Genomic DNA, 55907 nt, shown 5'->3' with positions numbered 1-55907 from the left:
GACAGGCAACATCACTGTCCTTTCTCCGGAGGTAATGCAGAACCGATAACAAGCGGATACCCGACCAGGGTCGGCCGAATCACGCGGTGTCGCCCCCTGTACACAATCACCCGGGCCGCGCGGTCGATCACGACGTGCCCGCCCGCGCACCGTCGTGGCCGTCAGTGATGCCCAGATCGTCCAGCAGGCCGAGAAACGCGCGTGCGTAGGGTGCGGCCGCGGTTCCGGTCCTGACGAGCTCCCAGTCGACCTGTGCACGCAATTCCCGTGCGATGTGCAGCAGCCGGGTGAAATCCAGCCGCTGCGGATCGGCCACGGTCAGTTCGTCCACCAGGAAGTCGGCCACCGTCACCACGGGCGCCGCGATCGGCCCGATGGGCAGCCGCTCGGCGCGTGCCAGCAGCGCGTCGGTGACGGGGCGGCGATCGGTGCCGAACACCAGATCCAGCCGCACCCCGCCGTCGTAGAGCGTGGCCCGCTCGGACTCGGTCCCCCGTGGCGGCCGCAGGCCCGCGGCGGACAGCAGCAGCACCCCGCGCGGCAGGTCCGACGGGCGCAGCAGCACGTCGACCTCCGGAGGCGTCTCGGTCACCGGACCGCCGCGGGCGTACACCGCGCACTCCCCGGTGAGGGCGCAGGGAATGTCGTTGTCCTGCAGGGTCTGTACGGCGAGGGTCAGGGTGCCGAGCAGCCGGTCGATGGCGCGGACCATGTCGATGGCGTACCCGTGCCCCGGCCCGCTGAATCCGTGAGTCGATCACCCGCCCGGCGGGAGACTCGATCACCCACCCAGCGGGCCCCGGATTGAAACGGGTTTCACGCCTGTGTTAGCTCTGGGAACAGTGGATTGATCGATTCGAGTGGACGGGAGCCGGTGCCGTGGTGGATGTGCCCGCGTATTTCGACGAGGTGGACGGCGGGTTCTTCCCGACGTCGTTCGCGGCCAGCCAGTGGTCCTCGGCGCAGGTGGTCGGGCCGGCCCTGACCGGCTTGCTGGCGCGCGAGCTCGAACGGACCCAGGCCACCGAGGGTTTCGTGCCGGTGCGGCTGACCGTGGACCTGTTCAGCGCCGCCCGCTTCGAGCACACCACCACCCCGGTGGTGCGGGTGCGCGACGGCAAACGGATCCGGGTCGCCGACGTGAGCGTGGTGCAGGGCGGCACCGTCGCCGCGCGCGCCACCGCCGTGCTGCTGCAGCCGTCCGAACAGCCGCCGGGGGAGCTGTGGCGGCGGGAGCGGGAACCGCAGCCGCCCTCGCTCGAGATCGCCCCGCCCTCGGCGCTGCCGCAGACGCCGCTGTTCAACAGCGGCGAGGGCTCGCCGGTGTGGAACTCGGTGCCCACCGACCACGAGAACGCCGACCGCAAGCGCACCTGGCAGAACCCGATCCGGGTGGTGACCGGTGAGGAGCTGAGCCCGTTCGTACGGGTCGCGGTGGTGGCCGAGGCGACCAGCATGATGACCAACTGGGGCGACAAGGGCATCGGGTTCATCAATACCGATATGACGCTGGGCCTTTCGCGGCAGCCCGAGGGCACCGAGATCGGCGTGGAGGCCGACAGCCACTTCAGCGAGCACGGCCTGGCGGTGGGTGTGGCCACGCTGTTCGACCGGATCGGGTCCTTCGGCAGCTGCATGGTGACCTCGGTGTCCAACGCGGGCCGCCAGATCAGCAACGCCCAGCTCGACATGGTGATGCGCAAGCGGCTGTGATCCGCCGGCGCTCTCGGCAATCGGTCCGCGAGATCGCGAATCGATGACGGGATGGGCGTGACACGCGGTCCGGTCAGGGCACGGACCGGTCTCGAACTGGCGTCGAACCGACCACTCCCGAGTGTCGCAGTCGTGTGTCCCCGTAGGCTTCGCGGACCACCGACCGACCGATTCGTGGGGGAGTTGTGCTGAGTCGCTTGCGAAGACTGGCCGGTGCCTTGACGATCGGCTGCTGCGTGATCCTCACGTACTGCGCCGCACCGGGTTTCGCGCAGCCACCCGAGCCCGGAGCCGCGCCGAACCCGCCCGGCATCTCCCTGCCCGATATCCAGCACTGGATCGACCAGCTGCTCCCGGCGCCCGCCCTCGCCCCGGCCCCCGCCGAGTCCCCGTTGGTCGACACGCCGGAGCTGGCACCGGATCTGGCGGCGCTGCGGGCCGCCACCATGCCCGCGCCGATCGGCGATCCGTTCATCGACGACTGGCCCGCCGGGCTCGACACCCTGGATCCGGGGGGCATGGTCGCGGTGCGCGACGTAACCGCCACGGCCGCACCGACTCTGATCGTGCCGGTGCGGCAGGTGCTCCAGTTCAAGTACCGCACCAACGACTCTCACGACGAGCCGTCCTACGGGATCGCCAGTCTGGTGCTGCCGATCGGGCAGTGGACCGGGCCGGGACAGCGGCCGGTGGTGGTCAACAATCTGCCCATCGACGCGCTGGGCCGCGACTGCAACCCGGGATACACGCTCGCGCACGGGTTCACCCGGGCCGCCAATCTGACCGGCTACGTGCTGCCCACCACCCAGCTGGCGCTGCTGCGCGGCTACGCCGTGCTCATCACCGACCACGAGGGCCCGCGCATGGCCTACGCCGAGCCCACCGTGGCCGGGCACGCCATCCTCGACGCCATCCGCGCGACCCGCGGCTACCTGCCGGATGAGCTGGGCGAGAGCAAGTTCGGGATGATCGGGTACTCCGGCGGGGCCATCGCCACCAACGGCGCGGTGAAGGTGATGGCCGAGTACGCCCCCGAACTGTCGGAGGTGGTGGTCGGCGCGGCGCTGGGCGGGGTGCCCGCGGACTTCAGCATCCTGGCGCGCTCGATGAACGCCAACCTCGCCTCGGGGGTGTTCCTGGGCGCGGTGTTCGGCATCGGCCGGGAGCGGCCCGAGATCCTGGCCCGGATGAACCACCTGGCGCAGTGGGTGGCGACTTCGCCGCTGATCAACAGTCAGTGCAGCGAGGTGTTCGCGCTCCCGGGCGTGCTGCAGCTGCCCATCGACGTCGCCGCCAATATCCCCGATCCGCTCGACAGCGATCTGGCGCACGAGATCTACGCCGTCACCCGCATGGACGGCAAGAAGTCGCCCGTGCCGCTGTTCATCTTCAACGGCGAACAGGAATTCTGGGTCCCCGCCGAAGGCGCGAAGAACCTCTACCGCGAGCAATGCGACCTGGGCGTGCCCGCCGTCTACCGCAGCGTCCTCGGCGAACACTTCATCGCCGCCGCCACCGGCTACCCCGAATCCCTCACCTGGCTCGACCAGCGATTGCAAGGCATACCCGCGCCCAACGAGTGTTGAACGCGGGCAGCGCTTTCTACATCGGGAAGAGGTTGTGCTTGCGCGGGTTGGGCTTGCGGACCGCGTTCTTGTCACGCAGCAGACGCAGGGCCTTGCGGATCTCGAGGCGGGTAGCGGAGGGCTCGATGACCGCGTCGATGTAGCCGCGCTCGGCCGCCACCCACGGGTTGTCGATCAGCGCGTTGTAGAAGTCGACCATCTGCCGGCGGACCGTCTCGCGCTGCTCGGGCGGGGTTGCCGCGAGGGTCTTCTTGCCGGTGACGGTCACCATGCCGTCGGCGCCGATGACCGCGATGCGGGCGGTCGGCCACGCCAGGTTGACGTCCACGCCGAGCTGCTTGCAGCCCATGACCGCGTAACCGCCGCCGTACGCCTTGCGGGTCACGATGGTGACGATCGGGACCGTCGCCTCGATCAGCGCGCGGAACATGCGGCCACCGCGCTTGATGACGCCGTTGCGCTCCTCCTCGACACCGGGCAGCACGCCCGGGGTGTCGACGACGTAGACGAGCGGAATGTTGAACGCGTCGCACAGGCGGATGAAGTACGCGCCCTTGTCCGAGCAGGCCGCGTCGAGCGCGCCGCCCAGCACCATGGGCTGGTTGGCGATGACGCCGACCGGGCGGCCGTCCACGCGGGCGAATCCGGTGATCAGGTTCTGCGCGGCCGCCTCGCCGACCTCGAGGAAGGCGCCGTCGTCGAAGATGCGCAGCAGCACCTCGTGCATGTCGTAGCCCTGGCGATCGGAGTCCGGGATGATCCGGTCCAGTTCGCGATCGGAGTCGGTGATCTCCGGCTCCAGGCCCGGGTTGATGACCGGCGGCTCCTCGATGCAGCTGCTGGGCAGGTAGCTGAGGTACTCGCGGGCCCAGTTGAGCGCGTCGACCTCGGTGCGGGCCACGTGGTGCAGCAGGCCGTTGCGCGCCTGCACGGCCGCGCCGCCCAGCTCCTCGGCGCTGATGTCCTCGCCGGTGATGCCCTTGATGACCTCGGGGCCGGTGACGAACATGTACGAGTCGTCGGTGGCGACCAGCACGTCCATATTGACCGGGCCGTACACCGAGCCGGCCGCGCACTTGCCGAACATGACCGCGACCATCGGCACGAAGCCCGACAGGTCCTCCTGCAGGCGGCACATGGTGGCGTACCAGGCCAGGGCGGTCACGCCCTCCTGGATGCGGGCGCCGCCGGAGTCGTTGATCACCACGACCGGGCAGGCGTTCTTGTACGCGAACTCCATGACCAGGCGGACGCGGCGGCCGAAGGTCTCGCCGACCGAACCGCCCTGCACCATCGAGTCGTGGGAGATGACCACGACCGGGCGGCCGTCGATCAGGCCGCGACCGGTGACCACGCCGTCGCCGTAGAGCGCGTGCGGCTGGCCGGGCGAGCGCATGAGCGAGCCCATTTCGACGAAGCTGCCCGGGTCCAGCAGTATGTTCACCCGTTCTCGGGCGCTGGCGACGCCTTTGGCAAGTCGCTTCTGGATACCCTTCTCACCGGTCGGTTCCTCGGCGATCTCCAGAAGCTTGCGCAGTTCCGCCAGCTTTTCCGCTGTACCCGTCATTACGTAGGTCTTGCCTTTCACCGTCAATGGCCGGGCTCGATCGGGGCCCGCGTCGAGCCGGATCGCGACTCGACCGCCCACGGTACCGTGCGCGTCCCCTTCCTAACCAGTGAACGCCGGGCTATGTGCCCGGTCTCGCGCCGGTCGAGCTTCGGTCTCATCCCGCGCCGGGCCCCGCCCGTGGCGCGAAGTCCCCCGCCGTCAGCGATACACTGCCGCCCGTGAGCTCACCTATGACTGTGCGATCGGGAACGCCCGAGGTGATCCGGCCCGACCTGGACACCTTCGGATTCTCGGAGTGGCGGCGGACCGCGGTCGTCGGCGCGGTGCTGGGCGGCTCGGTGGTGTCGAGCGTGCTGCGCGGGGGCCTGCGCCCGGCCAAGCGCAAGCGCGCCGCGGCCGAGGGCGTGGTGAACGGTTTCGAGACGCTCGGCCCGATGTTCGTGAAGCTGGGCCAGCTCATCGCGTCCTCGCCCGGCGCCTTCCCGCGCGAGCTGGCCGACGCCTGCCTGCGCTGCCTCGACGACGTCCCGCCCTTCGCGGCCGCGGACGCGCGCGCCATCATCGAGGCCGATCTGGGCAAGCCGATCTCGGAGCTGTTCCTCGAGTTCGACGACGAACCGCTCTCGGCCGCCTCCATCGCCCAGGTGCACGCGTGCGTGCTGCCCGACGGCCGTCCCGCGGTGGTGAAGGTGCAGCGGCCCGAGATCGCCCGGCGCATGATCGTGGACCTGCGCGCGGCCATGCGGCTGGCGCGCACCCTGGAGAAGCGGTCGGAGAACGCCCGCGTCGCCAATACCCAAGCGGTGGTGCGGGATCTGTACGAGGCCACGGTCGCGGAACTGAACTTCCTGATCGAGGCCGAGAACCAGGCTCGCGCCCGCGAGCAGCTGTCGGCCTTCGGCGACAACACCAAGGTGGCCGTGCCCGAGGTGTATTGGGACTTCTGCGCGCCCCGGGTGCTGTGCATGGAGCGCATGCGCGGCATGCCGTTGGACCGCTTCGACGACATCCGCGAGGCTCACCCTGAGCCCGAACTGCTGATCCGCCGCCTGGTGAAGGCATGGATGGAATCGGTTGCGGTGCACGGGGTCTTCCACGGCGACGTGCACGCGGGCAACCTGTGGCTGCTCGACGACGGCCGGGTGGCCATGCTCGACTTCGGCATCGTGGGCCGGATGGAGGTCGAATGGCGCGAGTTCGTGCGCGCGCTGTTCTACGCCAGCTCCATCGACAACGACTTCCGGCCGGTGGCTCGCGCGCTGCGCGCCCTGGACCTGGTCGCTGACGACAGCGGCGACGACGCCACCATCGGCCGGCAGCTCGCGACAGCGCTGGGCCCGGTGCTCTCGGGCAGCCTGGACAAGCTGGATCTGGGCCTGGTCTCGGCGCGTCTGCTGGAGTTCGGCAAGCGCCGCGGCGCGTCCGGCCCGCAGCAGCTGGTGCTGATGGGCAAGCAGCTCGGCTACTTCGAGCGGTACGCGGTGGCGCTCGCGCCCGGCTGGAAGCTCGGCCGCGACCTGTACCTGTTCCGCAATATCTTCCCCGCCGAGGTGGCAGCCAAGGCCGCCGCGGAGAACATCACCCTGCCGACCGACTGACAGCGGACCCGCTCGGGCTGTCCGCGGCCCCGTCAGCGGCGGCTCGCGCAAGCCTGAGAGAAGCGTCAGGAAACCCTCAGGCTACGACCAGATTCGCCCGGCACTGTGGATGGCAGACAGTGTCGGGCGAGCGTGCGAGGTGCGGAATGGTCGAATTCGAGGTCACCGGAACCACTGTGACGGCGCGGGTCACCGGCGCGCACAAACTGCTCGCGCTGCGCGACCACGTGAGCTTCGACCTGGCCCAGGTCACCGCCGTCGCGCCCGCCCCCGTGGATCTGCGCCCGCCGTGGCTGCGGACGCCGGGCACGTTCTTCCCGGGCGTGATCGCCGCGGGTATCTTCCGCGGGAAGGGCCGCAAGGAGTTCTGGGATACCCGTTTCGACGGTCAGGGCGTGCTGATCGAACTTGCGGGCGCGGATTTCACGCGCCTGGTGGTGGATGTCGCCGAGCCGGTTGCGGAGTTGCGGCGGCTGTCGTCGGCGCTGGCGGCCTGAATTCCCCGTCAAAGCCGAATTGCTCGTGCCGCGGACCCGATTTCCGGCGGGCGCGGCACGAGCTGGTCGGGGTGGACTTTTCGGGGGTAGTGGTGGATGGGAATATCAGGGGGTCGGGCAGAGGAAGGCGCCGGCGGGCGGCGGGGCGGGGACGATCCGCTCCGGCGCGACCGCGGCGGGTCCATTGCCGGCCGGGACGTTGGGCGCCACCGCTCCGGGCGCCGACCCGGGCGTCCCGACATCGCCGGATCCCCATGCCGCGGACGGGTTCATGGTGAATACGGCCGCACAAACGAACGCACTGACGAGCAGGCCGATCGCTTTCTTTTGCGTCATGTCGTACGACGCTACAACCAGCTCAACAAAATTCGTGGTATTGCCGGATCGCCGGAATGTCGCGACCTGCTGATCGTGTACACGGTTGGGTGAATTCCACTGTGGCACAGACAAACTAATCGGTCGAAACGGCGTGTTTTCGGACTATTGTGTTATGGACTGTGCCAAACCACGTTTCGGTTACGAACCGGCGTGTCCGGGGGTGTTTCGTCCGCTTCTATTGTGGACTGCCGGAAAGACCCGACCGGGAGGGACGCGCAATGGCTGCTGGACCTGGTTCGAGGATCGCCGTCGCGGCGGCGCTCACGCTGGCGGTTTCCGCCGCGATGACCGCGAACGCGCCGATCAGCGCGGCCGCGGGCACGTGCGGATCGAGCCTGGGGGATTACCGCGGGGAATTCGCCGTCGAGGGTGAACCCGGGACCGTGCTGAGCTTCGACGGAGCGGGCGGCCTCACTTTTCGCAGCGCCCGGCTCGGGAACGGTGAGGGCCTGTACGCCGTCATTTCGTCGGGCGGATTCACCGCCACCCTGCGCATGGCCGACAGCGGTGAAGACGCGGCGCGGCCGGAGAATGCGACCTCGATGGTCAAGAGCACGACCCTCCTCTGCCCGACCCAGGGAACGCAGGTCGGGAATTTCCGCTCACTGGATCAGAGCAGCCGCCGGTTCGATTATGTGAGGTCGGCCTGAAAAGCCGGTAGCGGCAATGGTTTACCGAGTGAATCGGAGCGTGACGAGCTGGAAAGGCCGCAGGCGCAGTCGAATTCCCTCATCGGCGGATTCCGTGACGTTTTCTTCGGGTAATGGACGCTCCAGCAGGTCGCAGCGGCGATAACCGGTGTACTCGAAATCCGGTGTGAGCAAAGCGGTGGCGCGGCCGCCGCCCGCTTCGTAGAGCCGGACCACGACATCACCGGAACCGTCCTCGGCCAATTTGACGGCACTGGTCACCACGTCGTCATTGTCGACGGTGAACAGCGGTGCCACGGGTTCGGCGACGCCCGGGGTGACCGGCGGCAGATTGATCCGGTATCCGGAGCGCACGGCATCGGTGATCGAGGCGCCCGGCAGCAGCGCGTGCCGGAAATGGTGTGCGCCGTGGTCGGTCTGCGGATCGGGGAACCGCGGCGCGCGCAGCAGGGACGCGCGGACGGTGATGGTGGTGCCGCCGTCGGGCCGCACCGCGCGGGTCAGATCGTGGCCGTAGGTGGAGTCGTTGACCAGGGCCACGCCCCAGCCGGGTTCGGCCAGGTGGATGAAGCGGTGATTGCAGGCCTCGAACTTCGCGTACTCCCAGCTGGTGTTGGTGTGCGTGGGCCGGTACAGGTGCCCGAACTGGGTTTCGGAGGCGTAGCGGTCCGCGTGGATATCCAGGGGGAAGGCGAGTTTGAGGAACTTCTCCGTCTCGTGCCAGTCGACCGTGGTGGCGATCTCCAGCGCACCGGTGTCCGGGCGCAGGGTGAGGACCTGCTCGACCGTCGAGGAGCCGAAGGAGCGGCCGACGCGGACGACGGCGTCGGTGGTGGCCCCGGACTCGGCCACGAGGAAGTCCACTTCGGTGAGATCGGTGACGGTATTGCGATAGAACTGGTCGACATCCCAGGCATCCCAGGAGTTCGGGTAATCCTGGTGCAGCTGGAGCAGATTGGCGGCCGCGCCCGGCGGCAGGGTCTCGCGCCGCTGCCCGAGGTCGTAGAGCGACACGACCAGGCCGCGCGCGTCGACCTCGACCCGCGTCCGGTCGTTGGCGAGCGCGAACCCGCCGTCCGGCCGCTCGGTCACCGTGGTGCCGCGGCCGGGCACCACCGGTCCCGCGCCGCCGGCCGGGACACCCCGCCAGGCGTGCGGGGCGGGGTTGAAGACGTGGGAGCCGGACCGTTCCCCGCCGAGTGCCCATTGCGCCCGTTCGATGATGGCCGCGAGCTCGGCGGCCACCCGCGCGTACGTTGCCTCGGCTTCCCGATGCACCCACGTGATGGACGAGCCGGGCAGGATGTCGTGGAACTGGTGCAGCAGCACCGTCTTCCAGAGCCGGTCCAGGTCGGCGGCGGGGTATTCGAAATCGGTGCGGACCGTCGCGGTGGCGGCCCACAGTTCGGCTTCCCGCAGCAGGTGTTCACTGCGCCGGTTGCCCTGTTTGGTTTTGGCCTGGCTGGTCAGGGTGGCGCGGTGCAGTTCCAGGTACAGCTCGCCCACCCAGACGGCGGGGTTCGCGTATTCGGCCTCGGCGGCGGCGAAGAAGTCGGCGGGCCGCTCCCAGGTCACCTTCGGTGAGCCCTCGAGGTCGCGCAGGCGGGCGGCGCGCGCGATCATCTCGCGGGTGGTCCCGCCACCGCCGTCGCCCCAGCCGGTCGGCGCGAGGGACCGGTTGGCGCGGCCCTTCTCCTTGAAGTTCTTGGCGGCGTGCGCGATCTCGCGGCCCTGCATGGAGCAGTTGTAGGTGTCGACGGGCGGGAAGTGGGTGAAGATGCGGGTGCCGTCGATGCCCTCCCACAGGAAGGTGTGGTGCGGGAAGGTGTTGGTCTGGCTCCACGAGATCTTCTGGGTGAGCAGCCATTTGGACCCGGCTGCCTTGATGATCTGCGGCAGTCCGGCGGCGAAGCCGAAGGTGTCGGGCAGCCACGCCTCCTCGTTCTCGATGCCGAATTCCTCGAGGAAGAACCGTTTGCCGTGCACGAACTGGCGGGCCATGGCCTCGGAGCCGGGCATATTGGTGTCCGATTCGACCCACATGCCGCCCGCGGGCACGAATCGTCCCTCCGCGACCGCTTGCTTGACCCGGGCGTACACCTCGGGCCGGTGCTGTTTGAGGAAATCGTATTGCGCCGCTTGGGACATGGTGTAGATGAAGTCGGGTTCGGCGTCGAGCAGCGCGGCCATATTGGCGGTGGTCCGCGCGACCTTGCGCACGGTCTCGCGCAGCGGCCACAGCCAGGCGGTGTCGATGTGAGCGTGCCCGACCGCGGAGATCAGGTGCGCGGACGGCACGGCCGGGCGCGCGAGCACCCCGGTCAGGCAGGCGCGGGCGGCGCCGGCCCCGGCGTTGACGTCCTGCAGGTCGATGGCGTCGATAGCGCGTTCGATGGCCCGGACGATGTCGTAGCGGCGGGCGGGGTCCTCGGGCATCTCGTGCATGAGCTCGCCGAGCACCTCGAGATCCTGGACCAGCTGCCACACGTCGTCATCGAAGACGACGAGATCCATTCGGCCCAAACGGTATTGGGGATCGGCGCCCGCGGTGGCGAGGTCGCCGAGTCCGGTCGGCCCGAAGAACGGGATGATCGGGTTCGACGCCGCCTCCACATGGAACAGCACCTGCTCGCCGCCGCGCGCCGGGGCGGCGATGCGCACCCACTGATTGCGCGGATGCAGCCCCTTCACCGGTGTCCCGTCGGGGCGATACACCAGACCCTCGCACTGGAACCCGGTCTGGTTCGCGTCGAAACCGAGGTCGATGATGGCCTCGACGGTGCGTCCCGCCCACTCCGGCGGGACCGTGCCCTCGACGGTCAGCCAGCTGGTGCCCCAGGGTGCACCCCACGGAGTACCCGGTGATGTCGGTGTGCGCGGTGCGGCCAAACCCTCGGCCACCGGCACCGGTTCGCCCGGCGCTTCCCAGATCGACACCCGCATCGGCGTGGACTCCGGGTACACGGCGGGTTTGATGCGGTCGAGCACCCGCCCGAGCCTGCCCTCGATCAACCGGCGGTCATCGTGCATAACGGTGGCTCCCATCGGGCGTGGGTGGTGACCGGCGAACCGTCTCCCGCCCGACTCTAGCGGCCGCGCAGCCCGCCTCCGGGAATGATCGGACCGTCGGCGCGGGCAGTTCGGCTCAGATGTGTCGGCAGGCGAACACCGATCAGGAACCAGCGGTGGCGCTCTCGGTCCACTTGGCCATCCAGGCGCTGTTCTCGGTGGCGATCACCGATTCGCAGGCGGAGACGAACGCGGGCCAGTCGGTGTGGGCTCCGGCGGCCCAGTCGTCGGCGAGGGCGCGGAGGCGGTGGGCGGTGGTGAGGTAGGTCATGGCGAGGTAGTCGTAGCGCTGGGCGGTGAGGTAGGCGGCGACATTGGCGGTGGCCGTGGTCAAGACGGCGACCCAGGGGGCCAGGGCGGTGGGGCCGGTGCCGGAAGCGATGGCCGCGGCGGCCGCGACGAGCGCGGTCGTCATACCCAGCGCGATCGCGAACCTGCGCCAGCGCGCCGCGTACCGCGTGTATCGGCGGGCCGTCGGCCGATAGTAGTCGTCGATCTGGCCCTGGATTCGTTGCCGGACATAGGTTTCCGGTGTCAATGCGGACGGCGGTGGGGTCGGCTGGGTCGCGGCGTCGTCGACGTACGGCAGCAGATCCGCGGCAGCGGTGACGATTTCGGTCATCTCGTGGCGTAGGGCATCGACGCTGGTCTGGGCGCCCGCACGGAACTCGAAGATCAGTCGTTTGATGCCCTCCGACGTCGCCCGCGCCCGCGTCCACGCCCGGATCGCATCTGGGGTCAGGTACTGGAATCCGACGAAAGCGGCCAGCGCCAGGCACACCGCGCCGACCGCCGCGACACAGGTCCGTGCCACACCGCCCGAATGCGCCACCGTCGCCGCCGCGGTCGTGCACAGCGCGCCGATCGTGCTGGCCGTGAACGCCGTGATCCGCGCGCGATCGAGACGGCGCTTGAGCCGGCAGGCCGCCTGCGACCAGCGCAGCCGGTCGGCCCAGATCTCGGCGACGACCTGATCGTCGTTCCCGCTCACGTGTCGGCATCCGAGGCGATCGGCAGGCCGTCACAAGCCTTGCGGTAGGGGATGTCCGGGGACACCCACTCGTTCCACTCCTTGTGGCTCATATTGGCGGTGAGTTTGTCGCACAACCGGTCCGGCCAGGCGGCGGGACCGGGCCAGAGATGGATGATTGCGTGTCCGTCGGCGCTGAACGATGACCCGATTGTCGCGAGTCGGCGGTCGTCGGGGCTGACGGCGAGTGCCCTGATGGTGTCGGCCGGGCCGACCATCGGTCGGCCGACCGGAAGCCCCGATGCCGCGTCCCAGATCCGGACGGACTTACCGGACCCCGCGATCATGTATCTGCCGTCGGCGCTGAACGATATGGCCGTGATGGCTCTCGTGGGATCGGTGATCGAGTCACTGATCAGCTTCCGGGAATCAGCGTCGAACAGCCGGATGGACTCCTGGCTCGCCGAGGCGATTCGCCGGCCGTCGGGGCTGTACGTGAGGAATTCCGCATGGTTGGTGTCGGAGATCGGCTCGCCGACCTGATGATGGGTGTCGGCATCCCAGACCTTGATTTTGCCAAGTCCGCCATTGGTGATGAGATGCCGGCCGTCCGGGCTGAAGGCCACGGTGTTGACAATCGAATGCTCGTCGATCGGTGTGCCGATCTGGTTTCCGGTTCTCGGATCCCACAACATCACACTGAGATCGAGTCCGAAGGAAGGGGACGTCAGGTCGTAGGCCTGGAAGCCGTCGGTCAGAAGATTGGCTGGCACCACTCCGCCGACGGTGGCCAGCCGGGTTCCGTCCGGACTCAGCACCGAGCTCAACGAATTCGGCGCGCCGATCTCTCGTTCGGCCATAGGTGCACCGGTTTTCGCGTCGAACGTCGCGATCGTGTAAATGGGGATCAGATCATCGAAAGTGACAGCGATCCGATCGGTCGGTCTCTTGTATGCCGTCTCCAGGGTAATGATGCGGGCGCCGCCGTGGCTGAAGACCGCATTCACAGGTACCGCGTTGTCCCTCCTGATGCTCGAGACGAGGGCGCCCGTCGCGGCGTCCCAGATGCGAATGACGCCGGGCAGACTCGAACTCGGATCATTTCGGGCACCGGCGGATACCAGGCGGGTACCGTCCGCGCTGTAATGCACCGACATCACCGATGTGTCGCCCGCTGCGATCACCGTCCCGATGGTGGCCGCGGTGTCGGTGTTCCACACCCGGATGGTTTCGTCGCCGCCTGACAGCACCCCGTGTCCATCGGCGGTGAAGCCGACGCCCTTGACGCTGCCGTGATGTCCGGTCATAGGGGTGCTCGTCGGCTGCCGAGATGCGACGTCCCACAGCCGAATCGTTCCGTTCGAGCTGCCGGAGACGACATTGCGCCCATCCGGGCTGAATCCGATCGCCTCCACCGTATCGTCGTGACCGCTGAGCGCAGCCCCTGCCGGTTGGAGGGTTGCCGCGTCCCAGAAGTGCACGAGATTGTCGTACCCGCTGGATGCGATGAGGCCACCGGCCGGAGCGACAGCGACAGCCAGTGCGGTCTTGTCTTCCTGGTCCGGGGTCTGCGCGACCGTCGCGCCGGATTCGGTGTCCCAGAGTCGCAGGCCGGAATTCGTCGTGGTGACGATACGGTTTCCCTCCGGCAGAAAGGCGATACGCCAGGCCATGTCAGTGCGTTGTTGCATCGTACGAAGCTGTTGTCCCGCACCGATATCCCATATCTGAATCGCGCCCGGGAACACGCTTGCGGCCAGATGACGTCCGTCCGGGCTGAATGCCACCGCTACGACCGCCCCGGTTCCAGTCTTGAACGGGCCGGCAATATGCGAACCATTCTGGGCATCCCATATCTGGACCGTTCCGTCATTGCCCGCGGTGGCGAGCCGCCGACCATCTGTGCTGTAGGCCAGGCGGTTCACGGCACTCTTGTTGTTCGTGGTGAGTAGCGGGCCCGTGGTCCGGCCGGTTACTCCGTCCCGTAGCTGTACCGTCCCCCCGCTTGCGGACGCCGCACGGCGCCCATCGGGACTGACGGCGAATGCCGTGACGGAGTCATGTGCAGGTGTATCGAGTATCTTCACCTCGGCAGAGGTCGTCGAGAGCGCGTCGAGGACCGCGCCATCGTCGGGATGCGATCCGATCTTTCGCGCGGCGAGAATCTGTTGGATGGCCCGCGTGTCACCACCCGGCCGAACCCCGGCGAGCATGGCTTGCCCTTCGGAGACCAGGCGCAGGGCGGTCGCTTCGTGCAGCCGCCGATCGGATTCGTTCTGCGCCAGCGTGGTTCGTACCGCGAAGAACCCGGCGACCAGGGCCGCGACGACGGTGAGTGCCAGGACCGCCCGCAGGATGTGCGTCCGGCGACGCAGCCCGTCGGCGTAGGCGCGGGCGTCGTTCAGTTCCTTCTCGCGCCGTTGCTGTTCGGCTGCGGTCTCGGCGTCCTGCCGTTGCCGGGACGCGGTGAGGTACTCGCGCGCGCAGGCCAGCCGATCGGCGAAAGCCGGAGTGGCGGCGACCTTCTCGGCCTCGCTCAGCCGGGTGCCCTCGATCAGCCAGGCGTCGTCGCGCCCGCTGCTCTCCCATTCGGTGGCGGCGCGGTCGAGGCCGTCGGCGGTCCGTAGATCGGAGGCTTCCTCGCGCAACCATTGGGCGAGGGCGGGCCATTCGCTCAGCAGGCTTTCCAGCGCGACCTCGATGGTGGTCTCGCCGCCGCGTTCGTCCTGGACCAGCAGGCGGTGGTCGACGAACGCGGCGATGAGCGGGCGGCTGGTGGTCGGCAGGTCGGCGAGGCGCGCGATGCGGCGCAGCGGCTGATCATTGTCCGCGGCGATGGTGGCCAGCCAGGGCACGAAGGCCGCGCGCAAGTGCGCCAGCTGTTGTTGCCGCTCCGAATCGTCCTGGGCGAGTATGGAATCGATCTCCGATTCGACCACGTGCGCCATCCCGCCCATGGCCGTGTAGTCGGCGCTCGTCAGTGCGCCGGCGGCGGCGTAGTCGAGGTAGAGCCGCCACAGTGTCAGGGACAGCAGTGGCAGTGGATTGGCGCTGTCCGCGCAGTCGGCGAGCAGTCGTTCCACGAGATCCTCGCGGACCGTGAGCCGATTGCCCGCTGCGGTGGCGCGCTCTGCCGGCCCCTGGATGACCTCGGCGAACCGTGCCGGTTGCAGGGGGCGCAATTCGTCGAACACCACGCTCTTCACGTCGGCGAGGGCGGGTGAGGTCTGCAGCGGTTCGTAGCGATCGGCCCGAATGGTCAGTGCGGCAATGATATCCAGGCCGTCCTCGACCAGATGGGCGAGAAGCGACTGGAACAGCCCGGCCTCGCGTCCGGCCTCGCTGCCGAACAGCTCCTCGGCCTGATCTACTGGGAGCACGATCGTCGGAGGCACGGTGTCGCCGGCGTCGGGCGTCCCCGCCGTCGCGGCGTCCCGCGTTTCCCGCAGCCAGGTGGTGACTTGTGCGGGGTCGGACACGCAGGCCGCCTTGATCGCACCGAGGGTTGGTTTCGTGAGGCCCAGCCGCCGGCGCGCCGCATAAAGCGATGCGGCCAGGCCGACCGGGCCGGTGACCGCCGCTCGTTCGGGGCGCACGATGTCGAGCACCAGGAAGTGCCGGTCGTCGCGCCGCAGGCGGGGGAGTAGTCCGGCACGCAGGAACGACGATTTGCCCGTGCCCGACGGGCCGAGGATGACGAACAGGTTCTCGACGCGGGAGGCCCGCATGCCGCGCAGCATGTCCAGGCCGCGCACGATCTGCGCGTCCCGCCCGAAATACACCGCGGCGTCGACCGCTTCGAACGGGGCCCATCCCCGATAGGGCGCGCGCCCGGGGTCACCGGTCGGCGGCCACTCGAAATATTCGGCGCCAATTCCGGCTTCCCGCAAACCGCGCCACAACCGTCGCAGTCCGTCGGTCGAGAATTCGACGGGCGGGCCCCCGCTGACGGGTACCGCCGTTGTCGGTCCGCTAGGGAACAGATCGCATTGCTGCCAGTCCCGGGTGGATTCGCGGCTCACGAACGGTTCGAGGCGGGCGGCGAAGATCCGCTTGTTGAGGTTCTCCGCGGTCCGCGCCTCGGCGCGGCATTCCGGCGAGGAGTCCCAGTGCTCCGACAGCAGACAGATCACGGCTTCACAGCGGGAAGTGGCTCGGACCAGGGCGTCTTTCCATCGGACCCCGGGCGCGATCCCCGTGTCTGGGTCCAGATCGAGGAAGATCTCGTCGGCGAGGGCGGGGTCCTGCGTGACGAGCCAGGCCTTCAGCGCAATGGCCTGCCGGTTGTCCCGGCTGGAATGGCTGAGGAAAATGCGCGCCATTTCTCGAGTGTCGCCGCTTCCGTCGGCGGCGTCATGAGTACCGCATTACTCGAACCCAAGGTGATATCCGCGCACAGGCGAACAATCGATCTGCCGTGCGCGAAAACAGCAATTCTTAGCAATGGGAGCTATCTCCCGGAAATCTCGGTGGTGGACGGATCAGACCGTCGGCGCGGACCGATAGGAGGCGGGGACCGCCTGCCGCAGCAGCCGCAGGGTGGGTACGGACAGGATCCCGGCGAGCCGGGTGTAGGGCCAGATCGCGATGATCGCCACCACGATCAGCCCGCGCGCCTGGTACAGGAGAGGTGCGTGATCCATGCCGGAGGTGTCGGGGTGGAGGGCCAGCAGGGAACGCGCCCATGGGAACAGGGTTTCGGCGGCGCGGTAGCGGCCGTCGGTGGCGCTGCCGTCGAAGGTGACGAGTACGGCCGACAGGAGCGCGGCGCTGAGCAGTGGCAGCGTGAGCCGATCGAGGGGGGTGACCCGATGCCGCACGTCGGCGGAGATCAGTGGCGGGATCAGGATCAGCGCCGCCCCGGCGACGGTGACGGGCGCGGCGACGATCTGCACCGCCGACAGCAGGACCTGGATGTCGTGCTCGGGGCGAGTATGTGGCCCCGACGCGAGCATCTCGGCCACCCGTACCGCGAACACCACCGGGAAGCCGGTCCGCACGGCCGCGATCCCGATCCGCTGTGCCTTGTCGATGTGTGGCCCGTACAGGAAGCCGAGGAAGCCGTCGCGCCGGTACCGCCATAGATGTCCGGCCGCGCACGACACGACAGCGGCATACGGCAGTACCACCCAGATCGCGATGATCATGCCTTCACCCCACATTCGGTCGGCACCGACAGCACTGGCCGAGCAACTGTCGCACGCCGGCGTGCGCTGGAGAAGTGTCGAATCGTGCCACCTCCGCGGGTAGGGCGGTGGGCTATTGCCAGAGGTGGGACATCATGTGCGGGTACCGAACCGGTCGGTAGTCGGTGAAGGTGATGTCGCGGACGTGAGAGAAGTCCGACCACAACAGTTTCCCGCCCGCGAGCCGCGCCGGGAATCGCACTCGCGCCCGCACCTGCCGCAGTTCGTCCTCGGTCGCGGCGCGTGTGGGACCGGCGGTGCCGTAGAGCCGAACTCCAGGTGGCGACGGGAAGCGCGCGGTCAGCAGCGCACGGAACCAGAACAGTCCGCGGCCGTCCACCGCCAGCAGGCAGATTCGCGGATCGCGGTCCAGGTTGCGGCCCAGCGCCTCGGCGTACTGGTCGAAGTAGAAGCCGGTCGTGTCGTCGCGCAGGAACACCGTGCCGATCGGTGCGATGGTCGGCGCGCCATCAGGGTCGGTCGAGGCGAGGGCGCAGTGGGCGGCGCGAGAGACGGTCTCGCGGATGCGATCCCAGTTCTGTTCGAGGGTCACGACCGGTCCTGTTCGATAGGGGCTGACTGAACGATTCGAGGGTAGGTGGATTCGGCCGGGCGGCATGTGAGGGCGGTGTGCCGCAATTGCCGGGACAGCGGCGGGTGGGTAGCGCATGATGGCGGCATGGGTTCAGATGCGGCGCGGCGGGCCGTACTCGAGATGGTGTGTGACACTTTCGCGCCGGGGGACGGGGGTGAGGTGGCGGCGGCTTCCGCGTTGGGGGTCGCCGACACGGTCACCGAGTTGCTCGGGCGCAATCCCCGGGAGGCGGAGCGGCGGCAGTTCGAACTGCTCATGCGCGTATGGGATTCGCGGGTGTTCGGGGCGCTCAATGGGGCGGGGTGGCGCAAGTTCTCGCGGCTCGGCGCCGAGGAGCGGGAGCGGATGCTGCTCGGGATGGCCAACTCCCGGATCGAGCAGAAGCGGGCGCTGTTCCAGGCGTTGAAGGGGGCGGCGGTCACCTCCTACTACCTGACGCCGGGACCGACCGGGGTGAATCCGGTGTGGGACAAGATGGGCTTTCCGCCCGCGTTCGGCCCGGTGGAGGGCGCGAAACGCGGGCTCAGCCCGGAGCGGCCGGACTCCGACACGACAGTCGTATGCGATGTGGTCGTGATCGGGTCGGGTGCGGGCGGCGGGACGGCCGCGGCGGTCCTGGCCCAGGCGGGCCTGGATGTCGTGGTGCTGGAACGCGGCGACTACCTCGACGATCCGGACTTCGGCATCGGTGAGAAGGAAGGGTTCCTGAAGCTGTACGCGCCGGGTCCGGCCGCCACCGCCGAGGGCCAGCTGAGTCTGGTGGCGGGCAGCGCGCTGGGCGGCGGCACGGTGGTCAACTGGACCACCTCCTTCCGCACTCCGGACGACGTGCGCGCGGAATGGGCCGGGCTGGGCGCGAGCCAGTTCGCCGAGCAGGAGTACAGCGACGCTCTCGACGCGGTGGTGTCCCGGCTCGGGGTGAACCTCGACCATTCGCCGGCCTCGCGCCGCGACGAGATTCTCGAACGCGGCCTGCGCAAACTGGACTGGCACGTCGAGCCGCTGCCCCGCAACGTCCGCGACTGTGATGCCGGAATCGAATGCGGGCGTTGCGGTTTCGGCTGCCGCATCGGGGCCAAGCAGTCGGCGGTCAAGACCTGGCTGGCGGATGCGGCCGCGGCGGGCGCGCGCCTGTTCGTCGGCACCGACGTGCGGCGCATCGAGGTCAGCAATGGCACCGCGACCGGCGTGGAAGCCGTGACGGCGGACGGGCGTTCGGTGTCGGTGCGCGCACGCGCGGTGGTGGTCGCCGCCGGGGCGATCCAGACTCCCGCCCTGCTGCGCCGCTCCGGACTGACGAATCGTGCCATCGGCGACTATCTCCGACTGCATCCGGCCACCGCGGTGTTCGGCGTCTTCGACGAGGAGATCCGCCCGTGGGAGGGCGGCCTGCAGACCCGCTACTCCAAACAGGACCGCGACCTGGACGGCCACGGCTACGGCGTCATCTACGAGACCGGGCCCATGACCCCGGGCCTGTCGGTGGGCTTCCAGGCGTGGACCGGCGCGGCCGCGCATCGCGACCGCATGCTGAAACTGGCGAATACGGTGGCCGTCGGCGTCATCACCCGCGACCGCGACCACGGCTCGGTGGAGACCGACAAGCAGGGCGAGGCCGTGGTGCGCTACCGGCTCTCGGCCCGCGACGCCGCCCACATGCACACCGGAATCGTCAATGCCGCAAGCATTCTGGAGGCGGCGGGCGCGCAGCGGATCTTCTCCGGGCATCAGGCGGGCGTCGGCTACGCGCCGGGCGTCGAGGGCAGCCACGAGGACTTCGCCGACCGGGCGGCCGCCGCCGGCTACGCGCCGGGCCGCTGCTCGATGGGCGCGCTGCACATCATGGGCTCGGCCCGGATGGGCGGTTCCGCCGCGGATTCGGCGACGAATCCCGACGGCGTCACCTGGGATGTGCCGAACATCGTGGTGGCCGACGCCTCCTGCTTCCCGACCTCGTCGGGGGTCAACCCGATGGTCAGTATCGAGGCCATCGCGTACATGAGCGCGACCCGCCTGGCGGCGCGGCTCGTCTAGCCCGATTCGGGGGCGCGGCACGCTGTTTCGCGCGCCGCGCCGTCCTCACAGCACCGAGCCGTAGGCGCCGACTATCACCTTGTTGATCTGCCCCACGGCCCGGTCGATCGGCCCGGTCGGCTGGAACAGGTGACTCAGCGCGAGCCGGACCAGCACCTCGGTCATCGAGGTCAGTTCGGCGTCGCTCATCGCGGGCAGCCCGTACTGCGACCGGATGCCCGCCGAGAGCGCGGTGACCGCGCGGCCCAGTACCGGCTCGGTCTCGGTCATCAGCACCGGCAGCAGGGAGCTGTCGGTTTCCGATCGCCCGGCCAGCACCGCCTTGATCAGCGTGTTGTCGGCGCCGGTCCGCAGCGTGTACTCGGCCGCCGCGGTCATCCCGGTCGCGACCTCGGTCGGATGCGCGGCGAGGCACTCGGAGATGCCCACCAGGAAGGTGTCGACCTCCTGCTGGATCACCACTTCGGCCAGCTCGTGCTTGTTGGCGAACTCCTTGTAGAGCACCGGGCGGCTCACGCCCACCTCTTTGGCGAGCCGCGACATGTTCACCGCGCCCCAGCCCTCGGTGATGACGATGCGCCGGCCCGCTTCGATGATCCGCTCGCGCAGCAACAGCCGCATCTCGGTCTGGAAGTTCGGTGCTTCAACCACGTGCCGATCGTACATGGGCTCAACTTTCGTCTCTGTCGTTGACAGACTGGATCACAGTGTATCTAATGAATACAGTTCTTGAGAAAGTGTAAATGCTAGGAGTACGGCAATGACGACGTCTCGTTCTCGAATCGAGGAGGCCTCGGCCCGCCCGCAGTGGCGTGACCGCAAGCGCTATCTGTGGCTGCTCGGTCTCGTTCCCCCGACCGCCCTGTTCCTGGCGATGGCTCTGGTCTGGGCCTTCAACGAGTTCGGCTGGACCGCGGTGTCGCCGGTGTGGTGGTGGATCGGCCCGCTGATCGTGTACGTGCTGCTGCCGATCCTGGACCGCTTCTTCGGCCCGGACGGCCAGAACCCGCCCGATGAGGTGATGGAGTACCTCGAGAACGACAAGTACTACCGGTACTGCACCTACGCCTACATCCCGTTCCAGCTGCTGAGCCTGACCGTGGCCTGCTACCTGTGGACCGCGAGCGACCTGTCCTGGCTGGGCGTCGACGGCGGCCTGGGCCTGATCTCCAAGCTGGGCCTGGCGCTGAGCATGGGCGTGATGGGAGGCGTCGGCATCAACACCGCGCACGAACTCGGTCACAAGAAGGACGAACTCGAGCGCTGGCTGTCGAAGATCACCCTGGCCCAGACGTTCTACGGCCACTTCTACATCGAGCACAACCGCGGCCACCACGTTCGCGTCGCCACTCCGGAGGATCCGGCCAGCGCCCGCTTCGCGGAGACCTTCTGGAGCTTCCTGCCGCGCAGTGTGTGGGGCAGCCTGCGCTCGTCGTGGGAGCTGGAGGCCAAGCGCCTGGAGCGGCTTGGCAAGCGCCCGTGGACGATTCGCAACGACGTGCTCAACGCGTGGCTGATGTCGGTGGTGCTGTTCGGCGCGCTGGCCGTGGCGTTCGGCCCGGCGGTGCTGCCGTGGCTGGTGATCCAGGCGATCTACGGCTTCACCCTGCTGGAGACGGTGAACTACCTCGAGCACTACGGCCTGATGCGGCAGAAGACCGCCGGCGGCCGCTACGAGCGCTGCACCCCGGAGCACAGCTGGAACTCCGACCACATCGTCACCAATATCTTCCTGTACCACCTGCAGCGGCACAGCGACCATCACGCGAACCCCACCCGCCGCTACCAGATCCTGCGCAGTATGGACGGCGCCCCGAACCTGCCCAGCGGCTACGCGAGCATGATCTCGCTGGCTTACTTCCCGCCACTGTGGCGCAAGGTGATGGATCACCGCGTGCTCGAGCACTATTCGGGTGATATCACCCGCGCCAACGTCCAGCCCCGCAAGCGCGCCCGCGTGCTCGCCCGGTACGGGGCGGTGGCGTGATGGCCTCCTACCGCTGCCCGATCTGCGATTACGTCTACGACGAGGCGAAAGGCGCGCCGCGCGAGGGTTTCCCGGCCGGCACCGCCTGGTCCGCGGTCCCGGACGACTGGTGCTGCCCCGACTGCGGGGTGCGCGAAAAGATCGACTTCGAACCGGCTTCCGCTCAGAAGGGACACTGATATGAGCACCGACTTCAAACTCTTCCGCTGCCTGCAGTGCGGCTTCGAATACGACGAGGCGCTGGGCTGGCCCGAGGACGGCATCGAGCCGGGCACCCGCTGGGACGACATCCCCGACGACTGGTCCTGCCCGGATTGCGGTGCGGCCAAGAGCGATTTCGAGATGGTCGAGGTCAGCCGCGCGTGAGCGGGCGCATCGTCATCGTGGGCGCGGGCGTGGCCGGGGCCACCGCCGCGCGCACCCTGCGCACCGAGGGCTACACCGGCGAGATCGTCCTGCTGGGCGCGGAACCCACCGCGCCCTACCGGCGGCCGATGGTCTCCAAGGAACTGCTGGCCGGCGGGGTCGAGGACCGGCGGTCGCTGTTGCATCCCCCCGACTTCTGGGCGGGCAACGACATCGACCTGCGGGTGGGCGTGCCGGTCGAATCCATTGATCCCGGACCGGGTCTGGTGTGGCTGGCCGACGGGACCGCGATCGGCTACGACTCGCTGCTGCTGGCCACCGGCGCCGTGTCGCGGCGGCTGGCGGTGACCTCGGATCGGTCCGTGGCGTCCGACGCCGTGTTGCCGGTGCACACCCTGCGGGGCCGGTCCGAGGCCGAAGCCCTGCGGGCGACGTTGGAGCGGGATCCGTCGTTGCTGATCATCGGGGCCGGGCTCATCGGCTGCGAGGTCGCCGCGACCGCCCGGGGTCTGGGCGCGGAGGTGACGGTGCTCGACGCCGGGACCGCGCCGCTGGAGCGGGTCGCGCCCGCCGTCGTCGGTGACTACATCCGAAAGCTGCACGCGGACAACGGGGTGGCCATCTCGACCGAGGTGCGGCTGTCGCACCTGGCCTACACCGGCAACGAAGTCGTCGCCGTGGCCGAGGACGACCGCACCTGGACCGCCGCGGCGGCGCTGGTGGCGATCGGATCTGTCCCGGACACTCGGCTCGCTGTCACCGGCGGGCTGGCCGTGGACGACGGCATCCGGGTGGACGAGCGGTATCGCACGTCGGCTCCGGGCGTGTTCGCCGCGGGTGACGCGGTGAATCGACTGGATCCGAAATCGGGTGGATACCGCCGCGAGGAGCATTGGAACAGCGCGCAGGCGCAGGGTGCGGCCGCGGCGCGATCGATGCTCGGGTTGCCCGCTCTGACCGCGGAGGTCCCGTGGGGCTGGTCGATGCAGTACGGCCGGAACGTGCAGTTCGCGGGCGTGATTCAGGCCGACGACGAGCTGATCGTGCGGGGGAGTGCGGAGTCCGGTGACGCGACGGTGCTGGCACTGCGCGACGGTCGCGCCGTCGGTGTGGTGGCGATCGCCCGCCCGGCGGAGTTCCGGGTCGCGCGCGACCTGATCGGCCGGGGAGCGGTGCTGGACGCGGGGGCGTGCGTCGACGAATCCTTGCCGCTGGCCGAGGCGCTCGTACTGTCCGGACAGTCGTGAGGGCAGTCGCCCGCAGTTGAGCTAACACCTCGCTATATCTGAAATGCCACTGGACCAACCGAATGGTCCGGTGGCATTTCGCATTTGCCGACTCATTGCTGAAAAGTGCTGGTAATCCGTGCTATTCGCGCGGCGCGCGTATCTTTCTCCGCTCTCGCGATCCCTGTCAAGGCCCTGGTTATTTCGGTGAAGACTGACACGTCAGTCCGAAATCTGTATTACTGTCTCGGTCAGTCGGAACCGGGTCAACAGAGGGACCGGTCGGCATCGACCAAACAGTAGGGGCTGTGGGGTGGTGAACATTGGTCGAGAAAGTTGTTCGGGGGCCGGAATCACTATGGCAGGCAATCGAATTCGCACTCTCAGGGCTGCGCACGTTCGGCCGCGCCATTCAGCTGGCGATCGCGGCGTTCCGGTTCCTGATCGTCGATATCGTCCAACTTCGCCATCCTTGGCGTGACACCCTCCAGCAGGGCTGGTTCATCGTCAGTGTGACGGCGATTCCCGCTGTGCTGGTGTCGGTTCCGTTCGGCGTGATCGTAGCGGTGCAGGTGGGGAGCCTGACCCAGCAGGTCGGCGCGAGCTCGGTGTCCGGCGCGGCCGGCGGCCTCGGCGTCATCCGGCAGGGCGCGCCCATGGTGACCGCGTTGCTGCTGGGCGGCGCCGCAGGTTCGGCCATCTCCTCGGATCTGGGCGCGCGCACCATTCGCGACGAGGTGGACGCCTTGCGCGTCATGGGAATCGACCCCGTGCGGCGGCTGGTCGCCCCGCGGCTGGCGGCCATGATCGCGCTGACACCGCTGCTGTGCATGCTGATCATCTTCATGGGCGTGTTCACCGGCTACGTGATCGCCGTCGGCTTCCAGGGCGTGACGCCCGGCTCGTACCTGTCGGCGTTCGCGGCCTTCGCCAAGATGAGCGACCTGTGGGTGGCGATCGTGAAGTCGATCATCTTCGGCGTCATCGTGCTCATCGTGTCGTGCCAGCGTGGGCTGGAGGCCACCGCCGGCCCCAAGGGCGTGGCCAATGCCGTGAACGCGGCGGTGGTGATCGGTGTGATCGCCGCCTTCGGCGTGAATCTGGTGATCACGCAGCTGGTGTCGATGTTCATCCCGACGCAGGTGGGCTGATGACCCAGGTACCGGCGAAGTACACGCCACTCGGGACCGCGGGGCGGGTGATCGGCTCCTCGGCGCAGGCGCCCATGTCCCTGGTCGAATCCCTCGGTCACCAAGCGACTTTCGTCTACGAGGTGCTGGCGGCCATCCCGCACACGCTGCGGGTGTACCGGCGTCAGACCATGCTCATCCTGTCCGACATCACCTGGGGGTCCGGCTCGCTCATCGTCGGCGGCGGCACCGTGGCGGTGCTGGCGTTCCTGGGCATCGCGGTCGGCGGGTCCATCGGCGTGGAGGGCTTCACCGCGCTGAACATGGTCGGGATGGGCCCGCTGACCGGGTTCGTCTCCGCCTACGCCAACACCCGCGAGATGGCGCCCATGGTGGCGGCCATCGGTTTCGCGGCGCAGGCGGGCTGCCGGATGACGGCCGAGATCGGCGCCATGCGCATCTCCGAGGAGATCGACGCGTTGGAGGCCATCGGCATTCGGCCCATGCCGTTCGTGGTGACCACCCGCGTGATCGCGGGCGCGATCACCATCGTGCCGCTGCACCTGCTCACCCTGATCCTGTCGTACCTGTCGTGCGCGACCGTGGTGAACGTCCTGCACGGGCAGTCCTCGGGCACCTACTACCACTATTTCGACGCTTTCCTCCAGCCCGGCGACGTGATCGCCTCGCTGATCAAGGCGACGATCTTCGTGGTCACCATCATTCTCATCCACGGCTACCAGGGCTTCTACGCCTCGGGCGGACCGGAAGGCGTGGGCCGGGCCTCCGGTCGCGCCATTCGCGCCAGCCTGGTGCTGGTGGTCATCCTGGACATGATCCTGACGATCGTGATCTGGGGCCTGGATGTCGGCATCCGGATCTCGGGGTGAAACATGGCCGTCTTCAAGGATCATTCCGGCCGTAGCGCCGGACCGTGGCTGCTGCGATTGCGCGGCCTGGTGGTCGCCGTCGTCCTCGTCACTGTGACGATTGTCGTGAGTGCTTATGCCCGAGGCTCTTTCGCGGATAGGTTCGAGGTCACCGTCGACGCGGCGACCCTCGGCGAGGGGCTGGCGCCGGGGGCGGAGGTGAAGTTCCGCGGGTACGCGATCGGGACGGTGTCGACCGTCGAGACCGTGGGCTATGGGCATCAGCGCATCGGATTGCGGATCGACCGGCGGCAGGCCGGCGCGCTCACCGACGACGTCACCGCGCGGTTCACCTCGTCGAACGTGTTCGGTTCCAGTGCCATCGAATTGGTGCCCGGCACCGACGGCAGGAAGCTCCGTGAACACGCCGTGCTCCAGATCGGGGCGGGCGCCACCAATGCCACCGTCGCCGGAGTGTTCCGGCGGGCCGCGCGCCTGACCCAGGTACTGGATTCGGCGGCCGTGCACCGGCTATTCGATCTGATGCTCGACAATGCGGCCAGCATGGGCCCGGTCCTGCGGTCGTTCTTCGAGACCGCGCGCACCCTGGCCGACGGACAGCAGAACAGTCTCGCGCATTACCTGCGCATCGGCGGCGACATGACCGGCGCGTTCGGGGACGTGACGCCCGCGGCCGGGCACGCCATCCTGGCGGTGCTCGAGCAGAGCGCCTACTTCGGGGATCCGGAGAACCGGGCGCGCACCAACCGCGCCACCCACGGCGTCGACGACGCGGTGCTGGTGGGCATCTCGAATCTGCTGCAGCAGAACAACCCGGAGCTGGAGAAGGTCCTCGACGGCATCCTCGACGTGGCGGTGCCGATCAGCGTGTCCGTGGGCTCGGTGGCCGCGGCCCACAATCGGGTCCCGAATCTGCTGCGGGCCATGGACGGGGCGTTCCCGGCGGTCGACGGCCGGGTGCAGCTGCAGGTGGAACTGATCGCCCAGACCATGCCGTACCTGGCGGATTCGCTGGGGGGAGAGGCCAAATGAGCGAGGTCACCAGGTCGGCCCTCAAACTGGTCGCGTTCCTGCTGGTCGTGGCCGGGTGCACCACCTTCATCGTGACCGCGCTGCGGACGCCGATCCCCGGCGACAAGGTCACCTACGACGCGGTGTTCACCGATGTGTCGGGACTGTTCGCGGGGGACTCGGTGCGCATGTCCGGTGTCGCGGTCGGGAAGGTGGAGACGGTGTCGCTGGACGGCAGCCGGGCGCGGGTGCACTTCACCGTGGATCGGGAGCGGCCGGTGTACGACAACACCAAGGCCGCGGTGCGATACCAGAACCTCATCGGTCAGCGGTACGTCGAACTGCTCACCGACGGGCCGGGGCGCACGAAAATAGCCGCCGGGACGACGATCCCGGTCGAGCGCACCATCGCGAGCTTCGACGTGTCCAAGCTGTTCAACGGTTTCAAGCCGATGTTCGACACACTCGATCCCGCTCAGCTCAACCAGCTCGGCACCAACCTGCTGCGCGTCATCCAGGGTGACGGCTCCGGGATCGGTCCGGTGCTGGCGGACGTGGACACGCTCACCAAGCACGCCCGCAACAGCGAGGCCGTGATCGTGCTGCTCATCCGCAATCTGGGCGTGGTCGCCGACGCCATCGGCGGCAAGTCGAAAGCGGTCGGCGACCTGGTGCAGCAGCTCTCGGGCATCCTGCACCAGTTCACCGCCAAGACCCAGGCCATGCTGAGCGCGGTCGACACCGCGCAAACCCTGCTGGCTCCGGTGGTGCCGCTGCTGGAGCAGACCCGCGACGCCTACGACACCGCCTACGGTCCGGTCGACGGACTGCTCCGGCGGCTGGTGCCGCAGACCGACGAGCTGACCCAGATCCTGGCTCTCGCACCGCAATTGGTGACCGGGCTGAATCAGACGGTCCCCGGGCAGGGGTTCAAGCCGCGCATCACCTGCTCCCACGGTGAGGCCGCGCTGCCCGCGGTGGCCGGTGTCATCCTGTCCAACCAGAACCTGGTGGTGTGCAACTGATGAGAGCGTTGATCGCCCGGATGGGCGAGCTGATCCGGGACGTGCTCACCGGTCGCGGGGACCAGAACACGCAATTGCGCTGGGGCATCGCCGGTGTCGTGGTGTGCGTCATCGCGCTGGCAGTGGCGGGCGCGGTGTACGTGATCCCGTTCGGGCAGCGCACCTACGTGGCCGATTTCCGGATCTCGGGCGGGGCTCGGCCGGGTGACGAGGTGCGGGTGGCGGGGATCAATGTCGGCAAGATCCGTGCCGTGGACCTGGTCGGGGACCACGTGGAGGTCGCCTTCACCGTGAATCGCGATGTGCGGGTGGGGGACCGGTCGGCGGTGGAGGTCAAGATGCTGACCCCGATCGGCGGCCACTACCTGGCGCTGGCCCCCGTCGGGGACAAGGACCTGGCGTCGAAGCACATCCCGCCCGAGCGCACCACCACCCCGTTCGAGCTGAGCGACATTCTCGACAAGGGCACTCCGGTGTTCGGCAAGGTCGACGCCACCACCATGCGCGACACCATCGGGCAGCTGAATGCGGCACTGGCGCAGCAGCCCGACGCTGTGCGCGGGGTGATCGGCAATGCCGACGAGCTCACCGGGCTGCTGGCCGAGCGCACCGATCAGCTCAACAGCGCGCTCACCGTGTCCGACGAGTACATCGCCGCCATCGCCGACGACAAGGCGCTGCTGGCGGATTTCGTGAAACAGCTGGGTACGGTCGCCGACCAACTGGGCAACCGCAAGAACGACATCGTGAGCATGTTCGCGCTGCTCAAGCGGTTCCTGATCGTGCTGCACCGGCCGCTCATGGCCTACGACAGCATCGAACCGTCGGTCACCCAGTTCGAGCAGCTGTTCTCCAAGCTCATGGAGGACCCGAACCGGCTCGACACCGTGATCACCGGGATGCGTGAGGTGATCAACCGGCTCAGCGGGCTGCTGGGCACTCAGGTGCAGGTCGAGGACCCGGCCGCCGGCGTCCGGCTGTGCATTCCCTTCGAAGGCAAGGCGTGCTGAATGAACTGGGGCAGAACAGCACTCGCCGCCGGGGTCGCCGTCGCGGTGGTGGCGGCCGGCGCGGTGGGCGTGTCGTGGGCGACGACCGTCCGTGATCCGAAGCAGAACGTGTGCGCCGAGTTCACCGACACCGTCGGACTGTACGAGGGCAACAGCGTGACCATGCTCGGGGTGGAGGTCGGCACGGTGTCGAAGATCGAGGCGCTGGGCGACCGCATGCGGGTCACCATGAGCGTCAAGGACTCGGTGAAACTGCCCGCCGATATCGCGGCCGTCACCATGTCGAGTTCCATCGTGACCGACCGGCATGTGGAGCTGACCAAGCCGTACACCGGCGGCCCGCGATTCGATACCGCGACATGCATTCCGCTGGAACGGACCAAGACCCCCATCGGGATCAGTGAGGCGCTCGACGCCATGGGCAGACTGGCCGGTGATCTGACCGGGGGTGGCGCCGGGAAGCCGGATTCGCTGCTGGATGACACCCTGACCGCGGCCGACAAGGCGATCGACGGGACCGGGCAGCAGTGGAATCAATTGCTGCAGCGGCTGTCCGCGGTCGTCGGTGATCCCGCGCAGAAGGATGCCGCGTTCCGGCGGCTGGTCGACAATCTGGATCAGCTCACCACCATGTTCGTGACCAACTGGCCGGATATGGCGCAGGTGCTGAACAATCTGCGCAACGGTTTGCAGCTGATCGGGCAGTTCTCGGCCGAATTCTCCGGGGCGGTCGATATCGCGGTCGAATTCCTGCCGGTGATCGCACGCAATGCCGGGAAATACGATCAGCAGATCTACAGCCTGCTGGATGTGGTGCTGCCGCAGGCGCATACCTTCGTGCAGCAGCATCAGGGCGACATCACCTCGCTGCTCACCGCGCTGCCGCCGCTGGCCGCGCAGCTACCGCAGGCGGGTGCGAAATGAGGCGCGCGGTCGTCCGGCTGTTGCCGGTGGTCACCGCGGCCGCGCTGGTCCTGACCGGATGCGGGGTGAAGGCCACCGATATCCCGATTCCCGGCACCTACCCCTCCGGCGACACCTACACGGTGCGCATCGAATTCGGGTCGGTGCTGAATCTGCCCGACCGCGCCAAGGTGATCTCCGACGGCGTCGAGGTCGGCATGCTCGACCACATCGAGCTGATCGGGACCACGGCGGTGGCGACGGTGAAGCTGCACACCGACGCCAAACTGTCGAAGTCCACGACGGCGGAGTTGCGGCAGTCCACCATTCTCGGCGACATCCATATCGCGCTGGAAGCGCCCAAGAACGCCAGCAGCACCCTGCTCGGCAATGGCGATGTGATTCCGGTGTCGCAGACCATTCCCGCCACCAATGTCGAGGACATTCTGCGGGCGCTGTCGAACATCATCACCGGCGGGCGGTGGTCCGATATCCAGAAACTGGTGACCGACGTGAATGCCGCGTTCCCGTCGGACTCGGCCGAGTTGGACCGGGTCAACCGGGCGGGCCGGGCGGCGTTGCACGATATGGCCACCCACACCGACGAGCTGAATCGCATTCTCACCTCGGCGCAGCAGATCACCGGGAAGCTCGAATCCGGTCGCGGGGCGGTGGATCGGATCCTCACCCTCGGACCGGATCGGGCCGCCGGATTGTCGGATGTGCTGCTGGCGGTGGTGAACCTGATCATCAGCGGCGGTCCGCTCGCCAAGAATGTCGGCGACCTGGTGCTGCCGCATCTGGGGGACATCCGGTCGATCGTGTCGGTGCTCGCGCCGACCGCGGTGACGGCGGGGTACGCGGACCTGACCCTGGCGGCCAACCTCGACACCTTCCACACGCTGCTGAAGGAGAAGATCATTCCCTTTCTGAACGCGCCGGATGTGAAGGTGCGCAACGTGTCTGCCGCCGACGCGCAGGCCGATCAGCTGATCGGCACGCTGCGCGGGATCGGGATGGTGCCCTGAATGAAGCTCTCACTGTCCGGGCCGGTGTCGATGGTCATGCTGCTGGTGCTGACCTTCGTGTGCGGCAGTTACATGGCCGTCGGGGTGTTGAAGCTGGATCCGCGCCGCCAGAACAACACCGTCACCGTGCTGCTCGACGGGTCGGGCGGGCTGATGAAGACCTCTCAGGTGACGCTGCGCGGCCTGCCCATCGGCAAGGTGCGCGATATCGGTGCGACCTCGCACGGGCTGGCGGTCACCCTCGAATACGACGCCAAGTACCGCATTCCGGTGGACAGCGTCGTGCAGATCGCCAACCTGTCGGCGGCGGGGGAGCAGTTCCTCGACTTCCGGCCGACCGGGACCGCCGGGCCGTTCCTGCGCGACGGCAGCGTGGTGCCCAATCGGCAGGTGCGGGTCGCGACCACCGTCGGGGACGCGCTCGCCGAACTGGATGCCCTGACCGCGCAATTGGATCCGGCCAAGCTGCGGAATCTGGCGACCACGGTGGCCGCCGGGTTCGAGGGCCGCGACGCCGAGGTCGCCAACCTCACCAAGGCGCTGGTCGGCACCGCGAATCTGTTGCGGGACAAGCGCGAAGCCATCGGGCGGCTGTACTCGAACGTGCAGACCCTCGGCGACAAGTTCGATGGGCGCGCACCCATGCTGAGCGCGGCCGCCGGGGATCTCACCACCGCGCTGCCCGAGCTGCTGCACATCATCGCGGCGTTCCAGAACTACTCCTATATCGGCGAGCACATCTTCGACGATCCGATCGGGCCGCTGGTCACCAAGATCGACGAATACCTGCGGCTGATCGGACCCGACCTCGGGCAGATCGCCACCGTCCTGAAACCCGCCACCAGCGTGATCAAACCGCTGCGCGTGGACGCCGGATCGATCGTGGACCTGCTGTCCACGGTGTTCCCCGGCGACGGCGCGGCGCACGTGGGCATCGAGATTCCTCGCTAGAGAGAAGGCAGATCGTGACCGAGACCGAGCAGACCGAGACCGACAAGCCCGACACGCGGGAGACCGTCGAGGAATCTCCGAAGACGGTGTCCCCGAAGGGGATCGGTGAACGACTCAATCCGTTGGTGGCGGCGGCCGCGGCGCTGTTCGCGATCGCGGCCGTGGTGCTGGGGGTGCTGTGGCACAACGCCTCGGGCGACTACGACGCGCTGAAGTCCCGCGATGCCGATCGTGATCGCGCCGCGCAGGTGGCCAAGGACTACACGCTGCGCTCGCTCACCTACGACTACCGCAACCTGCCCGCCTTCTTCGACGGCGTGCAGCGTGGGGCATCGGATCCATTGCGCGACAAGTACACCCAGTTCCACGACACCCTCGCCAAGATCATGACCGATGCCCAGGTGGTGGCCTCCGGCGACGTGGTGGGCACCTCGGTGGAGGCCAAGGGCAATGACCAGTACACGGTCACCGTGTACGCCACCCAGCGCACCCAGAACGTGCAGCAGCCCGAGCCGGCGACGGTGCCGAACCTGCTCGTGGTGACGGTGGCCGGGCGCGACGGCGAGTGGCTGGTGACCGATTACGGCCCCAAGGACGCCGGTGTGAAGGGCGGGGCCGCGAAATAGCCTCGGCACGCATCGGCCGCCCGCCGCAGCGCGAACTCCCCGCGCGCCGCCGCCGGGAGATCATCGAAGCCGCCTACGAGGTGTTCACCGCGCACGGCTACGAGGCCACCGCCATCTCCGAGGTGGCCGCCCGCGCCGGCATCGGCCAGGGCACCGTCTACCGCTACTTCGGCAGCAAACGTGAAATCCTGGACCACGTCATCGATCTCGGCATCGAGAAGGTGACCGACGCCATGCGATTGCACACCGTGTTCGGCGCGGCCGACACCGTGGACGACCTGGTGGCCGCGGTCCGCGCCGCCGTGGCCCGCCTCTACGACCTGCTCGAACGCGAGCCGCGCGTGCTGCGGCTGCTGGTGGTCGAGGCCGGGGCCATCGATCCCGAACTGGCGCACCGCCTGCTCGGCCTGGAGGCCCTCACCGCCTCCCTGATCGCCGCCGAACTCACCCGCGGCCTGGAGGCAGGATGGATCCGTCCCGACATCGATCCGGAAGTGCTGGGCCACACCATCCCCACCCTGGTCGGCCCGTGGCTCATGCGGGAACTGCTGGGGGCGGGCAATCCGGCCATCCGCGACCGCAGCATGACCGCGGTCCTCGCCTACCTCGACCGAACCCTGCGCCCCCTGAGTCCGCCGGCGCCCCCGAGCCCGCCCCCATGACCGCCGCCCCCGACCCGCACCGCGACCGACCCGGCCTGTCCCGAGCCGACCGCCGTCGCGCCGAATTGGTCTCCGCCGCTTACGAACTGGTCGTCGCCCGAGGGTTCCGCTCCATCTCCGTCGACGACATCGCCGCCGCGACGGGCGTCAGCCACGGCACCTTCTACAACTACTTCCCGAACAAGCGCGCCATTCTCGACGCCGTCATCGACCACAGTTTCCTCCACATCCGCGACCTCCTCCTGGGCCCCGAAGGCGACAGCACCCCCACCACCCTGGACGCCTTCTGTGACCGCTACGCCCGGGTCATCGACCGCTGCTACGACCTGGTCGCGACCGAACCCGGTCTGGTGAACTTCTTTCTCCTGGAAGCCTCCTCGATCGACGACGCCGTCCTCGACCGCTGCCTCCGCAATGCCCGCGCCTACGCCGCCGAATCAGTGGCCCGGATCCGCGAGGGCATCGCCCACGGCTACCTCGACCCCACCCTCGACCCCGCCATAGCAGGCGAAGTCCTCCTCTCCCTCCTGGTCTCCGCCCTCCTCTCGGCCCTTCGCGCCGGCACCGACGGCCTCACCCGAACCCGAGTCCGCACCCAACTCGTCGCCTTCCTCCGCACCGCCTTCGGCGGCCCGGGATCTCCTACCACGGTAGGTGAATGAACTCCGCCCGAACGCGGATGCGCAACCCCCGACGCGCACCTATCCTCGGATGATGGTGTGAGGCGGGATCATTCGCGCAGCCGACGCGATCACCGATCGACAGACGGCACACGTCGAAGCGGCCGGCTACGACTACCCCGCCTGGTACGTCCCCCTCGCCGACCTGATCATCTTCGGCGCGGCGATGGTCACGGTCGCGCCGGCCAGTGCGCGTCGCCGCTAGGTCGGAAAGGGGTTGGCGCGGAAGGCGGTCAGGAGCATGGTGGTGAGGTTGTCGAGGTAGGTGGGTTCGGGGGGGATGCCGGTGATGGTCAGTCGCCAGTAGAGGGGGCCCGCGAGGAAGTCCAGGGCGAGGGGGATGTCGAGGTCGTCGGGGAGTTCGCCTCGGGTGATGGCGCGGTGGAGGAGGGTGGTGGCGCGGTCGCGGCGGGTGGTGGCGATGCCGGTGGTGAGGGTGGCGGCCAGGGCTGGTTCGCGGGCGGCTTCGGCCAGGAGGTCGGGGATGATCTTCGAGGCGAGGGGGTGGCGGAGGCCGGCGGCGGCCGCGGTGAGGAAGGCGTGGAGGTCGCCGCGGAGGGAGCCGGTGTCGGGGGTGTCGGCGGCGTCTACGGCGACCTTGGTGATGAGGTCGGTGGCCATGGCTTGTTTGGAGGGCCAGCGGCGGTAGACGGCCGCCTTGCCCGCGCCCGCGCGGCGGGCCACGGCCTCGATGGAGAGGCGTCCGTAGCCGACTGCCGCGAGCTCCTCGAAGAAGGCGGTGGTGAGGGCCTCGGTCAGGTCGTCCTGCAAGACCGGGCCGCCGGAGGTGCGGCGCGGGGGATTGGGCATGTGATCCACGCTAACACGAGACGGAACGGTTGCGTATCGACTGGAACGGCCGTAGCGTTCTCGAAGTAGACGAGACGGAACCGTTCCGGCTCGATGGATTCACCTCCTCCGATCGCATCGAAAGACACCACCATGAACACCGTGGCCCCCATCCTCGTCGACCGCATTCATGACGCCCTCGACACCACCGGCGCCATCGTCGCCGGCATCGGCGACCCGCAGCTCGGCCTGCCCTCGCTCTGCCCCGGCTGGGATGTCCGATTCGAGCTCAACCATCTGGTCGGCGGCGTGCGCGTCTTCGCCGCCGAACTCACCCACACCGACCCCGAGGGCGACCACCATGCCGACTGGCTCGGCACCCGCCACCGCACCGCCTACGCCACCGCCGCGCACCTCGACCGCGCCGCCTGGTCGCGCCCCGGCGCGCTGGACACCACCGTCCGCCTCGGCTTCGGACCGGTGCCCGGCCCCATGGCCGCCCTGATCCACCTGACCGAAATCCTGGTCCACGGCATCGATCTCGCCGTCGTCACCGGACAGCGGCACCTCATCGACGAGCGGCAAGCCGACTACCTGCTCACCGTCATGCAATCCATGGACTTCGACACCTTCCGGCGCCCCGGCATGTTCGGCCCGGCGCGACCGCCGTCCGTCGACGCACCCGCTCACGAGCGGCTGCTGGCCTTCCTCGGCCGGTCTACTTCTGCAACGTGAACTGCATGACGTCGAGGTGGCCGGCGCGGAAGTAGTGGGCGCAGCCGGTGAGGTACTTCCGGTAGCGCTGATAGACCTCTTCGGAGGTGAGGCGGACGGCTTCGGTGTGGTGGGCCTCGAGGGCGGCGGCCCACAGGTCGAGGGTTCTGGCGTAGTGGGGGCGCAGGGACTGGATGCGGGTGGTGCGGAAGCCGACCGCTTCGGCCTCGTGGAGGACCGTGTTGGGTTGGGGGAGTTGGCCGCCGGGGAAGATCTCGCGTTTGACGAAGATGTGGAAGAGGGCGTCCTCACGGGTCACCGGGATCTCGGCGGCGCGCAGGTCGGCGAGGGTGTGGCCGATGATGGTGTGCAGCAGCATGCGGCCGCCGGGCGGGAGCATGCGGTGGCAGCGGGTGAAGAACTCGGGGTAGCGCTGTTTGCGGAAGTGCTCGAAGGCGCCGATGCTGACGATGCGGTCGGCGGTGCCGTCGAATTCCTCCCACCCTTGCAGGCGCACTTCGGCTTCGGAGATGCCCAGATCGCGTAGTTCGGTGCGGACGTACTCGAATTGGTTGCGGCTCAAGGTGAGTCCGATGACGCGCACGCCGTAGGTGAGCACGGCGCGGATCATGGTCGAGCCCCAGCCGCAGCCGACGTCGAGCAGGGTCATGCCGGGTTCGAGCCCCAGCTTGCCGAGCGCCAGATCGATCTTGGCCAGTTGCGCCTCCTCCAACGTCAGGCCCGGGCGTTCGAAGTAGGCACAGCTGTAGGTCATGGAGGGGTCGAGGAACAGCGCGTAGAAGTCGTCGGACAGGTCGTAGTGGGCCTGGACCTGCCGGTAATAGGGCGCGAGCTGGGCCATGGCGGTCTCTCCTGAGGCGTGCGGACGTCGGAGATGTGGACATCCGGACATACGCAGCGACCGGGCCCCAGGTTCTACATCACGGACACACCGCCAACACGCCGCGCTTTTCACTCCGAAATCGCCATTCGACCTCGACGTTACCGTCCCGGCTGCTTTCCTGAAGGGGAGTGCAGCATCGCGTCAGCAAACACAATTCGGAGGGTTGGGGACCGGCCATGCACCGCACCGGACACGAAGAGGTCCATCCTGGCAGGCCGTGGTTGTGGACGATTCTGGTGGGAGCGGTGGTGGTGGGACTGGCCACGTGGTGGATCAGACCGCAGTCGCTGAGCTGCAGCACGGCGGCGCCGACGCCAACGGTCGTCACGCTGCCCGCCGCACCCGCGCCGACTGCGGTTACTCCTCAGCAGATTCGAACCGTGGACACGGAACCGCCTCTGGAGCGGGGCGAGGCCCGGTTCTACGCCTTCGGTCCGGGCGTCGCCTGCTCGCTGCCGGATCTGCCGCCTGACGGCTATTACGTCGGTGTCCCGACCAGCCGATACGACGGTTCCGCCCCGTGCGGCTCCTACGTCGACATCGACGGCCCGCTGGGCAGTGTCCGCGCCCAGGTCGTCGACCGCTGCCCCGGCTGCGGCCCGGACCAATACGACTTGAGCCGTTCGGCGTTCGAGGCGATCGCCGACTCCGTCGACGGCGTCGCGCCGGTCAGGATCAGCACCGTTCGCGACCCGAACCCCGCGCCGGAGTTGTTCTACCGCGTCCAGCAGAGCTCCTCGACCAGCTGGATCGGAATCCTGTTCTCCGGCACCGGCAATCCGCTCGCGCAAGTGGCCTTGCGCCCGGATTCCGGCGGCGACTACCGCCCGATGCGTCGCGGCTACGACAACTACTGGACCGTGTCGGGCATGGGCCGGGGCCCGTTCACCGCCCAGGTGACCGACATCTACGGCCACGTCGCCTATGTCCCGGGGGTATCGATCGAGCCGGGACAGTTGCGCCGCACCGGAATTCACCTCTACGACATCTCGGTCGAGCCGTCCGGCACCCCACTGCCGCCCGCGGCCCCGGTGGTCGTGACCACGGTGGTCGACGCCCCCGCGCCCTGCACGCCGTAACCGGCCGCCGCGCCCGCGGTATGGCATCATCGAGTGAAACGTGTTCCAGTTCGACCGCCGCGACGGTGTGCCGGGAGGCCCTCGATGACGAACCCCAGCTCGGATCCGACCACGCCCGCCGCGCCCCGCCGCGGCCGCCGCCTGTCGCCGCGCATCTCCCGGCTGACCGAGGTGCCGCAGGGCGAGATGGTGGAGCTGCCCGGTCGTGGCGCCACCTACGTGGTGGACCTGCCGGGCCCGGCCGCGGACGCGCCGACGGTCCTGCTGCTGCACGGCATGGCGACCACCGCCATGCTCAACTGGTTCCCCTCGCTGCGTGAGCTGAACGCCCATTACCGGGTGGTCCTGTTCGACCAGCGCTGGCACGGTCACGGAATCCGTTCCGAGCGTTTCGATCTCGACGATCTGGCCGACGACGTGATCGCGGTCGCCGACGCGGTGGGCGTCGAGCGCCCGATCCTGGCGGGCTACTCCATGGGCGGCGTGGTGGCCCAGCTGGCCGCGCACCGGCACCCGGACCGGGTGGGCGGTCTGGTCCTGGCCGCGACCACCTACCGCTTCCAGGAGAAGTGGCGTGAGCGCGCCTTCCATCGGGGCTGGTCGGCGACGGCCGCCCTGTTCTCGGAGTGGTCGTTCCGCCGCGCGGAGCTGCGCCGCGAGAAACTGCCCACGCTGCCGGAGTCCTCGTGGCCGGTGGGCCGGATGGATCGCTGGGCGATGACGGAACTGCGGGCCACCAGCGGCTGGGCGCTCGCGCAGGCGCTCGCGGTGCTGGGGCGGTTCGATGCGTCGGAATGGCTGCCGACGCTGAAGATGCCGACGGCGGTGGTGATCACCACGCGGGATCGGGCGCTGCCCGTCTTCCGTCAGCTGGAGATGGCGAAAGCGATTCCGGGAGCGGAGATCTTCCTCGCCAGGGCGGGCCACGCGGCCTGCGCACTCGAGGCGGACGTCTTTGTCCCGGTGTTCCTCGAGGCCGTGCAGTCGGTGGCGGAGCGGCTCTAGACGGTAGCCACTCGGTTCGGGCTCAGCCCTTTTCGCGCGCGGCCTTGAGCAGCGCGGTGATCACCTCGGGGACGGCGTCGGCGATCGTGTCCACATCGGGGACCAGTTCCTTGCAGGCGATGAAGCCGAAGTCCAGGTGGCCGTTGTTGGAGATCACGGTGGCGGTCAGGCCCGCGCCGTGGAACACCGGTCCGAACGGATACATCGACGACACCCGCACCCCGAGGAAGTACATCGGGAAGTTGGGCCCGGGCACATTGGAGATCACCAGGTTGTGCACCACCGGGTGGTGATCGGCCAGTTTGAGCGAGGAGTACGCCCGCGCGGCGAGCTGGAAGGTGTTGGGCGGGGCGTACTTTCCCCAATCCTGGAGGAAGTCCGCGCCGATCAGGTTGTGCTCCTCCTTGGCTCCGCGATTGTCCTCGGCGATGGCCAGCACCCGCGCGACCGGATCCTCGATCTCGGTGTAGAGCCGGGCGAAGATGGTCGACACCTTGTTGGTGCCCTCCTCGTGGCGTGAGGTGTCGTGGGTGGACACCGGAACCGAGGCGATGAGCGAGGTTTCGGGCAGTTCGTCGTGCAGTTCGAGGTAGCTGCGCAGCGCGCCGCCGACGACGGCCAGCACCACGTCGTTGACCTTCACCCCGAAGGCGGTCTTTATCTCCTTGATATCCGACAACTCGGTCTGTTCGAAGGAGATGGCCCGATGCTGGGTGATTGCCCGATTGAACGGCGTGCGGGGCGCGGTGAACGGCAACGGCATACCGCGGCGGCCGGATTCGCGCCGCCGCTGCACCAGCCCGCCCAGAATGCCGACCGTCTTGGGCACCATGCCGACCATGCCGAGGCGCCCCGGCAGGTTCAGCAGCGCCTCACCGGCGAGCTGTAGATCGGTGGGTTCGGCCTCGACGGTGGTGTCCTCGGCGGGCGGGGTGTAGGTCACGCCCGGCTGCATATCGCACAGGTGCATCATCATGTTGGTGCCGGTGATGCCGTCCACGATGGCGTGGTGGTACTTGGAGACCACCGCCACCCGGCCGTGCGGCAGGCCCTCCACCACCCACATCTCCCACAGCGGGCGGGCGCGGTCGAGGGGGCGTCCGGCGATGTCGGCGGCCAGTTCGGCCAGCCCGCGGTCCCCGGCTCCGCTGGGCAGCGCCAGCCGCCGCACGTGGTAGTCGAGGTCGAAGTTCGAATCCTGTACCCACACGGGGTGATCGAGGTTGAACGGGACCGCGTGCAGCCGCCGCGTCATGGCCGGGATGAGATGTAGCCGCCGGCCGAGTTCGGCCTTGAACGCCTCGTGCTCATAGGTGACCCCGTCGGCGGCGGGGTCGAGTATCAGCAATGCGCAGACGTGCAGGAGTTGGGTGTCTGTTTCGAAATAGAGGAAGCTCGCGTCGAGCCCGGTAAGTCGTTCCATACCAACACACTATGAGAACCGGTTGTATTTTGCGTGCGGTTCGCGGTGTGCTCCGAATCCGGTCCGAGGTCGTTTTGTTGCCCCAAAGTTGCACGTAGATAACAAGTTTCATGCTGAAACGGTTGGGTACCAATCAGGTGTCTCTCCAGTGGAATTCGTTGCCGCCCTTCCGGAGCGTTCTTACCTTGGGTCACATGGTCCGGTGATCGTTCTCTAGTCAATGACAAGAGTCACCGGACTTCTCACAACGACGTGAGAGGTGAGGACGATGGGCGACCGGAAGGTGCTGCTGTCTGGAAGATGGCGTACGGCATGGGGTGTCGCGATCATGCTGACGATCGCGACCGTGTTCGTGCCACAACCGAGTTCCCACGCGCAGGGCTGCGCCGATGTGGACGTCGTAGTGGCCAGGGGCACAGGCGAACCCGGCTGGCTCGGCGATCAGATCGGCGACCCCCTCTTCGGCGTCTTGCAGGACCGGCTGCCCATCTCGATGTCCGCCTACCGCGTGAACTACCCCGCCGACTACAGCTTCGACGTCGGCGCGGGCAGCGCGGATCTGGTGCGGCACTTGACCGTTCGCGCCGCCGCCTGCCCCGGACAGCAGTTCGTCCTGGTCGGCTACTCACAGGGCGCGGCCGTCGTGCAGGCCGCGCTGGGCACCGGCGTGGTGTCCTGGTACCCGGGCCGCGTCCAGCTGCCGCGCTACCTCGGCGACCGGGTGGCGGCGGTCCTGCTCTTCGGTGACCCCGTCCGCGGGCTGGGCTGGAATGTGCCCGGCGAGTTCCTGTCCCGCACGGGGGACTGGTGCGTCGGCGGCGACCCGGTGTGCGGTTCCGGCCTCAATGCCCACGCGCACGTCGCCTACGGCAGTGATCTGGTGGCCGCGGCCAATTTCGCCGCGGACCACATCTGACCCCGGGGAGGGGAAGGGCCCGGCTCCCGGGCGGTCTCGGCGGACCCGCCCGCGAGACCCCGGAGCAGGGCCCGGGTACCCGCGGTTTCGCGGGGCGTCGGGTGTCACGGCACTCGGGGCCTCATCCCACAACGAGCCGCGGGTATCGCACGAGTCGGCCCGGTGCGCTGTCCCGCACCGGGCCGAACTCTGTGTGGTGCTGTTCACCCGGCCTGTCGGATCTGAATACCGTTGCCGGGCAGAATGATTACCAGTTGAGCCCCGGAATCCGGTTGGTGATCCGGGCCGCCGGAGCGGGCAGGCCCATGAGCGGCTGCACGATCGGGGCCAGCGCCAGCAGCGGACTGCGGGCATCGGGCTTGGCGGTGCTCTCCGCCGCGCTCTCACCACTCGCCGTGGTGGATTCGGCGTCCACCGCCGGGTGCCCGGTCTTCGGCTGCGACCGCGCCGCCTTGGACTCGCCGAACATCCGGTAACCCTGGTGCAGGATGGCGCGTTTCACCGACGGCATGACCGTGTCCACGAACTGCGCGAAGGTGCCGATGGGGGTGTCGATGCGGCTGGGCCGGTGCTCGAGCGCCCGCACCACGATGTCGGCGGCCTGATCCGGGCTGTGCACCGGGATCGACTTGTACAGATCGGTCGGCGCGATCATCGCGGTCCGCACCAGCGGCATGCGCACCGAGGTGAAGGTGATTCCGGCGTCGGCGTTCTCGACCGCGGCGATCTCGCTGAAGTTGTCCAGCGCCGACTTGCTCGCCACGTACGCGGCGAAGCGCGGCACCTTGGTCTGCACCGCGATCGAGGAGATGTTCACGAAGTGCCCGAAGCGGCGCTCCCGCATGGACGGCAGCAGCGCCAGGATGAGCCGCACCGCGCCGAAGTAGTTGACCGCCATGGTCCGCTCGAAGTCGTGCATGCGGTCGGTGGAGTTGAGCACCGAACGGCGGATCGAGCGTCCGGCATTGTTGACCACGTAGTCGACGTGCCCGTGATCGGCGAGCACCTGCTTCACCAGCAGCTCCACCGACTTCTCGTCGGTGATGTCGCAGACATACGCCTGCGCCGCACCGCTGTCGGCCCGCACCGCGGCGGCCGCGGCCTCGAGGTCCTCCTCGGTGCGCGCCACCATCAGCACGGTCGCGCCGCGCTTGGCGACGGCGTGCGCGGTGGCCAAACCGATGCCGCTGGACGCGCCGGTGATCAGCACGACCCGGCCGCCGAGGCCGCCGTGGTGGCGGCGGGCGCGGTCGGGGTCGAGGTGGGTGCGCCAGTACGACCACAGGGTCTCGGCGTAGTCCTCGAAGGCCGGGACCTCGACGCCGGTGCCGCGCAGGTGGGCCCGGGTGGATTCGGAGACGAAGGTCGACTCGAAGGCGGTGTGCGGGGCGACCTCGGCGGGAATGCCGAAGCGCTCCAACAGGAAATCGCGCACCGTGGGCACGCCCGGCAGTCCGCCCAGGGCGTGCAGCGCGGTGTGCGAGCCGGGCACGGTGCCGATCGCGGTGGGGGCGCCGGCCGCACGGGCCAGCGCGTTGTAGATCTCGGTGAAGGGCTGGGGTTCCGGGTTGGTCAGGTGGAACGTGCGGCCGATCAGACCCGGCTTGGCGATGAGTTCGAGCATGGCCCCGACCACGTAGTCGACCGGAACGATATTGGTGGAGCCCAGATCCGGGATCGGCACCGGCAGTTCCGACGGCAGCGCGCCCAGTCCGGCGATGGCGGGGAAGAAGTAGTAGGGCCCGTCGATCTTGTCCATCTCGCCGGTGCGGGAGTCGCCGACCACGATGGCCGGGCGGTAGACCCGCCAGCGCAGGTCCGCGGCCTCGCGCACCATCTTCTCGGCTTCGAACTTGGTGCGGTGGTAGGGCGAATGCAGGCCCTGGCCCAGATCGAAGTCGTCCTCGAAGAACTTGCCGCGGTGGTCGCCCGCGACCGCGACCGAGGACACGTGGTGCAGGACCGCGCCGAGTTCGCGGGCCAGCGCGATCACCGAGGCGGTGCCTCGCACATTGGCGGCGTAGGTGACCTCGGGGTCGGCGGTCATGTCGTAGACCGCGCCGAGGTGGATCACGTGGTCGGCGCGGGGCGCGTCGTCGATCAGCCCCAGGTCGGGCGCGGTCAGATCGCCGACCAGCGGGAACACGCGGTCTTCGGCGCCCCAGCCCGCCGCCATCTCGCGCAGCTTGGCCACCGAGGCCTCCCGCGTCAGTGCGTGGACCACGGCTTCCGGGTCGCGTTCCAGCAGTCCGGCGATGAGCCGCCGGCCGAGGAATCCGGTTCCGCCCGTGACGATGTAGGAAGTCATCGTCCCCTCCTTATTACGAACCTGTTGATACCCAACGGGGTTCGTCCGACATGCGTCGGTGGATGCGGACGTTGTGTGATCGGCCCCCTAGCAGAATGTCGGGCCGAGGTAGGAACACCATCGTGCCTAACTGGTCGGTAACTTTACGGTTCCGCGAATTGCCATTCAAGCTGAATGGCCGTTCCGGCCCTGTGTGACTGGTCACCTCGGGGCTATTCGAGTTGATATGTGTAACAACGGGTTTGATGTAACTCGGAGGCGCGTTCGGCAATTCGCGGGCAACTGGTCAATTGTCCTGAGCGGCCGCTCACTTGTTTCGATTGCGAATTGTTTGCGGTTATTCGTTGACGCAACGGACGTCGCCGTCGACCGCTTGGGTCACGATCGTGAAGGGCGGACACTGGCGGAGGTTGCCCCACTCGCCCTCGATGCACGAGTCGTAGGTGTGCGGATCGGAGGTCGGCACGCGGTCGCCGGAATGGCAGCCGCCGCTCACCGGAGTCGCTCCCGCGGAGCCCGCGCCCAGCAGGGGTGCGCTCAACGCGATACCGGTGACAACAATCCCGATTGCCACTCGACGGCGATTCATCGACCTCCACCTTTCCTCGGTGTTACTCATCAGTAGGTACCGAGTTCAGTATGACGATCGGTCTACTACGGAGTGAAGCCGACAAGAGTCACACTTGCCGTGACCGGGGGACGGTCGCCGTCCCGCCATGATCCGAGTCACACGGGAGGCGGGTGCGGGGTCAGCGGCAGCGGCCGCGGAAGGCGTTCAGATCGATGGCCTCGGCCATGGCCTGGTATCCGGCCGGGTTGGGGTGCAGATTGTCGGCGCCGGCGTAGCGGGGCGCGAGGACATCGGGGTTGGCGGGATCGCGCAGGGCGGCGTCGAAATCGATGACGCTGTCGGACAGGGTCTGGGCGCGGATCCACGCATTGACCCGCTGCCGCACCGGCCCGGCGAGGGGCAGCGTGGCGATGCCGTCGGAGAGCGCGTTGCCCGCGGGCATGATCGTGCCGAGGTGCACGGCCAGCCCGGCGGCGTGCAGCTGCGCGATCAGGTCGGTGTAGCCCGCGACCAGCTGGTCGGCATCGACGCCGATCGGGACGCCGAGATCATTGATGCCCTCGAGGATGATGACGTCGGTGACTCCGGCCTTGGCGATGGCGTCGCGCTGCACCCGGCTCACGCCCGCCGGGCCGAACTGCGGGATCAATCCGTCTCGGGTGACCCGGTTTCCGCTGATCCCGGCGTCGACCACGGTGAACGGCAGGCCCGCCTGGTCGATGCGGCGTTGCAGGAAGTCGGGGTAGCGGACATTGCGGTCCACCACGCCCGGGTCCTGCGGCACACTCAGGTAGGTCGCGCCGACATAGCCGTCGGTGATCGAATCCCCGAACGCGACAATGGTCGACGTGGTGCCGGGCGCTTGCACGTCGAGGCCCGACAGGAACGGCATCGAGGTGGTCGGCAGCGGCAGGGCCGCACCGGACGGTTCGTCGGTGGCGTCGCCGGCGAGCGGCAGGCTGTAGTAACTGGTGGCATTGGCGTTGAAGTGCTCGGTGGGCAGCACCGCCAGCCCGGGCGCGTACACGCTCACCGCCAGCGGTTGAAAAGCCTCGAACGTCAACTCGATCGGATCGCTGACCACCTCACCGCCCGCGGGCACCGTGACGCGGGAACTCCCGTCGAAGCTCACCTCCCGCAGCGTCTCGGCGCGAATCGCCGGGCCCGCCGCCTGCTCGGCAAGGGTGACGTGCGCGAATTCGACCGGGACCGGCCGATTCTGGTTGCTCAGATGGATCCGCACCACGGACCCGCCCAGGTGCGGTGTCGCGACCAGCCGGAAGGTCTGTCCGCCCACGTGCGCCTGCGGCACCATCGACGGATCCACCGCCCCGAAGGCGTCCGAGGGCGCGGCCATCCATCCGCTCACCCATTGCGGCGCATCGCATCCCGGTGTCCCGGCTGCGGCCACACCCGCCGGTCCGCCGACCGTCATCGCGGCCACGACCGCGACCGACGCCGCGACACCGGCATTGCGCACACCCCACCCGCGAGACGTCATAGCGACCACCATCACCCGACCGAACTGGACATTTCGGCCAACGTATCGGTCGAAGATCAACCGCGTGGCCGATTCCGGCAATTGACCGTCAGTGTTCGGCGCTCTCCCGGTCGTCGGTCGGGGCCTGGTCCGGTCGCAGCGCGGCGAGGCGGGCCGGGTCGACGAGCAGTGCGATGGCGGTGACGCGGTTGCCGACGACCGCGAACGACATGACCGATCGAGCGGCGCCGTCCGCCCGCCACGAGATGTACCCGGGCAAGCCGTCGACCAGCACCGGCTGGTGGCGGACCACCTCACCGGAGAACATCCGTGCCCGGGTGGCGACGTCGGTGGCCCCGAGCGTGACGAATACGCCGCCGGGGGTGGCCACGGTCAGTTCGACATCGGGATCGAGGACGCGCAGCAGTCCTTCGAAGTCGCCGCCCATCGCGGCGGCGCGAAAGGCCTCGGCCACGGCCCGCTGCTCGCGGCGCGAGGCGACCGGGCGGTCGGTGTCGCGGACCTTGCGGCGCGCGCGGCTGGCGATCATCTTGGTGGCGTCGGCGGATTTACCCAGGATCTGGCCGATTTCGGCGAACGACACCGCGAACATGTCGTGCAGGACGAACGCGAGGCGCTCGCTCGGTCCCAGCGAATCCAGCACCATCAGCAGCGCCAACCCGACCGAATCGGCCACGGCGGCAATATCTCCCGGCTCCGGGCCGTCATCGGCGGTGATCGCGAACGCGGGCGTGCCGTCCTGGGACACCTCGGGCCGCGCCTGCCGCGCACGCAGCGTGTCCAGGCTGATCCGGCCGACGACCGTGGTGAGCCACCCGGCCAGATTGTCGATGGTCGCGGCATCCTGGCGGGCCAGCCGCAGCCAGGCTTCCTGGACCGCGTCCTCGGCGTCGGCGTGCGAGCCGAGCACGCGGAACGCGACCGCCCGCAACCGGTCACGGTGCGCCTCGAACGCCTCGGCCACAGTCCCCGAAGGGGATTCGGCCGTCGAACCGGATTCGGCCATGTCCCTACCGCCCCCGGCGCTGCCGCAGCGAGATCCGGTTGCCGTCGGGATCCACCGCCTCGACGCGAATCCCGAACGGGTAGTCCTCGGGTTCCTCGTCGAGGAACGTCACGCCTCGGCCACGCAGCACCTCGAAGTCCTTCCGCAGGTCATCGGACTCGAGGATAACCGGGCCCGGTGCGAGCACCTCGGATCCGCCGCCTGGCTGCCCGGCGGCGGACGGATGCGACCACAGGATGATCTCCACCGGACTCCCGGGAGCGCGCACGGTCAGGAAGCGGCCGTCGGGACCCGGGTAGTCGCTGTGCTTCTCGAGTCCGAGGCCGTCGGTGTAGAACGCCAGCGCGCGGTCCTGATCGGTCACGTAGACCGTCACGTACATGATGTCGGTCAGCATCCAGTCCTCCATTCATCGGTCGGCGACCGCGTTCGGTCGTCGGTCTTATGACGGAGGCCGCGCCGGGAAGGTAACGCGATCGCCGAGGACCGGAATAACCGCAGGTAGAAAAATCGGTGGGCAGGTGTGGGAGTGGCCTGTTAGCGTGCTGACCACCGTGACATCAGGCGAGGAGGTGAGACCCGTGCACACAGTACCGATGTGGGGGCTCCCCCTCGTGGTCGCGGATGGGCGAACGAACTAGTCGTCGCCGGGAGCGCCTGTCCGAGTAGGCAAATCCCGAAAGGTGACGACCGATGAACACTAATTCTGGAGATATCCGCCGGGTCGAGCTGACGCGGTGGGAAGCCGTCGAGAACGACCAGGTGGTCGGGTGCGGCGAGGTTTCACAACGGCCCGATGGGCGGCTGTTCGTCAGTATCGACGCGTGGCACGACGACGTCTTCGATCAGATCGCGGCGACCATGCTCGCCGCCCTGCGAAGGCCACTGCACACCGTGGTCGACGAGGCGGACGGCGGACTGCTGTCCTGTTGGGGGCGAGCGGGTTTCGTGACCCGGAGGCGGGAGTGGGAGTACCTCGTGCCCAGCGATCCCACGACCACCGGACTGGGGGCCGTGACACCGCCCCCGGACATCACGGTGGTGCCCGCGGGCCGCGCGGAGGAAGAACCCCTGCGCGCCGTGGACCGGTTCATTCGCGATGAGATCGAATCGACGATCGGCTGGCAGGAGATGCCCGCCGAGATCCTGCGTGGGCCCGGCGGCGACACCGTGGTTGATCCGAAGCTGTATGTGGCCGCGGCGCAGGCCGATCGCTACGTCGGACTGCTGCGCGTGGTCCAGGTGACGCGCTTGCCGCGCATCGGACTGATCGCGGTGCGGGCCGATGCGCGGCGTCGCGGCATCGGCCGGGCCATGCTGTCCCGAGCGCTCGGCGCACTGCACGATCGCGGAATACCCACCGCGACAACCGAAGTGAACGAGTCCAACGCGGCGGCCCTGGCGCTGTTCGACAGTGTCGGCGCGCGCCGGGTCGGCGGCAGCCTGGAACTGGTGCTGCGATGACGAGTCCGGGCAAGAAGGGCAAGGGCATCGAGATCGAGGGCACCGTGGTCGAGTGCCTGCGCAATGCCACGTTCACGGTCGAACTGCCCAATGGGCATCAGGTCCTGGCGCACATCAGCGGCAAGATCCGGAAGAACTACATCAAGATCCTGCCCGAGGACCGGGTGCTCGTCGAGCTGAGTCCCTACGACCTCACCCGGGGCCGGATCCTGTTCCGGTACCGGACATAGCGGCACGCGGGGCGGCGCTTCGTCGCCGCCCCGTCGGCTCCGGGGCTATTGCGGCCGGTAGGTGTCCAAGGCGTTGGTGCGGTAGAAGTACTCCGCCTCCTGCTCGGTGGCATCGGAGGTGACGGCCTGATCGATGGTGGTGACCAGTTCGGTGTAGGTCCCCGCCATCGAGTCCACCGGCATGTTGGAGGCGAACATCAGTCGCCGCCAGCCCCACAGCGCCACACTGGATTCCAGCCAGTACTCGACTGTCGGCCAGGACAGGTCGCGGCAGATCAGTCCGAACCCGGACAGTTTGCACAGCCACTGGGTCTCCTTGGCGGCCAGGGAGATCGCGTTGTGCCAGGCGGTGCGGGCCTCGGAGGAGCGGCCCTGCGGGAAGCCCAGATGTTCGAGCACCACCCGCAGATCGGGGTAGCCCGCCAGGAAGTCGATCCAGTCCAGGATCTCGCCGGGCTGGGCGACCAGATCGAAGACCGCGTCGCGTTCCTGCAGCCAGCCCGCGATGGCGTCGGCGGCGGGCGTGTTCGGCGACAGCCCGGCGAAGGCCCGGATGCCGCGTAGCCGCGGGGTGCGGGCCTGCTGGTCGAGATGGTCGATCAGCTCGTCTGTGGGCAGGGTCGGGTCGATGCCGCCGACCAGGGCGAACGGCCGCGGGTCGGCATCGGCGATGCCGTCGGCCCACCGGGTTTCGGCCAGGTATGCGTGCGGCGCGGTGGTCGCGGACACGTGCACCAGCCCGTCCACCCGGATGCCGCCGAGGCCGCGGTCGAAGTCGGCCGGTAGAAAGTTCTGCGCGATCTCGGGTTTTCCGGCATCGACGAACCTCGCCAAACTCGGGTACCAGGCGTGTGCGCTGGTGTCCCACAGGTGCATGTGGGCATCGACGAGGGGGACGGTGGGCATGTTGGCTACTCCTGGACCATGATGACGCCGCCGCTGACGCTATCGAGCGCGATGGCTGTTGCAGATCCATGAATAGTCGGTCAGCGGGAATTGCGCGACACAATGTCGGCGATTCGGGTGCGGAACGCCTCCGGGGAGAAGGTGGCGGCATGCTTGCGAATGGTGTCGGCGTGATAGGCGGCCGGGTCGAAATCGCGCATGGCGCGCGCGAATCCGTCGATCACCGCCGCGTCGTTCCCGGCCGGGACGTGCTCGCCGGAGATGCCGGGCACCACGGTGTCCAGCGCGCCGCCCGCGCCGACCGCGAGCACCGGCGCGCCGCAGGCCATGGCCTCCACCGGGACGATGCCGAAGTCCTCCACGCCCGGCATGAGCAGCGCGCGGCAGCGCCGGTACATGTCGAGCAGGACGTCATCGGACGCCGCGCCGAGGAAGGTGGTCTCCGGGCCGGCCATCGCCTCGAGCTGCTGGCGGTAGCGGCCGTCGCCGAGGATGACCAGGCGCACCCCGGCCCGCTGGGCGGCGGCGATGGCGAGGTCGGGTCGCTTGTAGGGGACCAGGCGGCCCGCGAAGAGGAAGAAGTCCTCGCGCTCGATACTCGGATCGGGGGCGAAACGGGCAACGCGCACCGGCGGATTCACCACCGACGCGGGCAGCCCCCACCAGTCGCGGACCCGATCGGCGACCGCCTGGGAATTGGCGACCACGTGCGCGAGCCGGGGCGCGGCCCGCAGTTCGTTGCGCCGGGCCAGCGCGCCCAGTCCGGTCAGCACGGCCTGCCCGGCCCGGCCTCCCGCCTCGCGGGCCCGGAACGCGCTGTCCCAGGCCCAGCGGGCCGGACTGTGCACGTACGCGATGACCGGTGCGGTGGTGGCGAAGGCGGCCTGGGTCGCGAAGGCGTGATGGCTCACCACGACCGCGTCGTAGGCGTCGTCGAGGGGGAGGGCGCGAAAGGCTCTCGGCGCGAACGGGAGCAGCGGGGCGTGCGAGCGTCGCCCGCCGGCCGTGTAGGCCCGCGACAGCCAGGTGTCGCGCACCAGCTTGCTCGCCGGCGTGGACAGGGCGTATGGGCCGCCCGTGCCGGAAGTCTCGGGGCTCAGTCCCGCGGCCTCCAGCAGTGTGCGGGTGCACCGCGGGTCGGTGATGGGCGCGAAAACCGGTGCGCCGGGCCAGGTCTTCATGAACTCCGCGACCACCGCCTCGGAGCCGCCGTATTCGGTGAAGCGTTCGTGGACCAGCGCGATCCGGGGTGCCGACATCAGAACTCCTCGATCAATCCGCGAGCCGGCGCGGTGCGGCCGTGCGCCGCAGTGCCGGGGCCACCGGCCGCCCGGTGAGCAGCCCCGCGACCGTGCCCTGCTCGAGCGCCTTGCGGTAGGTCTTGGCCGCCGACTGGCAGGCGTCGACGGTGTGGTCGATATCGGCGTCGGTGTGGGCGGCCGAGTTCACGAAGGACTGGCCCAGCACCCCGCGATCCAGCAGTTCCTGCAGGAACAGCGTCCGGAACGGCTGCGACGGAACGCCTTCCGGGTCCCGGGTGAGGAACACCAGGCACGATGGCCGGCCCGCCACCTCCAGATGGTCGGCGATGCCCAGATCGGCGGCGATGGCGTTCACCCCGGCGGCCAGGCGGCGGCCGGACGCCTCCATGCGCGCCACGGGATCACCGTCGCGGTAGGCCTGCACGACGGCCCGGAAGGCCGCCAGCGACGCGGTTTCCGGCCCGTGCGTGGTGGACAGCAGGAACACCCGGTCGGCGTCGGTACGCAGACCGCCGAGTTCCATGTATTCGCGTTTCCCGGCCAGCGCCGAGAGCGGGAAGCCGTTGGCCATGGCCTTGCCCCAGCACGACAGGTCCGGCGCCACGCCGTAGAGCTGTTGCGCCCCACCTGCCGACCAGCGGAACCCGGTGATCATCTCGTCGAAGATCAGCAGGCTGCCGTACCCGTCGCACAGGGCGCGGACGCCTTCGAGGAAGCCCGGCGCGGGATCGGCCAGGGCCGTGGCCTGTTCGAGGATGACGCACGCGATGTCCTCGCCGCGCAGCACGGCTTCCAGCGATTCCAGGTCGTTGTACCGGAACTTCACGGTCGGGGCGGCCGGGATCCCCGCGTTCATCTCCGTCACGCCGATGAACCAGTCGTCCACCGAGAAGAACGGCTGATCGCAGATCGCGACCTTCTCCCGCCCGGTCGCCGCGCGCGCCAGCCGCACGGCCGCGGTGGTCGTGTCGGAGCCGTTCTTGGCGAACTTCACCATGTCCGCGCCCGGCACCAGACTCAGGAAGTCCTCGGCCGCCGCCAGTTCCAGCTCGGTGGGCCGCGAGAAGTTGACGCCGTCGGCGATGGTCCGCGCCACCGCCTCGACCACCGGCGCGAAGCCGTGGCCCAGGGTCACCGAGCGCAGGCCCATGCCGTATTCGACGTACTCGTTGCCGTCGGCGTCCCAGACCCGGGCGCCGTTGCCGCGCACCAGGATCGGGGCCATGTCCTCGGGGTACTGGTCCGCGCCGCGGGCGTAGGTGTGCGCGCCGCCCGGCACCAGGTCGTGCAGGCGCGCCTGCATCGCATTGCTGCGCCGGTAGTCACGCATGGTGATCACCCCCGGCGGTGACGGCCCACAGGTCGTGGTCGCCGCGGTGTCCGTCGAGTCCGGTGTAGCTGCGCATGGTTCCCTCCTTGTGCAGGCCCGCGTCGGCGGCGACGGCGGCGGACGCGGTGTCCGTGGCCGCCACGGCCGTACTGACCCGGAACAGTCCGAGCCTGTCGAAGGCGTAGCCCAGCAGTGCCCGGGTGGCGGCCGTGCGCACGGCGTCGTCGGCGCGGGCGGGATCGGTCCACACGTGGATCCGGGCATTGCGATCGAACAGGTCGAGGTCGAACAGCCGGGCGGTGCCGGCGTAGGCGCCCGCGACGTCGAGGACGAACAGCAGACCGGCGGGGGAGCGGACACCCGCTGCGCTGAGGGCGATTTCGCGTAGCCACGCCGTTCCGCTGCTACCGATTCCGTCGGCGGCCACGGGTCCCGCGTTACGCACCGCGACGGCCCGCATCGGGCCGTCGGCGGGCCGCGCCGAACGCAGCACCACCCCGTCGTGACCGGGCAGCCGCAAGGTCACCGGCCGGGCGGGCAGCAGCTGCTGCGCGGCCCGCCACACCTGCCCGGCGCGATAGCGAGCCTGGACGCCGAAAACCATTGCGGCATCGGGCATTACCGGGTCGGGCAGCGTGTCTTCGGGCTTCCCGGGCGGTGCGGGCGGGGTGCGGTGTTCGAGGGTCCGTTCGGTCCACATCTCGGTGAACCCCTTGGGTGGGATCTCCGCCCGCGTCATCGACCACAGATCGTGATCGGCCCGCGCCCCGCCGACATCGAAGTGCAGCCGCATCCGGCCCTCCCGCACGAACCCGATCTGCACCGCGCCACTGGTGGCGGCCGCGTTCCCCGGCGAGATGGGCGCGTTCACGCGCTCCAAACCGAGTGCGTCGAAGGCGAAGTCGAGGATCAGGCCCGCCGCGATGCCGCCGAAGCCGTGCCGCCCCAGCCGTGCGTCGATCCAGATCCCCATCTCGCCCTGCTTGGCCCGATCGTCGATATTGCCGATCTCCACCTGCCCGGCGAAGCGGCCGTCGATCTCGATGACGGTGGCCACCCGACGTCCGGTGCGGGCATTGGTGGCGGCCTCCAGACACTCACGCACCCAGGCCTTCTCGGTGTGCCGTTCGGCCCAGCACCGGGGCGAGGTGTGCCAGAACGGTTCCAGGAAGGCTCGATCCCGCAGCCGGAGCGCCCGCCACTGCGCGAAGTCGGTGTAGCGCGGCAGCCGCAGCAGCAGCGTGCTGCCGTGTAGTCGCGCCGGTCCCAGACGCAGTGCTGTCGGCGGCCCGCTCACGAGTGTGGCCGCTGCTTTCCCAGCGACGTGGTCTTGACCGCGCCGTCGGTCCCCACCGACATCCGCCAGTACACCCCGGCCGAGTCCTTCAACACGATTCCCCCTTCGCTGCGATCGGAAAGATAAGCCCCACTGTTCAATACGGCCGACAGCACCGTGCCGTCGCGGTCCTGGACCTGGAAGATGTCGGTGCCGGGCTGGAAGGCCTGCGCCACCGTGGTTCCGGCGAAGCGCGCCCCGTGGATCGCCCCGCGCCCGATCACGTGCCAGCCGTCGGGGAAGGACTTGGGGTCCACGTCCTCGAACGACCCGGAGATCAGGTTGATGGCGGTGCCCTCGGCCACGCCCTTGGGATCGACCCGCACCTCGATCGGCGGCGCGTCCAGATCCGGATCGAACTGCACATTGGCCAGATACGGCTGGCGGCAGCGGATCAGGTCCAGGCACACCTTGCGCGCGGCCACCTTGCAGTTGACCAGACCGAACTGGGCGGGTCCGCCCGCCGGGCCGCCGATGGCGAGCGCGGTGTCGGCCCCCTCGAACCACACATTGGTCAGCCACCAGTCATTGGCCGGGCCGTCGACGAAGACATGCTTGTCGGTGGTGCGGGGGTCGTTGTCGGAGACGAATTCCACATTGGCCATCGCCAATCCGGCATTGTGATCGCCGCCGGTGCCGAGCACGCCGATGCGGTTGTTGGTGAGCTTCGACGACGTCACATAGTTCTGGATGCAGGAGGTGACGATCCCGAAGCCGAAATTGTTGATGTCGGAGTTGATGACGGTGGTGCCGCCGGTATTGCGGTCCAGCACCAGTCCGCGCTGCTCCTGGAATCGGGGCGCGTTGTCGCTGAGGTGATTCCCGCGCAGCACCACCGAATCGAAGGTGCAGCGGAAGCACTCCGACAGCCGCACGGCGGTCGCCTTCGTGCCCGAGAAGTAGAAACCCAGGCGGGAGAAGCGGACTCGCTGCTTGCGCTGCAATGCGATGAAGGTGTCGTCGCCGTCGTAGTTGATGGTGGTGACGTCCGCGCCGTCGCCCAGCACCGTCGCGTAGTCCGACAGCGCCGGGAAGCGAGTCAGCTGATATTGACCGGCCGGGATGTAGAGCACCAGCGGGCGGCCGCTCACCGCCGCGGCCTTCTCGAAAGCCTCGGTGTCGTCGGCCTTCCCGTCCCCGACCGCACCGAAGTCCTTCACATTGCGGGCCGAGGGCTGATCGGTGACGTGCGGGGACCGGAACTCGGCGCCGTCCCCGGCATCCCCGCTCGAACACGCTGCCGCCACCGGCAGGATGGCCGCGGCCCCCAGCCCGGCCATGAGCATGCGCCGTCGCCGTACGCCGCCGCTGGTATCGGCCTCGCCGTCCGGTCCCGCCTGGTCGGTCCCCCCGCCGCCCCCGATCACCGCTTCACCAGATCGAGGGGATGGCGGACCAACTCGCCGACGCTCTTGTGCGGCCGCGAGAACACCACGGTCCCGATCATCCGCCTGTTGTCGTGGCCGAAGGTCGCCACCGCGCCGCGCACCTGATTGGAGGTGGTCTGGCCGAGTTCGATCACGCCGATGGTGCCGTCACAGCGCCGCGCCAGCGCGATGGCGTCGGCCGCCGCGGTCACCGGCGCGCACTCCACGATGATGTAGTCGAACTCGCTGCGCAGCTTGGACATGATGTCGGCGAAGCGCTCCGAGTCGAGCAGGTCGGGGGTGCGGAAATCCACGCCACCCAGCGGCAGCACATTGATCCCCACCTCGGGCCAGGGCATGACCGCCGCCGAGGGATTCCCGTTGCTGCGTAACAGATCCGAGAGCCCGGCCGCCGCGGCCGCGGGCGTGCGCCGGGTGGACCCGTGCCCCGTGGTGTCGGCGTCGACCAGCACCACCCGCGCGCCGGTGTCGGCGAAGGTGCGGGCCAGCCCGATCGACACGTCCGGTTCCGACTGCGGGGACAGCGAGGTCAGCAGGAGGCTGACCAGTTCGGGATCCTCGGTGAGCCGGGTCCGCAGCCGCCGGAGCTCCCCGGCAGCGCCGGGCCGTCCGTCGTCCACGATGCCCAGGATCGGCACCGGGAGAAAGGCTTCCAGCTCGGTGGAGGTGCGCACCCGCTTGTCGAGCTTGTCACGCACCACCGCCGCGCCCACGCCCAGCATCAGCCCGGCCAGCACGCCGAGGATGTAGAAGCGCGTTTTCTGCGGGGCGCTGGGCTGGGTCGGGGTCTGCGCCTTGTCGATCACCTCGGCGCGGGCCGCGGGCGCGGCGTCGGTCTGGGTGACCTCGAGCCGCGAGACCAGCGCCCGGAACTGGGAGACCACCTCGTCGGTCAGGGTGCGCGCCCCGGCCGCGGTGGAGTCCTTCACCGTGATGACGATGATCGTGGTGGCCGGGGGCGAGACCGCGGAGATCCGGCCGCGCAGATCGTTCACCGAGGCCTTGAGGCCCAGCTGGTCGTGGACGTAGGTGGCGACGGTGACGGAATTGGCCAGGTCGACGTACGAGCGCACCCGCTGCTGTGCGGCCAGCCCGCCCTGATAGGAGTCGTTGACGGAGGTTCCGGTCGCCATGGACACGTACACCGAACTCGTCGCCGTGTACTCGGTCGGCAGGGTGCTCGCGTAGCCGTAGGCCGCCCCCGTGCAGATCACCACCGCGGCAACGATTATCGGCCAGCGCCGCCGCAGCAGCCGCCAGTAGTCGATCAAACCCATTGCGCTGTCCTCGTTTTCCCGGATGGAACACCGGCCCCCGGCGGCTGCTCCACTCGTCTTCGGAATTCACCAACAACCAGATACGCCGTCCAGGCCAGCACCACGGCCTGCAGATATTTGCCGAGCATCTCGACGGTGCCGAGGATGCCGCGCTCGAACAGCACCGGCACCTCGATCACCGACAAGCCGAGGATGGCCATGGCCAGGTACTTGCTGTAGAGGGCCCGGATCCAGATCAGCAGCAGCACGAACGTGATCGTGACCCCCACCGCCACCCCGATATAGCCGCCCAGCACATACCCCTCGTTGATATTGCCCTCGGCCAGCGACACCTCCACCGTCGACATGTCCACCGACCCGCCGCGCACCTGCTCGGCCCAGGCCGCGCCGGAGCGGAACTTCTCCGCGCCCAGCAGCTGGGTGGGGATCAGACTCTGGAAGGCGTGCACCGCCACCTGCTGCGGCGTGAGCCACGAGTGGGGGCCCGCGAACCAGGCGTCGGTGGCGGCCTCGAGCAGATCGAAGCGACGCAGCATGCTCAGGAACGGGTGCACCACCGCCGGATACTGCGCATCCACCTGCGCCGCTTCGGCTTTGGCGGCGGAATCGGTCTTGAGCGACTGCAGCCAGCCGAAGCCGCCCAGCGCCAGCGCGATGATGCTCAGCACGGCGATCACCGTGCGCCGGGTCCAGCCGGTCATGGCGAAGCGCACGGCGATGGCCAGGGCCGCGCCCATGATCGGCGTCTTGGACTGCACGGTCGCGGTCCACAGCAGTTCACCGCCGACGAGCGCGCCGAGCACCAGCAACGTGGCGCGGCCGGAGTCGCTGCGGAAGAACACGATCAGGCCGACCGCGCCCAGGGTGGCCAGAATGGTGACCAGGTTGATCAGCGGGTTGGGGCTCTCCAGTTCACCGGCCTTGCCGGTGGAGCCGGTCGCGTAGGCGGCCAGCCGGCCCAGGGTGCCGATGCCGTAGAGCAGGAACAGGGTCTGGGTGAAGACCGGGTCCCCCGCGAAAGGCGCTGTGCGCGGCGGGTTCCGCGGCGGCCGCGACCGTACCCACAGGACGTAGGCGATGATCAGGCCCGCGTAGAACCACAGGCCGAAGATCACCGGCTGCAGCACCGCCGCGATGCCGTCGTCGTAGCCGTACTC

Annotated in this window: 52 protein-coding genes (2 of these 52 cut by a window edge); 27 read left to right on the top strand and 25 right to left on the bottom strand. The window is 68.8% G+C overall.

Going from position 1 to position 55907, the window contains the following annotated elements:
• Positions 1-12, bottom strand: partial view of a hypothetical protein gene (locus ACFRAQ_RS26470; RefSeq protein ID WP_379104219.1) — the 5' portion only. 342 nt of this gene lie to the left of the window's left edge; only the first 12 of its 354 coding nucleotides appear in the window; the start codon lies at positions 10-12; its stop codon lies beyond the left edge, outside the window.
• A 115-nt stretch (positions 13-127) separates the two neighbouring features.
• Positions 128-712, bottom strand: coding sequence for a hypothetical protein (locus ACFRAQ_RS26465; protein ID WP_379104217.1), 585 nt, complete (start codon positions 710-712; stop codon positions 128-130).
• Positions 713-879: 167 nt separating this feature from the next.
• Here ACFRAQ_RS26465 and ACFRAQ_RS26460 point away from each other — a divergent pair, with 167 nt between their 5' ends.
• Complete coding sequence (locus ACFRAQ_RS26460) at positions 880-1713, top strand: acyl-CoA thioesterase domain-containing protein (protein WP_379104215.1); 834 nt, start codon at positions 880-882, stop codon at positions 1711-1713.
• Positions 1714-1949: 236 nt separating this feature from the next.
• Positions 1950-3299 (top strand): lipase family protein, encoded by a 1350-nt coding sequence (locus ACFRAQ_RS26455; protein ID WP_379104213.1) that lies wholly within the window; start codon positions 1950-1952, stop codon positions 3297-3299.
• A 16-nt stretch (positions 3300-3315) separates the two neighbouring features.
• On the opposite strand, the gene ACFRAQ_RS26450 is transcribed toward ACFRAQ_RS26455, so the two are convergent.
• Positions 3316-4866 carry an acyl-CoA carboxylase subunit beta gene (locus tag ACFRAQ_RS26450; protein ID WP_379104211.1) on the bottom strand — a complete coding sequence of 517 codons (1551 nt, stop codon included), beginning with the start codon at positions 4864-4866 and terminating at the stop codon, positions 3316-3318.
• A 233-nt stretch (positions 4867-5099) separates the two neighbouring features.
• Here ACFRAQ_RS26450 and ACFRAQ_RS26445 point away from each other — a divergent pair, with 233 nt between their 5' ends.
• Together ACFRAQ_RS26445 and ACFRAQ_RS26440 are read left to right on the top strand one after the other, a co-directional pair.
• Complete coding sequence (locus ACFRAQ_RS26445) at positions 5100-6467, top strand: ABC1 kinase family protein (RefSeq protein ID WP_379104951.1); 1368 nt, start codon at positions 5100-5102, stop codon at positions 6465-6467.
• A 146-nt stretch (positions 6468-6613) separates the two neighbouring features.
• Positions 6614-6964 (top strand): hypothetical protein, encoded by a 351-nt coding sequence (locus ACFRAQ_RS26440; RefSeq protein WP_357084789.1) that lies wholly within the window; start codon positions 6614-6616, stop codon positions 6962-6964.
• A 105-nt stretch (positions 6965-7069) separates the two neighbouring features.
• Here ACFRAQ_RS26440 and ACFRAQ_RS26435 read toward each other — a convergent pair whose 3' ends face one another.
• Positions 7070-7300, bottom strand: coding sequence for a hypothetical protein (locus ACFRAQ_RS26435; RefSeq protein ID WP_379104208.1), 231 nt, complete (start codon positions 7298-7300; stop codon positions 7070-7072).
• 326 nt (positions 7301-7626) lie between these two features.
• Here ACFRAQ_RS26435 and ACFRAQ_RS26430 point away from each other — a divergent pair, with 326 nt between their 5' ends.
• The gene (locus ACFRAQ_RS26430; RefSeq protein ID WP_379104206.1) at positions 7627-7992 is read left to right on the top strand and encodes a hypothetical protein; all 366 of its coding nucleotides are present in this window, start codon (positions 7627-7629) and stop codon (positions 7990-7992) included.
• Positions 7993-8013: 21 nt separating this feature from the next.
• Here ACFRAQ_RS26430 and ACFRAQ_RS26425 read toward each other — a convergent pair whose 3' ends face one another.
• The 5 genes from ACFRAQ_RS26425 to ACFRAQ_RS26405 all read right to left on the bottom strand — a co-directional run bounded on the left by ACFRAQ_RS26425 (position 8014) and on the right by ACFRAQ_RS26405 (position 17770).
• The gene (locus ACFRAQ_RS26425) at positions 8014-11022 is read right to left on the bottom strand and encodes an alpha-mannosidase (protein ID WP_379104949.1); all 3009 of its coding nucleotides are present in this window, start codon (positions 11020-11022) and stop codon (positions 8014-8016) included.
• A 142-nt stretch (positions 11023-11164) separates the two neighbouring features.
• Positions 11165-12052: a DUF4231 domain-containing protein gene (locus tag ACFRAQ_RS26420; protein WP_379104204.1), complete on the bottom strand. Its 888-nt coding sequence runs from the start codon at positions 12050-12052 to the stop codon at positions 11165-11167.
• Positions 12049-16353, bottom strand: coding sequence for a TIR domain-containing protein (locus ACFRAQ_RS26415; RefSeq protein ID WP_379104202.1), 4305 nt, complete (start codon positions 16351-16353; stop codon positions 12049-12051). The genes ACFRAQ_RS26420 and ACFRAQ_RS26415 overlap by 4 nt, the downstream gene beginning before the upstream one ends.
• 159 nt (positions 16354-16512) lie before the next feature.
• Positions 16513-17178 carry a respiratory nitrate reductase subunit gamma gene (locus ACFRAQ_RS26410; protein ID WP_379104200.1) on the bottom strand — a complete coding sequence of 222 codons (666 nt, stop codon included), beginning with the start codon at positions 17176-17178 and terminating at the stop codon, positions 16513-16515.
• A gap of 112 nt (positions 17179-17290) precedes the next feature.
• Complete coding sequence (locus ACFRAQ_RS26405; RefSeq protein ID WP_379104198.1) at positions 17291-17770, bottom strand: pyridoxamine 5'-phosphate oxidase family protein; 480 nt, start codon at positions 17768-17770, stop codon at positions 17291-17293.
• A gap of 126 nt (positions 17771-17896) precedes the next feature.
• Here ACFRAQ_RS26405 and ACFRAQ_RS26400 point away from each other — a divergent pair, with 126 nt between their 5' ends.
• Positions 17897-19846, top strand: a complete 1950-nt coding sequence (locus tag ACFRAQ_RS26400; RefSeq protein ID WP_379104196.1) for an FAD-dependent oxidoreductase — start codon at positions 17897-17899, stop codon at positions 19844-19846.
• Between the two features lie 45 nt (positions 19847-19891).
• Here ACFRAQ_RS26400 and ACFRAQ_RS26395 read toward each other — a convergent pair whose 3' ends face one another.
• Positions 19892-20497: a TetR family transcriptional regulator gene (locus tag ACFRAQ_RS26395; protein WP_379104194.1), complete on the bottom strand. Its 606-nt coding sequence runs from the start codon at positions 20495-20497 to the stop codon at positions 19892-19894.
• 109 nt (positions 20498-20606) lie between these two features.
• On the opposite strand from ACFRAQ_RS26395, the gene ACFRAQ_RS26390 reads away from it, so the two are divergent.
• The 15 genes from ACFRAQ_RS26390 (at position 20607) to ACFRAQ_RS26320 (ending at position 33323) form a co-directional block, all read left to right on the top strand.
• Complete coding sequence (locus ACFRAQ_RS26390) at positions 20607-21833, top strand: alkane 1-monooxygenase (RefSeq protein WP_379104192.1); 1227 nt, start codon at positions 20607-20609, stop codon at positions 21831-21833.
• Positions 21833-22012 carry a rubredoxin gene (locus ACFRAQ_RS26385; protein ID WP_357278151.1) on the top strand — a complete coding sequence of 60 codons (180 nt, stop codon included), beginning with the start codon at positions 21833-21835 and terminating at the stop codon, positions 22010-22012. The genes ACFRAQ_RS26390 and ACFRAQ_RS26385 overlap by 1 nt, the downstream gene beginning before the upstream one ends.
• Position 22013: 1 nt before the next feature.
• Positions 22014-22199 (top strand): rubredoxin, encoded by a 186-nt coding sequence (locus ACFRAQ_RS26380; protein WP_357084824.1) that lies wholly within the window; start codon positions 22014-22016, stop codon positions 22197-22199.
• On the top strand, positions 22196-23446 hold the full coding sequence (locus ACFRAQ_RS26375) for an NAD(P)/FAD-dependent oxidoreductase (RefSeq protein WP_379104189.1): 1251 nt from the start codon (positions 22196-22198) through the stop codon (positions 23444-23446). Before ACFRAQ_RS26380 ends, ACFRAQ_RS26375 begins: the two co-directional genes overlap by 4 nt.
• A 302-nt stretch (positions 23447-23748) precedes the next feature.
• Positions 23749-24576, top strand: a complete 828-nt coding sequence (locus tag ACFRAQ_RS26370) for an MlaE family ABC transporter permease (protein ID WP_379104187.1) — start codon at positions 23749-23751, stop codon at positions 24574-24576.
• Positions 24576-25445, top strand: coding sequence for an MlaE family ABC transporter permease (locus ACFRAQ_RS26365; protein WP_379104185.1), 870 nt, complete (start codon positions 24576-24578; stop codon positions 25443-25445). Before ACFRAQ_RS26370 ends, ACFRAQ_RS26365 begins: the two co-directional genes overlap by 1 nt.
• A gap of 3 nt (positions 25446-25448) precedes the next feature.
• Complete coding sequence (locus ACFRAQ_RS26360) at positions 25449-26477, top strand: MlaD family protein (protein ID WP_379104184.1); 1029 nt, start codon at positions 25449-25451, stop codon at positions 26475-26477.
• Positions 26474-27481, top strand: a complete 1008-nt coding sequence (locus ACFRAQ_RS26355) for an MCE family protein (protein WP_379104183.1) — start codon at positions 26474-26476, stop codon at positions 27479-27481. Before ACFRAQ_RS26360 ends, ACFRAQ_RS26355 begins: the two co-directional genes overlap by 4 nt.
• Entirely contained in the window at positions 27481-28491 is a 1011-nt protein-coding gene (locus tag ACFRAQ_RS26350) for an MlaD family protein (RefSeq protein WP_379104181.1), read from the top strand. The genes ACFRAQ_RS26355 and ACFRAQ_RS26350 overlap by 1 nt, the downstream gene beginning before the upstream one ends.
• Positions 28492-29415 (top strand): MCE family protein, encoded by a 924-nt coding sequence (locus ACFRAQ_RS26345; RefSeq protein ID WP_379104179.1) that lies wholly within the window; start codon positions 28492-28494, stop codon positions 29413-29415.
• Positions 29412-30422, top strand: coding sequence for an MlaD family protein (locus ACFRAQ_RS26340; RefSeq protein WP_379104177.1), 1011 nt, complete (start codon positions 29412-29414; stop codon positions 30420-30422). The genes ACFRAQ_RS26345 and ACFRAQ_RS26340 overlap by 4 nt, the downstream gene beginning before the upstream one ends.
• Positions 30423-31373 (top strand): MlaD family protein, encoded by a 951-nt coding sequence (locus tag ACFRAQ_RS26335; protein ID WP_379104175.1) that lies wholly within the window; start codon positions 30423-30425, stop codon positions 31371-31373. It begins immediately after the preceding gene.
• A gap of 14 nt (positions 31374-31387) precedes the next feature.
• Complete coding sequence (locus tag ACFRAQ_RS26330) at positions 31388-31999, top strand: hypothetical protein (RefSeq protein WP_379104173.1); 612 nt, start codon at positions 31388-31390, stop codon at positions 31997-31999.
• On the top strand, positions 31939-32661 hold the full coding sequence (locus tag ACFRAQ_RS26325; protein ID WP_379104171.1) for a TetR/AcrR family transcriptional regulator: 723 nt from the start codon (positions 31939-31941) through the stop codon (positions 32659-32661). Before ACFRAQ_RS26330 ends, ACFRAQ_RS26325 begins: the two co-directional genes overlap by 61 nt.
• Entirely contained in the window at positions 32658-33323 is a 666-nt protein-coding gene (locus tag ACFRAQ_RS26320; protein ID WP_379104169.1) for a TetR/AcrR family transcriptional regulator, read from the top strand. The genes ACFRAQ_RS26325 and ACFRAQ_RS26320 overlap by 4 nt, the downstream gene beginning before the upstream one ends.
• A gap of 219 nt (positions 33324-33542) precedes the next feature.
• On the opposite strand, the gene ACFRAQ_RS26315 is transcribed toward ACFRAQ_RS26320, so the two are convergent.
• Positions 33543-34151: a TetR-like C-terminal domain-containing protein gene (locus tag ACFRAQ_RS26315; RefSeq protein WP_379104167.1), complete on the bottom strand. Its 609-nt coding sequence runs from the start codon at positions 34149-34151 to the stop codon at positions 33543-33545.
• 132 nt (positions 34152-34283) lie between these two features.
• On the opposite strand from ACFRAQ_RS26315, the gene ACFRAQ_RS26310 reads away from it, so the two are divergent.
• Entirely contained in the window at positions 34284-34865 is a 582-nt protein-coding gene (locus ACFRAQ_RS26310; protein WP_379104165.1) for a TIGR03086 family metal-binding protein, read from the top strand.
• On the opposite strand, the gene ACFRAQ_RS26305 is transcribed toward ACFRAQ_RS26310, so the two are convergent.
• Positions 34849-35706: a cyclopropane mycolic acid synthase family methyltransferase gene (locus ACFRAQ_RS26305; RefSeq protein WP_379104163.1), complete on the bottom strand. Its 858-nt coding sequence runs from the start codon at positions 35704-35706 to the stop codon at positions 34849-34851. The two genes, ACFRAQ_RS26310 and ACFRAQ_RS26305, sit on opposite strands and share 17 nt — an antisense overlap.
• 422 nt (positions 35707-36128) lie before the next feature.
• Here ACFRAQ_RS26305 and ACFRAQ_RS26300 point away from each other — a divergent pair, with 422 nt between their 5' ends.
• Together ACFRAQ_RS26300 and ACFRAQ_RS26295 are read left to right on the top strand one after the other, a co-directional pair.
• Positions 36129-36827, top strand: a complete 699-nt coding sequence (locus ACFRAQ_RS26300) for an expansin EXLX1 family cellulose-binding protein (RefSeq protein WP_379104161.1) — start codon at positions 36129-36131, stop codon at positions 36825-36827.
• An 84-nt stretch (positions 36828-36911) separates the two neighbouring features.
• Positions 36912-37832 (top strand): alpha/beta fold hydrolase, encoded by a 921-nt coding sequence (locus ACFRAQ_RS26295; protein WP_379104159.1) that lies wholly within the window; start codon positions 36912-36914, stop codon positions 37830-37832.
• Positions 37833-37854: 22 nt separating this feature from the next.
• Here the strand turns inward: ACFRAQ_RS26295 and ACFRAQ_RS26290 are convergent, their stop codons facing one another.
• Complete coding sequence (locus ACFRAQ_RS26290; protein ID WP_379104156.1) at positions 37855-39255, bottom strand: wax ester/triacylglycerol synthase family O-acyltransferase; 1401 nt, start codon at positions 39253-39255, stop codon at positions 37855-37857.
• Positions 39256-39523: 268 nt separating this feature from the next.
• On the opposite strand from ACFRAQ_RS26290, the gene ACFRAQ_RS26285 reads away from it, so the two are divergent.
• The gene (locus ACFRAQ_RS26285) at positions 39524-40171 is read left to right on the top strand and encodes a cutinase family protein (RefSeq protein ID WP_379104152.1); all 648 of its coding nucleotides are present in this window, start codon (positions 39524-39526) and stop codon (positions 40169-40171) included.
• Positions 40172-40418: 247 nt separating this feature from the next.
• Here ACFRAQ_RS26285 and ACFRAQ_RS26280 read toward each other — a convergent pair whose 3' ends face one another.
• From ACFRAQ_RS26280 to ACFRAQ_RS26260, 5 genes are all read right to left on the bottom strand, one after another.
• Positions 40419-42479 carry an SDR family oxidoreductase gene (locus ACFRAQ_RS26280; RefSeq protein ID WP_379104150.1) on the bottom strand — a complete coding sequence of 687 codons (2061 nt, stop codon included), beginning with the start codon at positions 42477-42479 and terminating at the stop codon, positions 40419-40421.
• Positions 42480-42816: 337 nt separating this feature from the next.
• On the bottom strand, positions 42817-43068 hold the full coding sequence (locus ACFRAQ_RS26275; protein WP_379104148.1) for a hypothetical protein: 252 nt from the start codon (positions 43066-43068) through the stop codon (positions 42817-42819).
• 160 nt (positions 43069-43228) lie between these two features.
• Positions 43229-44551 (bottom strand): GDSL-type esterase/lipase family protein, encoded by a 1323-nt coding sequence (locus tag ACFRAQ_RS26270; protein ID WP_379104146.1) that lies wholly within the window; start codon positions 44549-44551, stop codon positions 43229-43231.
• 88 nt (positions 44552-44639) lie between these two features.
• Positions 44640-45557, bottom strand: a complete 918-nt coding sequence (locus ACFRAQ_RS26265; protein ID WP_379104144.1) for a sigma-70 family RNA polymerase sigma factor — start codon at positions 45555-45557, stop codon at positions 44640-44642.
• Positions 45558-45561: 4 nt separating this feature from the next.
• On the bottom strand, positions 45562-45954 hold the full coding sequence (locus tag ACFRAQ_RS26260; RefSeq protein ID WP_379104142.1) for a VOC family protein: 393 nt from the start codon (positions 45952-45954) through the stop codon (positions 45562-45564).
• Positions 45955-46250: 296 nt separating this feature from the next.
• Here ACFRAQ_RS26260 and ACFRAQ_RS26255 point away from each other — a divergent pair, with 296 nt between their 5' ends.
• Together ACFRAQ_RS26255 and infA are read left to right on the top strand one after the other, a co-directional pair.
• Positions 46251-47021 carry a GNAT family N-acetyltransferase gene (locus tag ACFRAQ_RS26255; protein WP_379104140.1) on the top strand — a complete coding sequence of 257 codons (771 nt, stop codon included), beginning with the start codon at positions 46251-46253 and terminating at the stop codon, positions 47019-47021.
• A complete protein-coding gene (gene infA, locus ACFRAQ_RS26250; RefSeq protein ID WP_379104138.1) occupies positions 47018-47251 on the top strand; it encodes a translation initiation factor IF-1 in 234 nt (77 codons plus the stop codon). Before ACFRAQ_RS26255 ends, infA begins: the two co-directional genes overlap by 4 nt.
• A 45-nt stretch (positions 47252-47296) precedes the next feature.
• Here the strand turns inward: infA and ACFRAQ_RS26245 are convergent, their stop codons facing one another.
• The 7 genes from ACFRAQ_RS26245 to ACFRAQ_RS26215 all read right to left on the bottom strand — a co-directional run.
• Entirely contained in the window at positions 47297-48157 is an 861-nt protein-coding gene (locus tag ACFRAQ_RS26245) for an amidohydrolase family protein (RefSeq protein ID WP_379104135.1), read from the bottom strand.
• A gap of 80 nt (positions 48158-48237) precedes the next feature.
• A complete protein-coding gene (locus ACFRAQ_RS26240; RefSeq protein WP_379104133.1) occupies positions 48238-49416 on the bottom strand; it encodes a glycosyltransferase in 1179 nt (392 codons plus the stop codon).
• A gap of 13 nt (positions 49417-49429) precedes the next feature.
• On the bottom strand, positions 49430-50749 hold the full coding sequence (locus tag ACFRAQ_RS26235; RefSeq protein ID WP_379104131.1) for a glutamate-1-semialdehyde 2,1-aminomutase: 1320 nt from the start codon (positions 50747-50749) through the stop codon (positions 49430-49432).
• A complete protein-coding gene (locus ACFRAQ_RS26230) occupies positions 50742-52046 on the bottom strand; it encodes a GNAT family N-acetyltransferase (RefSeq protein ID WP_379104129.1) in 1305 nt (434 codons plus the stop codon). The genes ACFRAQ_RS26235 and ACFRAQ_RS26230 overlap by 8 nt, the downstream gene beginning before the upstream one ends.
• Positions 52043-53371 (bottom strand): glycosyl hydrolase family 28-related protein, encoded by a 1329-nt coding sequence (locus tag ACFRAQ_RS26225; RefSeq protein WP_379104947.1) that lies wholly within the window; start codon positions 53369-53371, stop codon positions 52043-52045. The genes ACFRAQ_RS26230 and ACFRAQ_RS26225 overlap by 4 nt, the downstream gene beginning before the upstream one ends.
• 77 nt (positions 53372-53448) lie before the next feature.
• Complete coding sequence (locus tag ACFRAQ_RS26220; protein WP_379104126.1) at positions 53449-54750, bottom strand: GNVR domain-containing protein; 1302 nt, start codon at positions 54748-54750, stop codon at positions 53449-53451.
• Positions 54741-55907: the 3' portion of a hypothetical protein gene (locus tag ACFRAQ_RS26215; RefSeq protein ID WP_379104123.1), read on the bottom strand. 210 nt of this gene lie beyond the right edge of the window; only the last 1167 of its 1377 coding nucleotides appear in the window; its start codon lies beyond the right edge, outside the window; it ends in the stop codon at positions 54741-54743. Before ACFRAQ_RS26215 ends, ACFRAQ_RS26220 begins: the two co-directional genes overlap by 10 nt.

The sequence above is a fragment of the Nocardia sp. NPDC056611 genome (assembly GCF_042792755.1).
GTDB lineage: Bacteria > Actinomycetota > Actinomycetes > Mycobacteriales > Mycobacteriaceae > Nocardia.
Note: the sequence above shows the minus strand (reverse complement) of the source record. Positions and strands in the feature narration are given on the sequence as shown.

Excerpts from the sequence above, each read along its gene's own strand:
- ACFRAQ_RS26380 (WP_357084824.1), top strand. The coding sequence starts at position 22,014 with ATGAGCACCGACTTCAAACTCTTCCGCTGCCTGCAGTGCGGCTTCGAA.
- ACFRAQ_RS26305 (WP_379104163.1), bottom strand. The coding sequence starts at position 35,706 with ATGGCCCAGCTCGCGCCCTATTACCGGCAGGTCCAGGCCCACTACGAC.
- ACFRAQ_RS26365 (WP_379104185.1), top strand. The coding sequence starts at position 24,576 with ATGACCCAGGTACCGGCGAAGTACACGCCACTCGGGACCGCGGGGCGG.
- ACFRAQ_RS26410 (WP_379104200.1), bottom strand. The coding sequence starts at position 17,178 with ATGATCATCGCGATCTGGGTGGTACTGCCGTATGCCGCTGTCGTGTCG.
- ACFRAQ_RS26310 (WP_379104165.1), top strand. The coding sequence starts at position 34,284 with ATGAACACCGTGGCCCCCATCCTCGTCGACCGCATTCATGACGCCCTC.
- ACFRAQ_RS26290 (WP_379104156.1), bottom strand. The coding sequence starts at position 39,255 with ATGGAACGACTTACCGGGCTCGACGCGAGCTTCCTCTATTTCGAAACA.
- ACFRAQ_RS26225 (WP_379104947.1), bottom strand. The coding sequence starts at position 53,371 with ATGCTCATGGCCGGGCTGGGGGCCGCGGCCATCCTGCCGGTGGCGGCA.
- ACFRAQ_RS26285 (WP_379104152.1), top strand. The coding sequence starts at position 39,524 with ATGGGCGACCGGAAGGTGCTGCTGTCTGGAAGATGGCGTACGGCATGG.
- ACFRAQ_RS26340 (WP_379104177.1), top strand. The coding sequence starts at position 29,412 with ATGAGGCGCGCGGTCGTCCGGCTGTTGCCGGTGGTCACCGCGGCCGCG.
- ACFRAQ_RS26440 (WP_357084789.1), top strand. The coding sequence starts at position 6,614 with ATGGTCGAATTCGAGGTCACCGGAACCACTGTGACGGCGCGGGTCACC.
- ACFRAQ_RS26390 (WP_379104192.1), top strand. The coding sequence starts at position 20,607 with ATGACGACGTCTCGTTCTCGAATCGAGGAGGCCTCGGCCCGCCCGCAG.
- ACFRAQ_RS26275 (WP_379104148.1), bottom strand. The coding sequence starts at position 43,068 with ATGAATCGCCGTCGAGTGGCAATCGGGATTGTTGTCACCGGTATCGCG.
- ACFRAQ_RS26295 (WP_379104159.1), top strand. The coding sequence starts at position 36,912 with ATGACGAACCCCAGCTCGGATCCGACCACGCCCGCCGCGCCCCGCCGC.
- ACFRAQ_RS26400 (WP_379104196.1), top strand. The coding sequence starts at position 17,897 with ATGGGTTCAGATGCGGCGCGGCGGGCCGTACTCGAGATGGTGTGTGAC.
- ACFRAQ_RS26280 (WP_379104150.1), bottom strand. The coding sequence starts at position 42,479 with ATGACTTCCTACATCGTCACGGGCGGAACCGGATTCCTCGGCCGGCGG.
- ACFRAQ_RS26235 (WP_379104131.1), bottom strand. The coding sequence starts at position 50,749 with ATGCGTGACTACCGGCGCAGCAATGCGATGCAGGCGCGCCTGCACGAC.
- ACFRAQ_RS26265 (WP_379104144.1), bottom strand. The coding sequence starts at position 45,557 with ATGGCCGAATCCGGTTCGACGGCCGAATCCCCTTCGGGGACTGTGGCC.
- ACFRAQ_RS26335 (WP_379104175.1), top strand. The coding sequence starts at position 30,423 with ATGAAGCTCTCACTGTCCGGGCCGGTGTCGATGGTCATGCTGCTGGTG.
- ACFRAQ_RS26220 (WP_379104126.1), bottom strand. The coding sequence starts at position 54,750 with ATGGGTTTGATCGACTACTGGCGGCTGCTGCGGCGGCGCTGGCCGATA.
- ACFRAQ_RS26450 (WP_379104211.1), bottom strand. The coding sequence starts at position 4,866 with ATGACGGGTACAGCGGAAAAGCTGGCGGAACTGCGCAAGCTTCTGGAG.
- ACFRAQ_RS26465 (WP_379104217.1), bottom strand. The coding sequence starts at position 712 with ATGGTCCGCGCCATCGACCGGCTGCTCGGCACCCTGACCCTCGCCGTA.
- ACFRAQ_RS26360 (WP_379104184.1), top strand. The coding sequence starts at position 25,449 with ATGGCCGTCTTCAAGGATCATTCCGGCCGTAGCGCCGGACCGTGGCTG.
- ACFRAQ_RS26240 (WP_379104133.1), bottom strand. The coding sequence starts at position 49,416 with ATGTCGGCACCCCGGATCGCGCTGGTCCACGAACGCTTCACCGAATAC.
- ACFRAQ_RS26425 (WP_379104949.1), bottom strand. The coding sequence starts at position 11,022 with ATGCACGATGACCGCCGGTTGATCGAGGGCAGGCTCGGGCGGGTGCTC.
- ACFRAQ_RS26315 (WP_379104167.1), bottom strand. The coding sequence starts at position 34,151 with ATGCCCAATCCCCCGCGCCGCACCTCCGGCGGCCCGGTCTTGCAGGAC.
- ACFRAQ_RS26345 (WP_379104179.1), top strand. The coding sequence starts at position 28,492 with ATGAACTGGGGCAGAACAGCACTCGCCGCCGGGGTCGCCGTCGCGGTG.
- ACFRAQ_RS26245 (WP_379104135.1), bottom strand. The coding sequence starts at position 48,157 with ATGCCCACCGTCCCCCTCGTCGATGCCCACATGCACCTGTGGGACACC.
- ACFRAQ_RS26350 (WP_379104181.1), top strand. The coding sequence starts at position 27,481 with ATGAGAGCGTTGATCGCCCGGATGGGCGAGCTGATCCGGGACGTGCTC.
- ACFRAQ_RS26385 (WP_357278151.1), top strand. The coding sequence starts at position 21,833 with ATGGCCTCCTACCGCTGCCCGATCTGCGATTACGTCTACGACGAGGCG.
- ACFRAQ_RS26415 (WP_379104202.1), bottom strand. The coding sequence starts at position 16,353 with ATGGCGCGCATTTTCCTCAGCCATTCCAGCCGGGACAACCGGCAGGCC.
- ACFRAQ_RS26270 (WP_379104146.1), bottom strand. The coding sequence starts at position 44,551 with ATGACGTCTCGCGGGTGGGGTGTGCGCAATGCCGGTGTCGCGGCGTCG.
- ACFRAQ_RS26445 (WP_379104951.1), top strand. The coding sequence starts at position 5,100 with ATGACTGTGCGATCGGGAACGCCCGAGGTGATCCGGCCCGACCTGGAC.
- ACFRAQ_RS26430 (WP_379104206.1), top strand. The coding sequence starts at position 7,627 with ATGACCGCGAACGCGCCGATCAGCGCGGCCGCGGGCACGTGCGGATCG.
- ACFRAQ_RS26355 (WP_379104183.1), top strand. The coding sequence starts at position 26,474 with ATGAGCGAGGTCACCAGGTCGGCCCTCAAACTGGTCGCGTTCCTGCTG.
- ACFRAQ_RS26255 (WP_379104140.1), top strand. The coding sequence starts at position 46,251 with ATGAACACTAATTCTGGAGATATCCGCCGGGTCGAGCTGACGCGGTGG.
- ACFRAQ_RS26320 (WP_379104169.1), top strand. The coding sequence starts at position 32,658 with ATGACCGCCGCCCCCGACCCGCACCGCGACCGACCCGGCCTGTCCCGA.
- infA (WP_379104138.1), top strand. The coding sequence starts at position 47,018 with ATGACGAGTCCGGGCAAGAAGGGCAAGGGCATCGAGATCGAGGGCACC.
- ACFRAQ_RS26435 (WP_379104208.1), bottom strand. The coding sequence starts at position 7,300 with ATGACGCAAAAGAAAGCGATCGGCCTGCTCGTCAGTGCGTTCGTTTGT.
- ACFRAQ_RS26260 (WP_379104142.1), bottom strand. The coding sequence starts at position 45,954 with ATGCTGACCGACATCATGTACGTGACGGTCTACGTGACCGATCAGGAC.